The sequence below is a fragment of the Schaedlerella sp. genome, assembly GCF_056796775.1.
In genome coordinates, this window is the sequence record NZ_JBQIKP010000013.1 from 1 (window position 1) to 55832 (window position 55832).

A 55832-nucleotide genomic window follows, 5' to 3' on the forward strand; every position below is an offset into this window, starting at 1 on the left:
GTCTTGGGCGTTAATTATGTAAAGAGAACAAAGCTGGATATAGCTGAAATAGAAGGGTTGATTCAATTTCTTCCCATAATAATCAGCTTGTCATAATGGATATGAGGGTTCCATTCAAGGGGGCGTCCAAAGGTATGAAGAACACAGACAAAACCAGGGACGAAATTTTTACGTTTGTTTAATTTGTGAAAGAGTTCCATGATGACACTGCGGACAGAGCGAAAGAGGCAGTCCAACAGGGAACGGTCTTCGAGAAAAAAAGGACGGAGTTTTTCGTCAATCGTAAAAACGAGATGGCGATGGGGCCCGTGGAGCAATTTAAACGACATTTTAGTGGAACGGTCAATGCAATATTTATTGCCGCAGGTGGGGCAAAACTTGGAATGGCATCGGAAAGGGACAAATTTAAAATTACCACAATGAGGGCATCCATACATGGCACCGCCATAGGAAGGATCCCCACAATTAATCATCTTTTCGATATTTTCCATCACAACAGGACGAGGATGAAGGATATATTGAATTTCTTCAAAATACTCTGTGAATATTTTCTTTAGTATGTTCATGAGACTATTATGAACTAGAATGGGAAAAAATGGAACCCCCTAATTCCCCTCATGAATGAGGGGCTAGGGGAGTTGATGTGCCGTAGGCACTTTCTTGCATTCCCAGGCGGTTCCGCGTATTAAGGCAATCATGGAGCAGATACAGGGATCCCGGATGGAAAGCATGGATGACTACTTTTCCAATGCAGACCGCACAGAAGTCGGAAAGATGGTGCAGGAGTACGAGAAAAACTATGAGAGGGCCAGAGGTCAGGATCCATGTATCGGGTCAGGGGCAGTTTTGGATGCTTCCATGCAAAATAAAACGCCTTCCGATCAGATCAAAGGTATCCGGAGGGTTCAGAAGGAGTACACCAAAAATCCGGATGTCAACGGGATCACCGTTGTGCGTAAGCTAGTGATGGAGGAAACCGAGAAAGGGATCAAGACCAGGATCCCCTATCGGCAGAATGAGTATCTCTGGCTGCCGAAATCCGAGATCACATGGATCAATAAAAACAAAACAGTCTATGCGGGGCTTGAGAAAGAGAGGGAATACCAGATCGTAGACGCTGCAGACCGTCTGATCCGCAGCATGACCGGACAGCAGCTGTATCAGCAGAGTTATGATCCGGTGAACCGAAATGTGGAAGGGAGGGAGCAGGAGCGGATCAGAAGGAGGCAGAAGCAGGAACAGCAAAAAACACAGCAAGCGGAAATCGGACAAGATCTGACACAGCGGAAAGTAAAGCAAACGAAAATCGAACAGAACCTGGAGCAGAGAAAAGCACAGCAGATTGAAATCAGACAGGACGGACAGCAGATAAAAATTCCGCAGAAAAATCGAAACAATAGCAATGGGCATACAGTTAAAGTAACGCCGGGAAGGAGGGCAAGGTAGGGGATGCGGTATCAGAAAAAAGGAGGTCCTTTCTGGATTGCGGCAGTCGGGGCTGTGGGTGCCGCATATGCAGGGTATCTCCTGAACGCCTGCTTTCAGCCAAGGACAGATATTTATGATTTTATGGACCGGTTCCGCAGGGTTACGGAAAATCTGACAGCCAATTATTGGGATGAAAACTCTGTGAAGGCAATCCTGATATCACTGCTTGTCTATATGGCCGCAGTGCTGCTCCACATGACCGGCCGGAAAAAGTATATGCCGGGAAAAGAATTCGGTACCGCAGTCTTTGCGGATCCGAGGCGGATATCGAAAAAGTACGCAGATCCGGATGACCGGAATAACCGGATCCTTTCGCAGAATGTGAGGATGTCCATGGACACAAGGAAAACCAGGCTGAACCTGAATTACCTGGTCATCGGGGGAAGCGGCGCGGGCAAGACACTTTTCCTGGTGAAGCCAAACTTGATGCAGCTTACAAGCTCCTTTATCACAACCGATCCTAAGGGCGAGATCGCCCGGTGCTGTGCAGGCTTCCTGGCCCGGCACGGATACCGGGTGCGGATCCTGAACTTGGTGGAGATGGAACGTTCCAACGGATACAACCCGTTTGAGTATATCCGGTCGGAAATTGATATCGTAAAGCTGGTCACAAACCTGATCACCAACACGACACCAAAAAACGCTTCCAGCAGCGATCCCTTCTGGGAGCGTGCGGAATCTTTATACCTACAGGCAATCTTCCTCTATGTGTGGATGGAGTGCGGACCAGGACAGCGGAATTTCCGTATGGTACTGAAACTGATCAATGAAGCGGAAGTACACGGGGACGGTTCCCCGTCGGAGCTGGACAAGCGGTTTCGGAAGCTGGAGCGGGAAAAGGGAAGCTCCCACCCGGCTGTGATCCAGTACCACAAAGTCGTGCGGGGGGCAGGGGATACGGTCAGGAGCATTATTATCAGCGCCAACGCGCGCCTGGGAATCCTGGAAAATCCACAGATCCTGCGGATTCTGGATCAGGATGAAATGGCGGTCCCGGAGATCGGCATCGGTGTCGATGGGGATAAAACAAAAAAGACCGCGCTGTTCTGTATCATCCCGGATTCGGACAAAAGCTATAACTTCCTTGTAGGCATGCTCTATTCCCAGATTTTTCAGGAACTGTATTATCAGGCGGACTTCCATTTCAATGGGAGGCTGCCCATACACGTTACGTTTATGATGGACGAGTTCTGCAACGTGGCACTGCCGGAAGACTTTTGCTCTTTGCTCAGCACCATGCGGTCCCGGGAAATTTCCTGCATCATTATCATACAGAACCTGGCGCAGATCAAAGCATTGTTTAAAGACACCTGGGAGACGATCCCGGGCAACACGGATACCCTGATCTATCTGGGCGGCAATGAATCCACGTCCCACAAGTACATCAGTGAAAGCCTTGGAAAAGGCACGATCGACAAGAAAACCAGCGGGGAGACCCGGGGGAGGAACGGGAGCAGCTCCCGGAATTATGATGTCCTGGGGAGGGAACTGCTGACTTCGGATGAAGTCCGCAAGCTCCCTAATGACCAGTGTATTATTCTGATCCGTGGCTGTGACCCGATCATAGATAAAAAATATAATACATTTAAGCATCCGCTGTTCCAGGAAAGTGAGGATGGAGGCGTGCCGCCTTATGTACATGAGATCAAGGCGGCAGGAACCCAGGAAAATGTGAAGCTGCTGAATCCGGAATCCATGCAGTATTACAAAAAGAAGCAGCAGGATGGGGAGCCGGTACGGATCCTGGACGTCACCCAGGAAGAGGTGTTCACGTCAGACCCTGTGTCGAAAAAGATTTTTACGGAGAAAGAACTGGAAGAAAACAGGAAAGAAGACAGCCGCCCAGTAAAAAGGGACAGGAAAAAGAAAGAAGAAGGAGTGATGTTTGAAATGCTGACCGCAAACCCGTACAGTGAGGGACAGCTTGAAGAGATCCGGGCATGTATTGCCAGCGGGATCCCTTACGGGGAGATTGTAAAAATAGCGGATGTCCATAACACGGCAGAGCAGATACGTGAATCCAGGGAGAACTACATAAAGAAGTCAGAGACTGTTAAGAGCAGCGGACAGTCTGTATAGCAGACGGAACAGCAGACTGTTGAATACCGTCATATAGCGGAAACTCTGCAGGCGGCAGGATGCCCGTATGGCGGTGGCAATAAAAAATACCAACGGTACGGTTGGAAAAAATATAGGAAGGAAAAGATAGATATGAGAAAGATGTCTTATAAACAGAAAATAAAAAAAGCAGCTGCAGAGGTAATAGCAGGTACGATGGCAGTGGTCCTGTATGTTTCACAGGGTGTCCAGGCAACCGGGGTGGATTCAGTCACACAGCCGCTGACCAACCTGAAAACACTGGTGATCAGTATCATCGGCGCGGTGGGCGTGATCATCCTTGCAAAAAATGTCATGGAGTTTGCCCAGGCATACCAGCAGCAGGACAGTTCGTCGATGAACAGTGCCATCAAAGGGATCGTCGCCGGATTGATTATGGCAGGCATTTCTTCGGTGCTTTCTTTTCTGGGGATCGCCTGACCTTCAAGTGAAAAAGAGGGAATGTATGGCCTAGTATAACCCACGATAATTATCCACACCTTTCACTTGTCTAAATTTTCATCTGCTGCGTCGGCTTCAATCGATGATGCTACCGGCATCGCCTCATTCAGCCTTCTTGCATATGAAAATTTATCCTGCGTGTAAGGTAGCGGTAATTATCGTGAGTTATACTAGCAGACCTGTTTTGCAGAATGGAAAGGAAAGGAGAGGCCGGGAACCGCTGTAAGATTCCCGGCCAGGTGGAATAAGAATGTTTAAATTGGGAGAGGCGATACTTGCACTGCTGGAGATCGTATTCGGTTTCTGGAATTCCCAGGTATCGTTGGTATTTGAACTGCTGGGGCAGTCACCCGCCGGATTTAAGGGAGGCGGGCCATGGGGGATCGTGGAACGGGTGGAGCCGCTGTTTGTTGGGATCGGTTCTGCCCTGGTGGTCCTGTTCTTTGTCATAGGCTTCTGTGCGGAAAGCGTAGATATCCGGGAGGAGATCCGGTTTGAAGTCATTCTCAGGATGCTGGTCCGGTTAGCAGTAGCACAGTGGATGGTTTCCTATAACCTGACGGTTATGAAAGCGCTGTTTACATCCTGCGGAAACCTGGTCGTACTTTTGGGCGCGAATCAGACCGCGGAACTGTCCATAGACCCTGCCCAGGCTGATGTGATCAGGGATCTGGGCTTTGGCACCAGTATCGTGTTTTTGATCCTGGCGGTCTTTTTATCCCTGGTGGTCATAATCTGCGGATTTTTCCTGCTGTACAATGTATATTTCCGCTTTTTGAAGATCATGGTCATTGTACCATTCGGGGCGATCGCAGGCAGCACCCTGGCGGGAAACCGCGGAGTCAGCAATACCTTTGTGAGCTTCATGAAATATTTCATCAGCGTTGTCTTTGAAGCCGTTACCATGGCGCTGGCAATCCTGCTCTGTAATACGTTCATCAGTTCCGGGCTTCCGGCGTTTACGGGGGATTATGCGGACTGGGCGAAAACCCTGATCTATCTGGGGGAGATGACATTTACCGCCGCGCTGACCGTAGGGACGGTCAAAGGGGCGCAGAATCTTACTTCCCGGGCGTTGGGATTATGATGGGGAAAGAAATAAAAAAATAATGGAAGACTGTTCGTTGTATACGGCAGCTTCTTGTGGAAAGGTGTGAGTAAATGGAGATAGAACTGAGCGAAGACCTGCAGCATTATAAGGAAAGTTTCATCCTGGGGCTGACCGTAAAGCAGGCATTTTTCAGCATCCTGGCCCTGGGGACAGGCACGGCGGTCATGCTGTTACTGCATACCAGGATCGGCGTCACGCTGAGCTGCTACGTGGCAACGCCGTTTGTTGTGCCTTTGGCATTGACCGGATTTTATCATTACCATGGGCTTACTTTCTGGCAGTTTGCAGGGAAGATGGTTCATTTTGCTTTTTTCAACCGTCCGCTGCTCTATTGGTCAACAGAATCTATGGAGGAACTGGAGCAGATTGTTTCCGAAGAAAGGCAGGAGGAACAGAAGGGGCTGGGGAGAAAAGCAGGCACAGAAGAAAAGACTACGAAAGAGAGTAGAAAAATAAAGGAATACAAAAAAAAGAGCACAAACAGAGAAGCGGATCAAAGCAGGAAAAATAGAAATGGAGAAACGAAGCGAAATGAAGAAATGAATCAATCCAGAAAAATGAATTCAAAGATGGAGATTGGAAAAGAACCGAAACAGATAGAAAAAAACTCAAGGGCAGACGAGCTGGGAAAAAACAGGATGCGAAACAAAAGGAAGAGAAGGAGGAGTAAAAATATGGTAACAGTCGTGAAAAAAAGGAAGTCCGCAGGACTGATCGCAGTGATGGTGATCGGATGGATATTGACGCTAACGGCGTTTCTGGCGGCGGGGGCGGCGATGGCAGCCGTCTGGTACGGACAATTCAGATAGAGGGGAGGATATCATGTCGATTTTTTCAGACCGTTTTGAGCAGTTAAAGAGATCGGATAAGCCGGTCAAAGCACCAAAATATTTACAGGAGGTTATGGGATTCCAGCGTATTTCCAGGGAAGGGATCTTTGAAGTGGTGAAAGGCAGGTATTCCAGGACGTACCGCTTCCAGGATATCAACTATGTTACGGCAGGTACGGAGGACCAGATGGAGATTTTGAAGCAGTACTGCAAAACCGTCAATGCCATTGATGTTTCCTTTAAGATCACGGTCAATAACCGGAATAAAAATATGCAGGAGTTCCGGGAGAATGTGCTGTTCCAAAGAAAAGGGGATGGATTTGACTGGATCCGGGAAGCATATAACCGCATCACGGAGTCGCGGATCGTAGAAGGAAAGCAGGGGATCGAGCAGGAACGCTATCTGACCGTATGCGTGGAACGGAAAGGCTACGAACAGGCAAAAGCGTTTTTCGCGACCTTCGAAGCAACCTTGAAGCAGAATTTCGCCGAACTGGGTTCGACCATTGAGCCACTTGACGCAAAAGAGAGGCTGCGGATCTTATTCAACTTCTACCGTATGGGGGATGAAGAACAGTTCCGGTTCAATTTCCGGGCATGCATGAAGCGGGGCGGGGACGCGAAGAACAGTATCTCCGCTGGCTATATGAGATTTTATCCAAACTATTTTGAGACAGACCGGAAGAAATGCAGGGCATTATTTATCAAGAAATACCCGGCTTCCCTGCCGGATACCTTCATCAATGAGATCACCAACCTGCCGGTACACAGCATGATGACCATCGACATTATGCCGGTTCCAAAGGAATTGACGAACCGGGTGCTGCAGAAGAAATACCTTGGGATTGAAAATGATATCTTGAAGCAGCAGCGTGTCCGGAACAGGAACCATGATTTCTCCTCAGACATTTCCTATATCAAAAAGGTACAAAAGGAAAAGATCGAGGGCGTGATGGACGATGTGCGGGAAAATGACCAGAACCTGTTTTATGTAGGCGTGAATATGGTGGTCATGGCGGATACAAAGGAAGATCTGGACAGCATTACGGAGACCCTGCGGAATATGGGGAATGGCCGGATGTGCCAGATCGAACCCCACCACTACCAACAGATGGAGGCGCTGAACACGGTGCTTCCGGTGGGAAACCGGCAGGTCTCCACGCTTCGGACCATGCTGACCAGGGACATCGCGGCCCTGCTTCCGTTCAACGTGCAGGAACTGAATGAACAAGGTATCTGCTACGGGATCAACCAGGTGTCCCATAACCTCTGCATTGCAGACCGGAAGAACCTGGCCAATGGAAACGGCATGGTATTCGGGATTCCGGGAAGCGGAAAATCCTATTTCAGCAAGTCAGAAATGCTGCAGGTATTTTTGGGGACCGAGGATGATATCATTGTGATCGATCCTACACTGGAATATTTTGACATTGCGGAGGCGCTTGGGGAACAGGCTGCGATCGTCAACCTTTCGACTTACACGAAGAATTATATCAACCCTCTTGAAATGGATGTAGATTCTCTGGATTTAAACGATTCCAACGGGCAGATCCGGGATAAGGGAGAGTTCATGCTGGGACTGTGCGAGCAGTGTTACGGCGATTCCCTGAACAGCCGGCATAAATCCATCATCGACCGCTGTGTCCGGAAGCTGTATACCGACATCGCAAGGTCCAGGGAGAAGCACATCCCGACCATGACAAAATTTTACAGCCTTTTGATGGAGCAGCCGGAGCCGGAAGCAAAAGACATCGCCCTGGCATTGGAATTGTTTGTCAATGGCTCCCTCAATATATTCAACAATCACACCAATGTGAATGTGCAGGCGCGGTTTTTGGTGTATGGAACCCGGGATCTTGGGAAAGAGCTGGGGGCGATCTCCACACTTGTCATGCTGGAAAATATCAGCGCCAGGATCGCGGAAAACGCAAAGAAGGGAAAAGCCACCTGGCTGTTCATTGATGAGTTCCACACCGTATTGGATAAAGAATACAGCGCAAAATATCTGTATACCCTCTGGAAAAAAGTGCGGAAGCTGGGCGGGCTGTGCACGGGCATCACGCAGAATATCACCGACATGCTGCAGAATTATACGGCGGTCACAATGCTGGGCAACAGTGAGTTTATCGCATTGCTCAAGCAGGCGAATGTGGACAGCCAGGAGCTCTCCAGGGTGGCAGGCATCCCGGAGGCACAGCTGCGGTTTGTGAATAATTCCCCGTCCGGGACCGGGATCATCAAGCATGGGAGCGTATGCATTCCGTTTGATAACCGGATGGGGAAGGAAGAAAACCCGATCTATGCGTTGTTCAATACGAATCTGCATGAGAAAGCTGTAGTTCACGGTCCGACCGACTATGAACCATAACGGGAAATCCAGATAAAAATGTTACTCTTTGGGTCGGATGCTGTGTAGCAAGTGTCCGATACCGTGTTTACAGTAACATGAGAGAACCATATCGGATATTGGCAGTAAATATTTATGGCAATCCGGGGAATACCATGTTATAATTTAGAAAAAGAGGGCGGCTTCCAAAACACTGTGCAGATTGTTCAGGAAACGGTACATCCATATCACCAGAGGATATAGGCGCAGAGAGCCAGCTTTTTAAGCAATTCCTATTCCGCAGGATTACCGGGTCACCGTGTCTGCGGAAAAGTACCGTTCACTACACAGATGGAGGGATAGAAAACATGATTAATACCAAGCATAAGGACCGCCTGTTCTGCTTCCTATTTGGAAGGGAAGAAAATAAGAAATGGACACTGAGCCTGTACAATGCAGTGAACCGTTCCTCCCATACGGATCCGGACAGCATCCGGATCACAACGATGGAAGATGTCCTCTATATGGGAATGAAAAATGATGCTTCATTTATCATTACGGATATCATGAGTATTTATGAGCAGCAGGCAACATACAATCCCAATATGCCGGTCAGGGAACTGATGTATGCCGCAAAGCTGTATGATAAATATATCCATGAGAACAAGCTGAATATCTATGGCGATACCCTGGTTGCGCTGCCAATCCCAAAACTGGTTGTTTTCTATAACGGAAAGGACAACTATGGAGACCGGATCCTGGAATTAAAGGACGCGTTCCAGGCAGGAAGAGAAAAACAGGATCCTGAAACAGATGCCGGGGCAGAAGAAAGCAGCAAAGAAGGGATGGAACCGGATATTGCAGTCCGGGTACGGATGTTCAATATCAATTACGGGCAGAATAAAGAACTGCTGTCGGCCTGCAAACCGTTGGAGGAATATGCGTGGCTGATCCAGCAGATCCGGGAATACAGCAGACATATGAATATTGAGGAGGCTGTTGATAAGACGATCGATGAGCTTCCAAAGAATTTTGAGATCAGGCCATTTCTGGTCGGGCACAGGGCGGAGGTGAAATCCATGTGTATTACAGAGTATAATGAAGCGGAGACCATGCAGATGTTTAAGGAACAATACCTGGAAGAAGGCATTGGGATTGGCGAACAGAACAGGGCGAATAAGATGGCTGAACGCATGATCCGGGCGAACGAACCGGGAGATAAGATCGTATTATATACCGGCCTTGGAAAAGAGGATGTGGACAGACTGGCAGGAAACCTGAATACGATCCTCGTATGGAATACAGTTGTAAAATAACCTGCAGAGTATAAAATAGTCAATAAAGATGAATGGGAAGAGTGTTTAAACCGCTGTTGTGTTTAAGCACTCTTTTTGCGTTTCAAAGTGACTGGCAGCGCAGGCAGAAAGGGGAAGGAAAATGGAATCAAGTTTTTTGTCATTTCCGCAATCGGAACAAGTGGAAATATTCCGGAGTATATTGGAGCAGACCGGAAGGAGCAACCAGGCAGAGGATATCGGGCAGCTGATCCAATGTCTGCAGTCTATCCAGACGAACCTGGCAGACGCCATGGATGAGATCAGTTATCTGTTGGAGCAGATACAGACCGTGGAGGAGCCGGACATAAAAGCCAGGCTTGGCAGGATGCAGGAGGAGATCCAGAAAAACATGCATCAGTTTGGAAAGCAGGCCCAGGCGGCAGAGGCAGAAGTGATTGAAGGAATCCAAAATGCAATGCAGAACCTGAGAAAAAAAGGAGTGCAGGCACTTGACTGTGTTTTCAGTACGACACATGTATCCCAGGGGCTTGGCAGGGCGGAAGCGCTTCTGACACAGGCAGTATCAGGCCTGGAGAACAAGATGCAGGCCGTAGACTGTATGGCAGAGGAATTCCACGCCATGAAAGGCCATGCAAAAAACATCGGAAGGGCTGCTGTTGGAAAATCCGCGGAAGAGGTCCCCACAAGAAACAGAGATGCAGGGGCTATGGCAAAGATACGGGCGGGAATGGAATATTGTAAAAAGATACTTGCAGGGCTGGGACAAAAAGTATTGATGGCAAGGGCTCATGTGGAGCACCTGCACCAGACGGCCGAACTGCGGCCGGAAAATGTGGCTTCGGTGCAGGAAATCGCAAAGGAACTCCGTGATGCCCGGGACTTTGGCCCAGGCAGGCACCCGGAACTTCTACAGCTAAGGTGATAATGGAAAAAAGAAAGGAGGATGTAACGTATGGATCCAGAAAAAGAAATCTGTATGACTGCGGAACAGCTGAAACTTTTGCTGGAATATCTTCCGGACGGCGTCATGTTAGAAATTTCATGGGAGGGCACAGATGGAAGCGGGGCATGAATTGAAAATGGTCAGTGTGCGGCTTGTGGATGAGCCGCCGCTGCTTGGCAGTAAAAAGGTGAAGACCGTGCAGGATGCCGCGGAGGTGATGGCGAAGGAGCTGAGCGGCTGCGACAGGGAATTGTTCTGTATTCTGAACTTACGGACGAACGGGCAGGTGATCAATGCCAATATCGTGGCTATGGGAACCTTGAACTCGTCCCTGGTGTGCCCGCGTGAGATATTTAAATCTTCGATCCTTTCCAATGCCGCGCATGTGGTACTCCTGCATAACCATCCATCCGGAGATCCCGCGCCCAGCCAGGAAGATATAATTGTTACGAAAAAGCTGCAGCTCTGCGGGGACATGATCGGGATCCCTGTCGTGGACCATATCATCACAAATTGCTATGGACAGTATTTTAGCTTTCTTGAGCAGGGGCTTCTGGTAAAGGTGAATCAGATCTGGGAAGAGATGAAGGTGGCGGAAGATAAGATCCCTTATTCTTTCAGTGAGGGTGCGAAGAGATGAAACAGATATAATTACAGAAAAATAGGGAAAGGAGGCGGAGTTCCGGCCGGGTAAAAGATATCTTCCCTCCTTTTTGCGGTTGGATTTAGAGAGGAAAGCAATAGAACGGATCAGAAATGCCAGTGAGATGGCACTTTTACATTACGGGAAGCCGCTGGTTGTAATGGACAGCGGAGGAAAGGACAGTGCGGTATGCCGGGAGCTCGTAAGGCGTTCCGGCGTACCCCATGAGATCATGCATAACCTGACTACGGCAGATGCGCCCCAGACGGTCTACTATATCCGGGAGCAGTTCATCAGGGCAGGGGAAACCGGCATCCCATGCGCGGTCAATCTCCCATACTACAGGGGGCAGCGTACCACCATGTGGCGCCTGATCCCTGCAAAGAAGATCCCGCCGACCCGGATCGCGCGCTACTGCTGTGAAGTCCTGAAAGAAGGAAACGGGAATGGCAGGTTTATCGTGACCGGAGTACGGTGGGCGGAAAGCTACAGGAGGAAGCAGCGGGGAATCTATGAATCGTTTGCAAAGACAAAAAAGAATAAGATCATCCTGAATAATGACAATGATGACCGGAGGAGGTTGTTTGAATCCTGCAGGCTTAAGGGCAAACATGTCTGCAATCCCATCATAGACTGGACGGACCGGGACATATGGGAATATATCCGGGCGGAAAAAATCCCGGTCAACCCATTGTACGATATGGGGTTCTTCCGTGTGGGATGTATCGGGTGCCCCATGGCCGGGAAACAGAGATATCGGGAGTTTGCACTGTTTCCCACATATAAAAGGGCCTATATCCGGGCGTTCGAACAAATGCTGCTGATACGGAGGCAGGAGGGAAAAGATGACAGATTTGGAAGATGGAAAGACGCGCAGGGCGTATTCCGATGGTGGATGGAAGAGGATCCGGTGCCCGGACAGTATGAACTGCTGTGGGATGAGGAAACGGAGGAACTGTATTACTGAAATGCCGCGGTTCCGTTCTGGAGGCTGATCCTGCGCATGTGGGTGAAAGGAAACAGAAGCATGGTACGAAATGGCAGAGGGAGGTGGTAATGATCAGGGAAAGATACAAAATATCCTATGGATTACAGTATGACGCATGGGAACTGGAACTGCGGCTTCCGGACTGGGAGGAATACGGGACGGAGCGCGAAGCCAGAAAAAAGATTGGAGACCGGACGGTATCCGCGCTGTTGACTGCGGATGCCATTTTTTTATTCTGCGGCGGGATGGAAATGCGGATTTCTCCGGAACAGCAGGAGATCTACCGGTTTTCGTTCATAAAGGAGGAGACTTATGAACGATTCGGACCGCCCCTGTCCCCGGAGGACCTGGACAGGCTCATTGAAAAGGATATGCTGGAGGAGGTGGCATTCAGCAGCAGATATATGCTGACAGAAGATGATTACGCAGAGTTTTCCGGGAACCTGTCGGATGCGTTTATAGAGCTGGAAAGATCAAGGGAACCGGAAATCTGGGAAAACAGTGGGAGAGGGAACCTGGCCGGATACTGGTTTGAGAGTGTCTGGTATCAGGCAGACCGTATCCGGTGAAGGGAGTCAGATTATGGGGATTTTAAACGTAAAAGAAAAAGAGCCGGAACTGAAATTGAAAAAGGAGCCGGAGATTGCCGTACATAAAGGAAATCTGACCGTAAAGAAAAAAGAGCAGCAGATTATATGCCGGAAAGAGGCAGGTTTTACGATTCTTGGAAAAAAATACGAAGAGGAGTCTGAAAATGAGAAAAGCCAGGAAACAGCTCAGGGAAAAAATTTATATGGAGACACCGAAAAACGTCCGTATGGTATTCTGGCCAGTGTGCCCGCAAATGGGAAATATACACATAAAAAAGACGGCAGGATCAAAGAGAGCGGAATCCCAAAGAAGAAAACGGAACATACCGGGAACGATCAAAGCGGTTTCAATCCGCGGATAAGGGAGAGCCAAAACAATTCCAATCTGCGGACAGGGGGAAACCAAAACAGAAATATGATGACCAACACGCAGGCTGAGGCAGACTACCGCAGGAAGCTAAAAATCAGGGAGTTTTCTGAGAATTTAAAAATACGTTCTGTAGGGGCAGAGCCGGGAATCCGTGTGAACCATCCCAAGGGCCTGCCTGCCGCTGTCGGGAAAGAAGGCGGGGAGCCGGTAAGGAGAAATAATCTGGGGATGGACAGAACGGTACAGCCAGGCGGAACCTCTGCGGACAGATCAGGCCAGGCACAAACCGGAGAGAGACCGAAGCTTACGGGAAAAAAGCAGAAAGGGGCAGAAAAGAAAAAAGCAGCAGACAAGTTTCTGCGAAAGGAGGGAAAGAAAAAGAGGAATGTCTTTCGGCAGAAAGGCGAGAACCGTGCCATCCGTCAGAGAAAGCTCCGGTTCATGCTGAATCAACTGTCCGGTTCAGAAGAACAGGACAGCCTGGGTCAGACCGTAAAGGATATCATAAGGATGAAAGCCTCCGCCCTGCTGGTAAAGACAGCGCAAAATCTGGGAGTGCTTCTGGCACCGCTGTCAGGGATGGTATTCCTGGCGGCGCTTCCAGTGGTATTGATCGTAGTACTCCTGTATGGTTCCCCGATTGCGGCGTTCATGGAAAACCCGTCTGCCGATACCCCTTCCATACAGGAGGTATTGGGAGGATATTACATGGAATTCAACCAAACGGTTTCCGCCAATGCCGGGAAAGACGGCGCGGTTTCCTATCTGCATGAAAAAGACGGAAATTATGTCAGCAACTACATGGATACCCTGATGGTCTATATGGTCCAATACGGGACCGGAGACCTGGGGGTCATCATGGATGAAAAGCACAAACGGCTCCTGAAAAAAGTATTTGACGAGATGAACCGTTTTGAGGACCAGACTGTGACAACTACGGTTCAGGCCGGACAATCCCTGGGAAATGTAGTCACAAGCGCCTACTGTGCCTGCAGCATCTGCTGCGGCCAGTGGGCAGGCGATCCGACGGCTTCCGGCGCATTGCCGAAAGCAGACCATACCATTGCCGTAGACGCCGCAGATCCATTTGTACCGATGGGAACCCGGATCATCATGGGCGGCAAGGAATATGTGGTAGAAGATACCGGAGCCTTTGCCAGATATGGGGTGCAGTTTGATATTTATTTTGACAGCCATGAGACGGCATCCCGTTGGGGACATGTGACCATGGAGGCATTTCTGGCAGAGGGAAATGAAAATACGGTATCGGTCACTAAAAAGGGCAGTTATGTAAGGAACCTGAATTTTGAGGATTATATTGCCCTGGGAAAATTGAACCGGGATCAGGAAGAACTTTTGCGGGAGGTTATGAGTGCAGACTTTCGAAGCGAGATCCCGTCCTCCGGTGCAGGAAGCGACGTGGCAAACCTTGCGCTTACCAAAGTAGGATGCCAGTACAGCCAGGAGCGAAGATATGAGGAAGGGTATTATGACTGCAGTTCCCTGGTTCAGAGATGCTACGCACAGTTCGGGATCAGTCTGCCTGCGATTGCGTCAACACAGGGGCAGTATATGGTAGAGCATGGGCTGGGAGTGACCGAAGATATGCTGGAACCTGGGGATGTGATCTTCTATTCCTACGAAAACAACGGGCAGTTCCGGAACATTTCCCATGTGGCGATCTATATCGGGAACGGCAGGATGGTCCATGCGTCAAGCCCGGAGCGGGGCGTAGTAAATGATCCGTTCAGCCCGTCAAATGTCGGCTTATATGGAAGGCCGGGAAGAGGAAGGCAATAGAAATAATCTATAAAACGGATTGGCTGCATTGGAGAAAAATATGAAAAAAATTGATTACAGAGCGGAACTAAAAGAAGAGTATGCTCGTTGGAAACGCTTATTTTGTCAGGGTGGGCAGGATCCATTCTGGCCGGACGGCGTGAACCTGAACCTTATCAGGAACCATATCACTGCCTGCAGGGCAGCACTGGAGCAGGAGGACAAAACGGTGCCGGAAGAATACGGCTGGCTCCTGCCGCCGGAAGTTCCTCCGGATTATATGGCAAGAGGAAAAGAAATCTGGTACCGGGGAATGGAAAGCTATAAAAAATACACAGCGGATGAAAACTATCAATATTTGAAAGAAGTGTCAGATACTCTTCCGGAAAAGGTGAAAAAAGAGAGCAGTATTGAAAATGTGTTAGGATAGAAGAACCAGGACAGAGTAAAGAAAACGGCATCTGCCGCGCTGGTATTGGCATTTCTGGCATGGGTACTGGTTGTTATGCTGGAACTAACTGTGATGAAACCCTATTTCAGATGGCAGTCCGGCGGAGCCGAAACCATTATGGGATATGGAATCCCATACCTGCGAATCTGTATGCTGGGCTCCCTGGGTATGATGGGACAATGGGTGTTTGACCGTTTTGTGATGGCAAGCGGAAAATCTTCGCTGTTTTTATTTACGCTTTCTGCCGCTTCCATCACCAATTTGGTGTTAGACCCAATCCTTATTTTCGGATACTTTGGACTTCCGGCTATGGGGACGGCAGGAGCGGCTCTGGCTACCGTAATCGGCCAGTGGATTGGCTGTTTCGCCGGGTATTTTATTAACTGCAGATGGAATCGGGAAATTCCAATCCGTTTTACTATAAAGGCAGATACAGGGTGTATGGCGGCAATCTTAAAAGTTGGGATACCAAGTACATTTGTGCAGGTGATTACTTCTGTGCTGGCAATTTATGTGAATTCAGTCCTCATGGCCATTACACCCACGGCGGTTGCCGTCTATGGAGCCTGCGTAAAAATACAGGGGCTTGTGACTGTCGGGGTGAATGGGATGGGAAGCGGGCTGATCCCCATTGTGGCGTACAATTATGGAGCGAAAAAACCGGAAAGGATATATCAGAGCTGCCGGTGGGCGATGCTGTATTCCGTTATGCTTTACAGTGTATTTTTTCTCATTATGGAAATCGTGCCGGAACAGGTACTTTTGTTGTTTGATGCTTCGAAAGAAATGCTTGCGATAGGCGTGACGGCTCTGCGGATCATGGCGGTAAGCTATCTTCTCTCCAATGTATGCCTTACCTTTTCATCCGCTTTTCAAGGATTGGGAATGGGAGTCCAGAGTATGCTGCTTACTTTGAGCAGGCAGGTGGTCATGCCAGTGCTTTTGATTACAGCTGTTTCCTGGTTTGGTGAGTTGTCATTGATCTGGTGGGCGTTCGTGCTGGCAGAAGCGCTGGTGATTCCTGTAGGAATGATTCTCTGGAAAAAAGAATCAGGGAAGAGTTTAGGAGCATTGACAGTAATGTGCAGTGAATGACAAGAGGTGAATATGTTTTTTAAGGGTATTCTGATTGGGCTGATCTTCGGTGTGCCGGTAGGGGCTGTGGGAGCAATGACAGTACAGAGAACATGGGAGCATGGAATAAAGGCAGGGCTTCTCACAGGAATGGGTTCTTCCATAGCGGACTGCATCTATGCGGCAATTGGAGCTTTTGGCCTGACCATAATTTCAGATTTTCTTCTGCAATACCAGGGGGCTATTCATCTGGTGGGAGGAACCATTGTCCTGTTTATGGGAATCCGGCTGCTATTCCGAAAAGGAGAGGCAGCGGAAGTCCCGGAAGTGTCGGGAAAGGTGAGGATGTTTCTTTCTTCTTTTGCAGTAGGGATTACGAATCCGGCGGCAATCCTGACCTTTATGTTTGCTTTTTCCTGGTTTGGTATTGCAGGAGATAACACAAAAGCGGGTGGACAGCTTCCGGAAGATGAACCGGATTTTCGGAGTAGTATTGAGCTTGTTTGGAATCCTTGTTTTTATAAGGGCAATCCCGATATGAAATTATGTGAAAAAGTTAAAAAAGGAGCAGGTAAACGATGAGAAAATTTTATACAGTTTTGTATCTGGCTATCATCCTGTCTTGTATGGCAGCCTGTGGAAAGAATGATACACAGGCTCAGACACCCGGCCGTCAGGCAGAGCCTTCCACGATAGAAAATTCCTCACAATCTGATAGTTTGAGCGGCTCGGAGAATGTAGATGAATCCTCTGCGGCTATGGATTCCACGGAAACTGCGGATGAAACAATGCCAGAGAGTACCGTAGTGGATGGATCTGAAAACATGGCAGAACTGGTGGAGGATGCAAATGAAGCTGAATCTGTAAATGAATCTGAATCTGTGCAGGAAACCGAGAGAAATGAAATGGATACGACAGAAACAAATATTCAGAATAATATGGAGGAAAATAAAGTGGTAAATATGAATGTGCAGGTTGGTGATATGGTATTTTCAGCGACACTGGAAGAGAATGAAGCCGTGTCTGCTCTGGTGGAAATGATGCGGGAGAGTCCTGTGGTGATCCAGATGAGTGACTATTCCGGCTTTGAAAAGGTAGGTTCTCTGGGAATAAGGCTTCCGGCCAGCAACAGCCAGACCACGACACAGGCCGGGGATATCGTCTTATACAATGGGAACCAGATTGTTATTTTCTATGGTTCCAATTCCTGGAGCTACACGAGATTGGGGCATATTGATGATCTGACCGGCTGGGAAGATGCGCTTGGAAGTGGAGATGTGACGGTGATTTTTTCGCTGGAATAGGAATTTGAGAGAATATATGGGCTGGTTTTTGCTGAAAGGAAGTCAAACCAATCTGTGGAAATAAAACAAGGCTACAGATACGATTTTCTTTGTTGTAAATAAGATCATATTTCCGGAGGTGAGGTAAAGAAGGAAGAGAAAACTTGCATTTGATTTATACAGGATTTCTTTTTTGCGTTTATCAATTGAAGATAGGAGGAGAATAGATTATAATATAGGAATAACTAAATCAGTGAAAGTAGGAAAGGGAAAATGTCAAAGCATCAGGATGTTGTATGGAAGGAAATTTGGAAAACAGGAAAGGGAAAGATAGGACTTTTGATTGCGGCAGCAGGGCTTGCTATGATGGGATTCGGGATTTACCGGGGGGAAGCGGCGGCAGTGCTGGAAAAAGCGATTAACATATGTTTGGAGTGTATTGGAATTGGATAAGAACAAAAAGATGCATGGCAGAGGGAGGTCTAAAGGGCAGACAGCGGCCGGCATGTCCGGAGGATCTTCAGGAGTAAAGGAATGGAAAAGACACGGGATACAGGCAACCTGGGCACTGCTTACCAACAGCTATCTGCTGGGGTTTGCGCAGGGGAAGATTTATAAGGGGAAGCTGAAAAGCTTGTGTGTTCCTGGCTTGAATTGTTATTCCTGCCCAGGGGCTCTTGGGGCATGTCCGATCGGGGCTATGCAGGCTGTCATCGGGAGCTGGAATTTTAAATTGACGTTTTATGCGGCAGGATTTTTGATGTTTGTGGGCGCCCTGATCGGCAGGTTTGTGTGCGGATGGCTCTGTCCGTTCGGTTTGATCCAGGATCTGCTCCATAAGATTCCGTTTTCGAAAAAGATCACGGCTTTTCGCGGGGACAGGATATTGAGAAAATTAAAATACCTGATACTGATTGTATTTGTTATATTGCTGCCGATGTTTTTGGTGGATATCCTGGGTCAGGGAGCGCCCTATTTTTGTAAACTGATCTGTCCGGCAGGGACATTGGAGGGCGGGATTCCATTGGTTTTGCTGAACCAATCCCTGAGGAGCGCCCTTGGGTGGCTGTACGTGTGGAAGAACGTACTGCTGCTGATTACCATTGGTCTTTCAATCGTGATCTACCGGCCATTCTGCAAGTATATATGTCCGCTGGGGGCGGTCTATTCGGTATTTAATCCGATTTCCGTGTTCCGGTATCGGGTGGATCAGGAAAAATGTGTGAAGTGCGGAGCCTGTGCGCATTCCTGTAAAATGCAGGTAGATCCGGTAAAGAATCCCAACGATCCGGAATGTATCCGCTGCGGGGCATGTAAGAAGGTATGTCCGGTGAAGGCGATCCGGTGAATAAAAATGAAACAGTTCGGTCTGTATTCTTTACAAATTCCGATAAATGGTCTAAAATTAGAGATAGAAAGAATTGCCTGAAAGGAGCTAACGGAACTATGGAAGAAAAAAGAAAGGACAGACGCATGAGCCTGTCTGCAAAGCTGTTGATTAAAAATATGAATGATGATTCAGTGAAGGCAGAAGAAGTAGAGATTGAGGTGCTGGATGTATCCAAGACAGGTGTCGGATTCATCTGCAATACGCCGCTGTCTATCGGAGCCGTGTATGAGGCGCATCTGAGGATCTGGAACGACGAAACGATCCATGCGTTTTTGAAAGTAGTCCGGATTGAACAGACGAAGGAAGAGCGGTATATTTGCGGAACGATTTTCATGGGGCTGCCGGAAGTGAATGCCAAGCGGATTGAGATCTATGAGATGATCGACCGAATCAATGAAAAATAATTGCTCCGGGCATGCCTGATTTTGGTACTGCCTGTGAGAAATAGCGGCAGATGTTCTTTACAGGGCAGTGCAGGAACTGCGGAGGCCTGAACGGAGAACAGAAATATAGAATAAGGACTGCTGGAAAATGAGATTTCCATACGATGTATAGCTGCGATTTGTTAGAAATTGTGGCATAGATTGGGGAAATACAGCGTTTTCCGGCAGTTTTTTATTGCAAACTTTTTCGGATTTTCCTTTAGAACAAAAACCTTTCTAATTGTACGGTTGTACAGTTAGAAACCTTTCAGGAGGATGCGCACTGCGGCGGTTTGCAGTCGTGCAACTGAAAAAAATAAAAAAATAGAAAACAAATGTTAATAATAAACGGATGTTATCCGATATATAGGTATGATCGTTAAATTTTTGAGCAAAGGAGATGCTTTATGGGAAGTGAAGATGCAACGCCAAGTGAGAGTGAATGGCTGATCATGGAAGTGCTTTGGGAGAGTGATACACCTATGACTTCATCGGCAGTGATCCGAAGGCTGGAAGGGAAGCTGGATATGACACCGAAAATGATCCGTGTGCTGATGAACCGGCTGTGTCAGAAAGGGATCCTGAGCCATCGGGTGGATGAGAAGGATTCCAGGGTCTACCACTATTCGGTATTGAAATCAAAGGAGGAATGTCTAAGAAGCAAGAGCAGGAAATTTGCGGACAGTTATTTTTCAGGGAATCAGAGCAGCGCGCTTGCGTCACTGATCCAAAGTATCGCGCTGACAGACGAACAGATCCATGAGCTGGAGGAAATTTTGGAGAAGAGTAAGGGGAAAGGAAAGAAATGAGCGGGAACATGTGGTACGGATTACTGCGTTTCCTGAATCTGCTGGATGATCTTACGACTTATTTTTCCATACAGCTGGGACGGTGCGTCCTGCTGTCTTTTCCGGTGCTGGCTTTGATCCTGATCCTGCGCAGGGGAGCGTTCATGAAAACTACATTTCTAAAGGGAATGGTGTGGGGAATATTTTCCGTAGTTCCGTTTTTGGGAAAGCTGAGTCTGTTTTATGACAGGCCATGGGTGCCGAGGCTGTACATGTGGTGGAACGATCTCTGTATGGTATGCCGGCCGGTCAGATATGGCTATATACTGGGGATCGCTGTCTGTGCAGGGTTGATGATCGGAAAGCGAAGAAGGCTCTGTACAATGATGCGGCATTTCGAGAGACGGTATATCTGCGGGCAGGAGGTCCTGGTCAGTGAGATGGCGGCTGTGCCGTTTGCGTCAGGGCTGTTTCATGCAAGGATCGTCGTTCCCAGGACCATGATCGAGGAATTCCGGGAAGAGGAGCTGGAGATGATCCTGCTCCATGAAAAAATGCATATCCGTCTGGGGCATCTGCGGTGTTTGTTCTTGGGAGATGTGCTGCGGATACTGCTTTGGCCGAATTTCTTCATAGGGAGGTGTATGAGGACGTTTCGGAAAGACCTGGAGGATATCTGCGATCAGGTGACGATACAGGAGAGCGGCGGGGATGCTTATGAATATGGAAGGCTGCTGATCAAATCAATGAAAGTCCTGCGGACGGAGGCATTTGAAGGAACGGCTGCGTTTGCGGGGGAAAAAGAATACCGGGATATCCGGCAGAGGATACAGAGGATCACGGAATATGAACCCTATGACAGACGGCGGATACGGGCTTTTTGCGCATGCGGACTGGCAGTGCTGGCGGGAATATTTTTGACGGTCCGCAATCATTCACTGCCCCGCTATGTGAAGCTTACGGATATGGTGCTGGAGAATGACGCGGGGGAATTCTGGATCTTGAAGGACAGCGGGATTTTGAGAAAGGCGGTTTCGGCGGATGACGAGAGGGTGATGATCGACAGGGCGGCTATGGATCTGATTCTGGAGGAATATGAAATTGAAGAAAGGGAATTTTCGATTCTTTTCGGCGGTTATGAAAAGCTGCCGGGCTTTGGAGGAAATGGGAATCTTGTGTATGTGGATTATGCGGGACAGGAGGAGCGGCTGGAAATTCCGTATGAGAACAGTGACGCATATATTACGGTAATGATTTTAAAGTGGATCTGAATGTGGAGATTTTGTGGGTTGAGATTGGAATGAATGGAGGACGGAAATTTGGCTAATTTAATCACAGGCGGACTGAGCTTTGCGCTGATGTCGGCGGATTCCAGTGCAAAGGCGGCGTTAAAGCCGATGAATATAGTATCGAGGGAGCTGCGGAAGCGGAATCCGGATCTGGAGCTGGTCGAGCGGGCAAGCATGTACGGTGGGAATGAACTGGATCATGCGGGAGAGGCGCTGGCCAGGGCACGGGAGGAACTGGAGGAGTCTCAGAAGGCAGCTGTGCAGGAGAAAAAAGCGGAGATGGAGGCAAGGCTGGAAGAGAAGACGACGGAGAAGGCTGCGGAACGGGAAGCAGAGAAGGAAGCGGAGCGGGAGCAGGCTGCGGGAGACAATCTGCGGATCAGCGGAAATGGCGCCTCAGATAACGCTGCCTCCGGCGGGCATGACCAGGACAGGGAGGAAATCAGTGAAAAGGCGGCGCGGGCGGTTCAGGAGAGAGTACGGATGGGATTTGCCGCGGCAGAGGATTCTGGAGCGGAGGCTTCGACGGGGCAGAAAGGAGCGGCGGCTGAATTGGGATTGAAGATTTCGGCAAGAGAGAGGTATTCGGCGATGACGTTTCGGGATCAGGTTTCCAGGATGCGGATGGATCTAAGGGGATAGAGGGAATTCCTGTCCCCTGAATGAACATTGTATGCAATAACCATTTGAATTTTATAAAAACATGTCGCCGGAGAAGGCTTTTGCATGGAATTATCAGGAAAGAGGATCCTGTGAATGGTTTGACAAAAGGAGATTTGTATCCAGGACAGACAGATTTCTCTGTAGAGCATAAATCAGGAGAGAATCCCGTGTCCTTCTGGCATACAGGGCACCAGCATCTGCAAGGGCGAGGGCACGCTGAGTATCGTCAAGGGACAGGGAAAGAGCCAGGCAAAGAGCGATGACTTTATCGCGGCCTGGTTTTTTTGTACCGTTTAAAATCTGATAGCCATAGGTGCGGTGTATCTGGGAACGTTCCCACAGGCGGCTGGGGGAAAGGTTCTTTTCCTGCATTTTTGCGAGGAGGTATTCCGGAAAGGATATCTTTTGTTCCGAGCGGGACAGCTCTTCGGAAACGACCCGCAGGACGGATTCTGATCGAATCTCAGAAAGCATTTGTTCCAGCTCATGGGTTTTCTTTTGCGTGATCAACTTGAAACTCCCTTCTTGAAGAAATGATAAAAGTATCATATAATTTTTTTCAGGGAAATGCAACAGAATCGTTGCTAAGGAGGAGAGAATTTGGATCTGGAGAAAGGGTATGCGCTGTCTCAATATGAGGAATTGGGGAAACTGAATGGGAATGCGTCTGTCTGGATAGTAAGAAATTCTATCACGGGGAAGATTGCCGTGAAGAAGATAATGAGCGCCGAACAGAAGAAGATTTATGCTTTTTTGAAATCCCGTGGAAGTAAGTATACTCCGGAAATCTATGAATGTGCGGAGGACGGGGAGAAGCTGATTGTGATCGAGGAGTATTTTGAGGGCCGGAATCTGGAGGATATCTTGTATGAGGAAAGAATGAATGCAAAGGAAGCCTGCTGTATTGTGTCAGACTTATGCTGTGCCCTGGAACCGCTTCACATGGCGGAACCTGCGATCATATGCAGGGATCTGAAACCGGAAAATATTGTGATAACGCCGCAGAAGGATGTGAAGCTGATTGATTTTGATATTGCCAGGACCGTGAGTCACGGGAAAAGGCGGGATACGGTTGTGATGGGGACAAGAGGGTTTGCGGCGCCGGAGCAGTGGGGATATGCGCAAACGGATGGAAGGTCGGATATTTATGCTCTGGGAGTACTGCTGAATTATTGTATATTGCGGAAGCTTCCTTCGGAAGAAATGCTGGGTGGACTCCTGGGAAATGTGATAGAGAGATGTACCGCGTTAAGCCCGGATGATCGGTATCAGAATGTGGCTGAATTGAAGGCGGCCCTGGAAGAAATCTATTCGGCAGAGAAAAAGGGAGATGAGAAGGCGCGGAACGCTGTTGAGGGACATGGTATTTTGAGGGCACAATCGGCTGAATTGGAACGGGAGGCGGAAAAAACATCAGGGTGGCGCAGGTTTCTTCCGCCGGGCTTTCGAAGCGGAGAGGCCTGGAAAATGGTGGTTGCTGTTCTTGGATATTTGATGATACTAAACTTAAGCGTTGGGCTGGATTTGCAGCTTACCGGCGGAAGAGCTTTCATAGAAAAGAGCGTGCTACTGATAGCATATTTAACGGAAACAGGGATTGTGTTTAATTATATGGGATGTCAGAGATATGTTCCTTTTTTGAATACAGAGAACCGACTGCTGAAGGGTGTGATTTATATAGCTGTGGCAGGTATTCTGGTTGTGGTCGCTGCGATGCTGTGTACATTGTTGGAGATGCTGATCTGGGGCTAGTACAGCATTGCGTAATTAACGGTGAATTCTGCGCCTGCTATTTCTGCCAGCACTGCGTTGTCGTCAATCAACGATGCCACCGCATCTCCTCTTTCCTCCGCCTTGTCCTGACAAAAATATCAGGTACATTATTCACCATTATATACGCAACGCTGTACTAGTACTCCATCCGGCCAGAAACCGAACTCTTGAATTGCCTGGTTCGCACAATTGCTGACCTATCATCCTTACGTCCAATATGGATTAAAAAAATGTATGCCGGCAGCATACCACAAAAACAGAATAAGGGGGCATAATAGAGAAGCATAAGATTGAATCCTATGCTTCTTTTTGATTCAGATATTCTTTCAGGATGAGATTGATATACTGTGAGAAAGAACGGTCATCGTTTTCCGCAAGCTGTTTGATCTTTTCAATAATATCAGAATCAAGAGTGATACTGACTTTGCTTTTAAGTGGTTTCATATGTGGCTCCTTTTAGATTTTATTTGTAAAATAGTAAATTAGCGTGATTCTCAATCAGGGGGATTGTGTAACTCTTTATGATAATTTGTAATAATAAATATATACGATAAAATATTGACATATACGCATATATACGATAAAGTAGTATAAAGTAGGATGAAATGGAGGGGAAAGGATTGAAAAAGAGAAGAAATTTGATGATCACAGTATTGATGATGGCTGTTTTGACAGCATGCGGCAGTGATGGAGGAATAAGCCAGAAAGAACCTATAAGACAAGAAATAAAAAATAACACAGAAGAGAATCAAGAGGATATCCTAACTGATGAAATGGAGACAGAGGAGAATGAGGGCAGTGAGACGCAGGTAGGGCAGATTAATCTTGATAATTCGGAGGGAAGCCTGATTTATGTAAGACATGAAATTGTGAAGGATTATAACGGCGCTGATGCTGTAAGAATTTATTTTACATATACAAATAAATCAGAAGAAACAAAAACAGCACAATCAACATTTTATCCTCAAGTATTTCAAAATGGCGTAGAATGTGATAGGACATTTGGTGATTTTATGGAAACGAATGAAGCAGAAGAAAATCTTTCTAAGGAATTAATGAAGGACGCATCACTGGAAATTGCGTTTATGTATGGACTTCAGGATTTGAGTAATCCGGTCATATTGAAAGTGTCAGATCACTCACTGGACAATATATGGGATGGAATATACCAGGAACAGGAACTGGCGTTGCAGTAGTATGGAAATAAAATATAACAATACAGTAGGAGAAAACAAAATGAAAACAGCTAAATTAGTAACGGGTATCTTATCAATTATTTTATTTGTATTCGTAACCTTTCAATCATGTGCCGCAGGAGTGGGAAATGCTTTGTCAGCAAATGGAGAGGTCAGTGGAACTGCGGGAGTTATGGTTGCGGTATGCTTGCTGTCAGGCGGTATCGTTTCAATTGCAACGAGGAATCAGGATAAGAACGGCGGAAATATTGCATGTACAATTTTATATGTGATCGGCGCATTGTTAGGATTGACCATGGCTGGCAGTTACAGCGATTTAAGGATATGGGGCGTGTATTCCGGAATCTGTGGAATCATGCATCTGGCTTCTATGGGACATAAAAATAATCCGAAAAGTAAAAAGAAAAAATAAAATTTGCGGAAAAGCGAACTTGGATCTGGAGAAAGGGTATGTACTATTAAATTATAAATTGGAGTAATGCGGCGAGAATGTTAATATTTGGTCTATAAGCGATTTTGTGATATACTTAAAATGTATTATGGCGTGTAGAGAAAACAGGCAATCTATGGAAGAGGATGCAAATTGATGAATGGCAAAACTACGAAAAAAAGTGCTGCTAAGACATCGAAGCAGCGAAAGAAAGGTACATCTGGTAAGAAACAAAATAATCTGGCTTCTATGAAGAAGGAAAAAGAGCGTTGGTATCAAAAAACGGGCTGGATTATATTTTGCTTAGTTGTATTTTTTCCTGTTGGCATTGTTTTGACATGGAGAAATAAAAAGTGGAATGGAATTGTTAAAACTTTGCTTACCGGATTGTTTGGCTTTTGGATTTTAAGAATGATAAAATAATATTTACATCATCTGAAGATGGTGAATTTGACATTTGCGTAAAGTATTCGGACGTTACGAGCAATACGGTTACGTTAAAATTTGAAGATAAAGAAGCGATTGAACAGGCGCGGATTGCAGCCGAGCAGGCACGTATCGCGCAATAACAGAATCAGCAGGCGGCTCCAGTAGAGGGAATGGTATGGTTATCAGCAACAGGAAGTAAATATCACAATAAACCGAATTGCGGAAATATGAATCCCAATAATGCGCGCCAGGTGCCTTTATCAGAAGCACAGAGGAACTATGATCCATTTAAAAATTGTTACAGATAATATTTATAGAGGATTTACCGGTAAGAAAAAAGTCGCAATCTAAATGGTGGGGATTGCGACTTTTTATCTGCATTTTTAATCGGTATGCCTGTGTGAAAATAAAACCTTATGATGGCACAGGAATGTGATATTGCGTCAGCAGTTCTCTCGTTCGGGCGAGTTCCGTATTTTTATCAGCGATAACAGCATCCCTCTCAGCGAGGTCAGCAATCAGAGCATCATTCTCAGTACGCAGGCGTTTTTGGAGTACGCTGGGTAGTTCGATCAATGGCTTTGTCATAAGGTCTGCCTCCTTCCACATATGACAAACCCGTCATTCTTTTTATCCTTAAAAGCGGTATACTGCATGGCGAAATGAAGATCATATGCGATCATGCGGATGACCATATCCTGATCGTTGTGCATCTGACATTCAAGATGGTAAAAATCAACACCATTGACAAGAAGTGAGATATCAGACATCCGGGAGCTGGGCGGCGCGTCCGGGCTTTCCTGATAAGTGGAGGACTCTGTGGCAAGCAGGGTGATCGGGGTTCCTTTCTTTTGTAATACAAGTGAATGGGCTGCAATTGCTATGAAATATGGCGAGTTGCCAGAACTGCCGAACCGTCAGAATGACATTGTCCGATTTGTTTTCACACCACAGGTATAGCAGACAAAATGGAAAAAGTAAATGTATTTTTATAAACCTTGACAAAAGGTGTCAGGATATGTGTGTTAAAGTAAATACGATAGCATACAGCTATACATAAACTTTAAACACATTAGAAAGAGGTAAAGAAAATGAACGACATGAATGAAAGAAATCAGAAATTTTGTCAGTGCTGCGGTATGCCCATGGGAGATACGGATGAGCTGTACGGAACAAATGCCGACGGCAGCGGAAATGAGGAATATTGTAAGTATTGTTTTGAAAAGGGTGAGTTTACGTTTCATGGTACGATGGAAGAAATGATTGAGGCATGTGTACCGAATATGGCTGCGGCCAACCCTGATATGAGTGAAGAAGAAGCAAGAAAAGCCATGCTTGAGTGGTTCCCGACACTGAAACGCTGGAAAAACTGATCACTTCCGCATACGGTATGCCGAAACAGGAAATCGAAATGGTTTCCTGTTTTTTTAGTCTTTTTTTGTAAAATGCACTTGACAATTAGTGTAAAGTGAACTATACTATATGAGTAAAGTCAACTTGACAATTTTTTGGATGCATGATTTCCGAAAAATCTGGAGGGGGGGGCGAAGTGAAGAACAGGATCCAGGAACTGAGGAAAGAGTGGCGCATTACCCAGAGTGAGCTTGCGGATACGGTGGATGTGACGCGGCAGACGATCATCTCTCTGGAAAACGGGAGGTACAAGGCATCATTGGTTCTTGCGCATAAGATCGCGCAGTACTTTGGGATGGGAATTGAAGATGTGTTTATATTTGACTTGGAGGAGGAAAACGTATGTTGTTCAAATCATCAATATGGGAACCCGTGAATACAGATGAAGAATACAGGGAAACTTTAAAAAGAAGAAAAAAATTTATCCCGGTGCTGATGCTTGGGGGAGCCGCATCCATAGCCGTGTCGCTTATTCTCATGCAGTCAGGGGAGGAGAAGGAGTTTCTGGCCGGGTTGTATATGGGGATTGGATGCGGAATCCTGGGGGCAGGCGCCGTATGGTTTCTGCGGATCAGAAGTCTCCTGAAGGATGAGAAGAAGCTTCGGATGAAGCGGCTGCAGGAATATGACGAGCGGAATGTCCAGCTGAACCTGAAAGCGCACAATACGGCAGGGGTAATTCTGATCTTTACAGGATATGTGATCATGCTTGTTGCCGGATTTTTCAGTATGGAAGTCTTCTGGACGGTATGGGCGCTGGTCATGCTGTATTTCGCCCTGTTCATCACTGGAAGAATAATTTATGGCAAGGTGATGTAACCATTTGGAACAGCAGGAATGTACAAAAGCTGCATTGCGGCGGATCATCTGCGAAGCAGACGTGTCTGTGCCGCGCTGTTCTGAATCGTAACATACAACAGTAATAAGTAAAAGGAAGGTGATTTCATGATTGAGATCAATAATCTGACAAAGATCTACAAGCTGAATAAGAAGCAGATGAAGGAATCCAAGACGACCAATCCCCTGAAAACAGCGGTGGACGACTTAAGCCTCCGGGCGGTGCCGGGGGAGATCTACGGGCTGCTGGGGCCTAACGGGGCGGGAAAGACGACCACGCTCCGATGCATTTCCACCATTATCCGTCCCACGAAGGGGGAGATCTATGTTGCCGGGCACGAGGTGCAGAAGGAGCCGGAGCAGGTACGGGAGAAAATCGGGTTTCTGACAGGTGACATCAAGCTGGATTCCCAGTTCTCCGTGGACTATATGTTTGATTTTTTCGGAAGGCTCCACCATGTGCCGGAGGAGAAGCTGAAGGCCAGGAAGGAAGAGCTGTTCGAGTATTTTGGGATCAAGGATTTTGCGCATAAAAAGATCAAGGAGCTGTCTACCGGAATGGGACAGAAGGCGTCCATCGCGGTATGCCTGGTCCATGACCCGGACATCGTGATCTTTGACGAGCCCACCAACGGGCTGGATGTGGTGACGGCGCGAGGTGTGACGGATTACCTGAAAAAGCTGAGAAATGAGGGCAAGCTGGTGATCATCTCTACCCACATCATGTCTGAGGCGGAGAAGATCTGCGACCGGATCGGCGTCATTATCGACGGACAGAAGGTGGCCGAGGGAAGGCTGGAGGAGATTTTACAGGAGACCGGGGCGCAGGATCTGGAGGACGCGTTTTTTGAGCTTTACAGGGAGAGAAAGGGGGAGGCGTTATGATGGACGGAATCAGACAGATCTGCGGCAAGGAGCTGGCCCGCGTATTCAAGGACGGGAAAATGCTGTTTTCCGTATTTATCCTTCCGGTCGTGATCATGATCGTGGTGATGAGCCTTGTCAGCAATATGAGTCAGAAAGCAGAGCAGGATGTGGAGAAGCATGTGCCGGTGGTATATGTGGAAAATGCGCCTGTAGAGTTTGAGGGATTTCTGGGGCAGACCGGGATCGCATGTGAGGTTCGGGACGTGAAGGACCGGGAGAAGCTGAGGGATCAGATCCGCGGCGGAGAGGCGGATCTGTGGATTGAGTTTCCGGAGCATTTTGCGGAAGCGGTTGGAAATTACCAGAAAGGGGACGAAATCGTACAGGTGAAGACCTACTACAATCCGTCGGAGGAATATTCCAGGGCGGCATTTGATACCATCTCCACCGGGGCGCTGGAAATGTACCGGCAGACGCTGCTGGCAGAGCGGGTGGACGATATGCAGAAGCTGACGGTATTTACTGTAAATTCGGACAATCCGGATATGATCATCCAGGATGACCAGAAGGCCGGGGGAAAGGTACTGGGAACGATGCTGCCTTACTTCGTGACAATCCTTCTGTTTGCCGGGGCCATGGGAATCGGAACAGACATGGTTGCGGGAGAGAAGGAGCGAGGGACGATGGCAAGCCTTCTGGTATCCCCGATCAAGCGAAGCTCTATCGTGCTGGGAAAGGTATTTGCGCTGATGATTATTTCCGGGGCATCGTCGGTGGTGTATGTGGCGGCCATGGTGGTATTCATGCCCCAGATGCTGGGCGGGGCGTCCGGAGAAGATTTGGGCATCAGCCTGACGCTGAGCCCGCGGCAGATTGGAATGCTGGCACTCTTGCTGGTGGCCATCGCATTTTTATATTCGGCGATTATTGTACTGGTGTCTGTATTTGCAAAGACGGTCAAGGAGGCGAGCTCTTATGTGACGCCGATGTATATGCTGGTCCTGGTGCTGGGGATCATGACCATGTTTACAACAGACGCGCCCAAGAGCTGGTTCTATATGCTTCCGATCTATAATACATCCATCGCGCTGCAGGGAATCCTGACCCAGGAGGTCACCGCCGCGCAGTATGGGATGACACTCGGGGTGACGCTGGCGCTGGGAGCGGTGCTTGTGGGAGTGATCGCAAAGGCATTTGAAAGTGAAAAGATGATGGCGATATAAGAAAAAAGGGCCGCCGGGAAAACAGTCATTTCCCGACAGCCTTTTTTTCCTGCCGTTTCTGAACAGATTGCGCAGGATATTTACATACAGTTGTTTATATATCCAAAGCTGCTACAGATCCCGCACGAGCAATGCGGTATTCGTCTTATCGATCCGGTTGCGGATCTGCATCATCTGATAATCCAGGACATCAATGGAATCGGCGCAGACCTTGAGCTGCCGCTCGATCTCTTCTGTATTTTCCACATCCTTTTTGTATCGCAGCTTGTGCTCCAGGCTGGCCCAGAAATCCATGGCAATGGTCCGAAACTGCATTTCCACCTTTACGTATTCTTTCCCGATGGACAGAAAAATCGGGACATCCAGGATCAAATGCAGACTGCGGTAGCCGTTGGATTTTGGATCCTTGATGTAGTCCTTTTTCTGCACCAGGATGATGTCATTGGACTGAACCACCAGATCTGCCAGGCGGTAAATATCATCTGGAAAGGAACAGATCACACGGACACCGGCCACATCGGTGAGATATTCCCGAATGCTCTCCACCGTGATGGGATATCCTTTCCGGTCCAGCTTTTCATAAATGCTTTCCGGAGATTTCAGGCGGCTCTTGATGGACTCAAACGGATTCCGGTTGTACTCCTGAGCAAATTCTTCGTAAAGGACCTTGAGCTTTGCCTCGATCACCATGATGGCGCTGCGGTACTGCATCATCAGGTCGTTAAAGATCTTGGTATCTCTCAGCTGGCGGGTATGGAGCCGGATGATCTGGCGCTGTTCCTCCAGGGCTCTTGTCTGCTTGGCGATGGTCTGCGCCATTGCGTTTTTGCGGGTAAAGAGTTCTACGATATTGTCTACCCGCTTTTTTACAATGGAGCTGTTAAAGGGCTTGTGGATAAAATCCGAAACACCCATTTCAAAGCAATAGTTTTCAACCTCCACGGCCCTTTCGCTGCTTATGATCAGGACAGGGATGATGTTGATCCACTTCTGGTCGTTCATCCAGTTCAGGACCGCGTAGCCGTCCGTATTCGGCATCTGCAGATCTAAAAGAAGGGCCGCGATGCCGCCCCGGTATTCCTGCAGCTTTTGGATGGCCTGCGTACCGTCCTCCGCTGTCTCTACGATATAATCCTCCATCAGCATATCATGCAGTATCTCGCGGTTGATCTCCACGTCATCTGCGACAAGTATCCTATGCATCATGCCACCTCAATTTTATCTTGGGAACTGTAGAAAAATAATGGATACAGACAAGTCAGGATGTGTCCGTTATTTTTCCGCGGCTCCTCATGTACTCGCTCACTTATTGTACCATAAAATGGGGGCTGTTTCAATGTTACAATTGAAATGTAGTACGGGAAAACCACCGGCGAATTAACCCCCAGGGGGGCTTGTATTGCTGCTGTAATATGGTAATCTGATATAGTAAAATGTAACGTACCGGTTGTTTTTTTGCATGTGCGTGAATTGACTGTGAATAGGAACCGGTAAAATGGTCGAAAATGGGAGGGATTGCAATGCATATGGCAGATGCTCTGGCGGCTCCGGCGGTGGCAGGTACGATGTACGTCTGTTCTGCGGCGGCAGCGGCTTATTCAGTGAAAAAGGTACGCCTGGATGTAGATACAAAAAAGGTTCCGGTGATGGGGGTGATGGGGGCCTTCGTGTTCGCGGCCCAGATGATCAACTTTACGATTCCGGGAACGGGATCCAGCGGCCACTTGTGCGGAGGGATGCTTTTATCGGCACTGTTGGGCCCCTATGCGGGTTTTTTGACCATGATCGGGGTGCTCCTGATCCAGGGGCTGTTATTTGCCGACGGAGGGCTTCTTGTTTTGGGCTGTAATGTCTGGAATATGGCGTTTTACGGATGCTTTCTGGGAGCGCTTCTGATCTGGAAGCCGTTGATGAAGCACGGGATGTCCAGAGCAAAGATCGCGGCGGCCTCGATCCTGGGATGTGTACTGACTCTGCAGCTGGGGGCGTTCAGTGTGTGTCTGGAAACATGGGCCTCGGGGATCACGGAGCTGCCGTTTATAGTCTTTGTGGGGACGATGCAGCCGATCCATCTGGCAATCGGATTTGTGGAGGGGCTGATCACCGCGGCGGTGCTTATGTTTGTATATGGAGCAAGGCCGGAGCTGCTCTATGGCAGCTCGCCGGAGGAGGAAAACAGGGGAAGATTTTCCTTCAAAAAGACGGTCCTTATCCTGGCTGCTGCCGCAGTGCTGATCGGAGGGGGGCTGTCCCTGGCGGCTTCTTCCCATCCGGACGGACTGGAATGGTCCATTGAGAAACTGACCGGTTCGGCAGAATTGGAAGCGGAGGGCGGAATCTATGAGGCGTCCGGGGCAGTGCAGGAAGCTACATCGCTGCTGCCGGATTATGCATTCCAGGGGTCAGAGTCGGCACTGGGCACCACATTTTCCGGAATTGCGGGAGCGGCTGCGGTCTTAGGCGTCTGTGTGGGAGCATGCTATTTGTTTAAATTTTTCAGGAAATGTACGGAATCATAAGGAATATGCGGGTATGAACAGGATCAGCGGCGCAATTTGTGAAATACATCATATGGATATGCTGGCGTCAAGGGACCAGTGGGTGAACCGAATTCATCCTCTGGTCAAGCTTGTGCTGACGATCTTGTATATCTCGGCAGTGGTATCCTTCCATAAATATGATGTGGCAGGGACTGCCGGGATGGCTGTCTATCCGATGGCTCTGTTTCTTTTGGCGGAATTATCCTTTGCCGACAGCCTGAAACGGCTTCGGCTTGTGCTGCCGTTGGTCTGTTTTGTGGGGATTCTGAATCCATTTCTGGACCAAAATGCGGTGGTCATTGAGGGGATCCGGATCAGCGCGGGAGTGCTGTCCATGGTGACGCTGATCATGAAAGGGGTGTTCAGTGTGCTGGCATCCTATCTGCTGATCGCCACAACCTCTGTGGACCGGCTTTGCTATGCGCTCCGGCTGCTGCGTATTCCGAAGGCAGTGGCGACGCAGTTTATGCTGACCTACCGCTATATTACGGTGCTTCTGGAGGAAGTGGACCGCATCACCCAGGCGTATCTGCTGCGGGCACCCCACCAGAAGGGGATCCATTTTAAGGCATGGGGGCCCCTCGCGGGACAGCTCCTTCTGCGGAGCATGGACCGGGCGAATGAGGTTTATGATAGTATGCTGCTTCGGGGATATCGGGGAGACTATGCGTATCTGCGGGAGCGGACGGCGTTTCAGGGGAAGGACCTGGCATATCTGCTGTTCTGGGCCGCAGTGATCGCGCTGCTGCGGAGATGGCCGGTCGTTCTTCTGGCCGGGGAGCTGTTTTCCTGATCAGGTGGTTTTGAGAGCAGGCCGGGGCTGGTTTTCCGGACGGTAAGATTCCGGGAGCAGGCCGGGATGTTGTTTTCCTGAGCGGGCGGATTCCGGGAGCGGCAGGGAGGATATGATGAGCCATATACATATAGATGTGGAAAATGTTTCGTTTGGATATGAGAAGGGAAAGGAAATACTGCGGGAAATCTCACTGCACGCGTCAGAGACGGATTCCATCGGTATCATCGGCGCGAACGGGGTGGGGAAGTCTACATTTTTAAAAATGCTGGTAGGGCTGAATCTGGATTTTACAGGTTCTATTAGAATTGAGGAAATCCCGGTGGAAAAGTGTACGCTGGCTCAGATCCGCTCGAAGATCGGGTATGTGTTCCAGGACTCGGACAGCCAGCTTTTTATGAACACGGCTTATGAGGATATTGCATTTGCGCCGAGGAATTATGGACTGCCGGAGGCGGAAGTGGAAAGAAGAGTGGAGCAGGCGCTTGCCGTGACGGGGATCGGGCATCTGCGGGAAAAGCAGATCTATAAGATGTCAGGCGGTGAGAAGAAGCTGGTTTCGATTGCCACGATCCTGTCCATGACGCCGGATATCATATTGATGGATGAGCCGTCGATCGCGCTGGATCCGAGAAACAGACGGAATCTGATCCGCATTTTAAATTCCTTTGCGCATTTGAAGATCATTGCGTCCCATGATCTGGATCTGATCCTGGATACCTGTGAGCGGACGGTGCTGATGTCGGACGGGCGGATCGTGAAGGATGGACGGACAGAAGAGATCCTGACGGATCAGGGGCTGCTGGAGGAACATGGACTGGAACTGCCGCTCTGTATGCAGAAAAGCGACAGCGTTACAGGTCACACCTTGACCAGGCGTGCCCTGTAACTCAGGCCGTCATTTTAAATTGCCTGCGGCAATGGACGGCCTGAATCCCAGCTTTTATGTGCATCCTCCTGACCAATCAGCGTAGTGATTGGTCAGTGTGTGACATGTAACGCGACAGCAACGGAAAAACTAAAGGTTTTCTTAAGATGCTTGACAGCGGAGGCAAAGAGTGATATATTTTTGTCAAGCAATTGAAAGGGAGTAGCTGAACACCCGGAATCGGGTGGGTTTGAAACCGTCAACCGATATCGAGAGATATCCGTATCAAATGAGATAGCAAGACTTTTATTGTGGCTGATGTCATGATAGGAGTCTTTTTTTCATCCTGTTGGATACAGCCGCATCAACTTGCTGACTGGTAAAGGCTGCGATTGTTTAAGCTTAAGAAAGTGAGGAAATGGAAATGGCAGAGGAACAAAGGAAACAGGAAATCAGAGAAGCGCTGGGCGCGGGCGCACGGGCTCTTACAAGCCTGAGAGAAGCACAGGAAAAACTGGAAAGCGCGAGAAAATGGGGCATCGTCGATCTGCTTGGAGGCGGGGTTGTCATCGATATGATCAAGCATTCAAGAATGGGAGACGCGGTAAACTGCATGGAGACAGCGAAAAGGGATCTGCAGAGGTTCCAGAAGGAGCTGGGAGATGTGGACGTTCCCATGGAGCTGCGGATGGAGATCAGCACATTTCTTTCATTTGCGGACTTTTTCTTTGACGGTCTTGTGGCGGATTATCTGGTGCAGAAAAGGATCGCGGAGGCCAGGGAACAAGTGGAGGAAGCGATCGGCTATGTTGAAAGTCTGATGGCGGAATTGAAGCAGATCGTATGACGGAACATGGAGAAGCGCATATAATTTAGAAAAAAGAAAGTTACTATGAGCGGCCGGTCAGGCCGTGAATCGTAACCAAAAGAAAGGATGAATGATTATGGGATGTTTGGGAAATTTGCTGTGGTTTGTATTCGGCGGTCTGGTGACGGGCTTGAGCTGGTGTCTGGCGGGTTGCCTGTGGTGTATTTCGATCGTTGGGATTCCGGTGGGTCTGCAGTGCTTTAAGTTTGCGCGGCTCAGCTTCTTCCCGTTTGGGAAGGAAGTGCAGTACGGCGGCGGGGCAGGATCATTTTTATTGAATGTGATATGGCTTCTGATTTCGGGGCTTCCGCTGGCTCTGGAACATCTGGTGATCGGAGGGGTGATGTGCATTACGGTGATCGGGATTCCATTTGGGCTGCAGCACTTTAAACTGGCGAAGCTGGCATTGATGCCGTTTGGGGCTGTGGTGTATTAAGATTACGAGGCCACGGTGACTCCTGCTGTTCGAGAAGCTGCCGGAGTATAAAGTCCCGGAAGTTCGTGACTGCGGGAGTCAGGTATACCTGCTTGTTGGAGACCATGTAAATGTTGCCTTCCCAGGCGGGGCGGACGATGGGGAGGATCTTTACATTCAGCTTTAAGAGGATCTCACGGTAAGGGGTGACGGCAATCCCGAAGCCGTAAGCGACAAGGCCGAAGATGATCTGCTCCTCGTCCGTTTCGTAGGCAATCTCCGGGCGGCGGCCGACTGCTTCGAACAGTTCGTCGATCACGAAACGCAGTCCGGTTTTATTATTGAAATAAATGTAAGGGTACTGCAGTGTGTCCTCCAGGGAAACGGACTTGTTTTCTGCCAGCGGATGGTCCTTCGGCACGATCAGGACAAGCTCCTGGCGGTCGATGGGGACGCAGGAGAGGTTGTCGGATTCTACAGGGCGCACGCAGAAGATCAGGTCATATTTTCGAAGTCTCAGGCCATCTAAGAGCTCCGGTGTCCGGTCTCCGTGGAAGGTAAAATCGATCTTGCAGTCTGAGTTCAGGGAGAGAAAACGGGAGGCCAGTCTGGGGATGAACTGGACGCCCAGCTGGGTGAGAAAGCCCAGGCGGATCAGTCCCTCGCCTTTTGCGTAGCGATGCATATTTTCAATGCCATTGTCCAGGATGGACAGGGAACGTGTGACGCATTGCAGAAATTCCTGTCCGTATCCGGTCAGCCTGGTCCCTCTCCCGGCTTTTTCAAACAGCTGTACTCCAAGCTCTTCCTCCAATTGTGAAATGGCGTGGCTTAAGCTGGGCTGGGAGATATTCAGGTGCTGGGCGGCATTGGTATAGTGCTGCTCCTGGGCGAGCTCTGCGAAATATCTTAACTGGTACAGGTTCATAGAAATCCCTCTTTTCATTTATCGTTCGTTTTACATAGTATAAACCAATCCATAGATGTTGTCTATGAATAAATAGAAATTATTCATTTGTTTTATATATGGATGTGTGATAACTTAGTATGTGCAGAAACGAACAGAAGAAATCTGAAAGTTCAGTGACGATATGAAAGATGGAGGGATATCTAATGGATACAAAGAAAACAATGGTCAGAGGGGAACTGGTTCTTCCGGTCATTATTGTGATGAACAGCTTCGGGGTGGTACTGATGCTGTATTCGGGAACCGGGATCTCGGCGATCTCCAGTATGACTTATGCGCTGAGTGAGGTACTCCCTGTATTTTCACTGGGAACGTGGACGTACATTTTCCAGAGCGCGCTGGTGCTCAGCCTGATGATTCTGAGAAAAAGATTTGTTCTGCAGTATCTTTTGAGCTTTGGAGTGGGATTCGCGTTTGGGCTGATGATGGATGTACACAAGGAATGGATGCAGGTGCTTCCGCTGGCAGCTCCATTTCGGGTCTTCTACTTTGCGGCGAGCTACCTGATCATCTGTATGGGGGTTGCGCTGTCCAACCGGTGTAAGATGCCGATCATCCCGACGGATCTGTTTCCAAAGGAATTGTCGGATATTACGGGAACGGCATTTTCCAGGATTAAGGTTTCTTTCGATCTGATCTGTGTGGTCGTTACGGCTGTGCTGACCCTTGTGTGCCTTGGCGGGATCAGCGGACTTGGGATCGGGACGTTGCTTAGCGCGCTGACCATGGGGAAGGTGATCGGACGCATGGACGGCTGGATGGACAGGCATGTGGAATTTGTCACATATCAGATGAGAGGGCATGGAAGACGGAGACTGCACCTGGCCTGACGCGAATTTTATAAAAAGTGGATTGTGAAATCCCGGCAGGTATGATAAAGTAAGGATATAGGATCATGAGCACCTGTTCAGGAGCGGTGTGTGAGGCATGCCGATCGGCTGTTTACGGCAGCCGGTGTGCGGCTTGACTGGGCAGATCTGATTACATTTATTATACAAGGGGAATGGAACATGGAAAGAAAAGTAGGTACTGTTTCAAGAGGAATCCGATGCCCGATCATCAGGGAAGGCGACCATCTGGCGGATATTATTGTAACGAGCGTGCTGGAAGCAGCGGAAAGCGAAGGCTTTTCCCTTCATGACAGGGATGTGATCGCGGCAACAGAGTCCATCGTGGCAAGGGCGCAGGGAAATTATGCGTCGATTGACGCGATCGCGAAGGACGTGAGAGAAAAGCTGGGAGGAGAGACCGTGGGAGTGATCTTCCCGATCCTGTCCCGCAACCGGTTTTCCGTGTGTCTGAAAGGGATCGCAAGAGGCGCGAAGAAGATCGTGCTGATGCTGAGCTACCCAAGCGATGAAGTGGGAAATGAACTGGTCTCTCTGGACCAGGTGGATGAGGCAGGGATCAACCCCTACAGCGACGTGCTGGATGTGGCGCGTTACAGAGAACTGTTCGGCGAGAATAAGCACCGCTTCACAGGCGTGGATTATGTGGCTTATTACAGTGAGCTGATCCGGGAGCAGGGAGCGGAGGCAGAGGTGATCTTTGCAAATAATCCGCGGGAGATCCTGAAGTATACGAAGCATGTGCTGGCCTGCGACATCCATACCCGGGCAAGGACGAAGCGGATCTTGAAATCTGCGGGCGCAGAGGTGGTGCTTGGGATGGACGACATTTTGACAAGCCCGGTGGACGGCAGCGGATGCAACGAGCGTTTCGGGCTGCTGGGTTCGAATAAATCCACGGAGGAATCGGTCAAGCTGTTCCCGAGAGAGTGTACGGGTCTGGTGGAAGAGGTTCAGAAGCAGATCCTGGAAAAGACAGGGAAGCATGTGGAAGTCATGGTATATGGGGATGGCGCGTTCAAGGATCCGGTAGGCAAGATCTGGGAACTGGCGGATCCGTGTGTATCGGTAGCCAACACGAAGGGGCTGGAAGGCACGCCGAATGAATTGAAGCTGAAATATCTGGCGGACAATGACTTTAAGGAGCTGTCGGGAAAAGAGCTGCAGGATGCGATCTCAAAGAGGATCCAGGAGAAAAAGGAGAATCTGGTGGGAGATATGGTATCCCAGGGGACGACTCCGCGGAGGATCACGGATTTGATCGGCTCGCTCTGCGACCTGACCAGCGGGTCGGGGGACAAGGGGACTCCGGTGATTCTGGTGCAGGGGTATTTTGACAATTATACTCACGGCAAATGAAATTTGCGGTGAGTATTGCGCAGGCGGCAAAAGGGTATCATTTCTGGTGACGTTCAGGCGAGATGAAATCATCGGCCGGCTTATGGAGAGAATCTGTAAGCCGGCCGGTTAAATTTCAGTTCCGAATGTGAAGATGATGATCAGCGCAAAAGGGTAATTATGCGGGAGGTTTTCGGTATGAAGAAAAAAATAATCGTAGCCTGCGGCGGAGCAGTGGCGACTTCGACGATCGCGGCAAAAAAGGTGGAGGAGCTGTGCCGGCAGTACGGGATTGAGGCGGAGATCTGCCAGATGAGGATATCAGAGGTGGAAGAGAACCTGGAGGGTACGGTTCTGATCGTGACGACTGCCAGGGCAAAGAAAGAATATGGTGTGCCGCTGGTCAGCGGGATGCCGTTTATTACGGGAATCGGGGCGGAAGAGCTGCAGGACAGGATTCTGGAGATACTCCGTCCGTGATCAGGAGTCAGCAGAGCAGAGACGGGGAATCCACTCTGCTTTTGCCAGGAGCATCTCTGCGGCGGGAAGGACAGATTTTTTTATCAGTGAAAAAAGGAAACATAAAGTATGCAGCTGTTTGGCAGTAACTTGCGGGACGGCTGCATATTTTTATTTAGTGGGAACTTCGTGGTACAGATATATGGATTCTGCGATGGTAAAAAATGTGTATTTAATGTAAATTCAACTGTCTTGTCATATGTAAAACTATGTGCTATAATGATTGCTGTTTGCGGTAGTGAATGAAGCATTGGAGGAAATGGAAGATGACATTGACAGAGGAAATCAACAGGCTGAAAAAGGAAAAGGATGCGGTCATCCTCGCCCACTATTACGCGGAGCCTGAGGTGCAGGCGGTTGCGGACTATGTGGGGGATTCCTTTTATCTGAGCAGGGTGGCCGTGGGGCTTGCGGAGCAGACGATCGTGTTCTGCGGAGTGTCTTTTATGGGGGAGAGCGCGAAAATATTGAATCCGGGGAAAACGGTGCTGATGCCGGATCTGCGCGCGGACTGTCCGATGGCGCATATGGCGGACGCCGGGACGATCCGGCGGATGCGGGAGAAGTATGAGGATCTGGCGGTGGTATGCTATATCAATTCCACGGCGGAATTGAAGAAATATTCTGACGTATGCGTGACCTCGGCAAATGCGGTGGAGATCGTGAAGGCCCTGCCGAACCGGAACATTTTTTTCATTCCGGATAAGAATCTGGCCCATTATGTGGCGGAGCAGGTGCCAGAGAAGCATTTTGTATTCAATGAAGGGTACTGTCCGGTCCATGAAGAGCTGCAGCTTCGGGAGCTGGCGGAGGCAAAGGCCATGCACCCGGACGCGGAGGTCCTGTCTCACCCGGAATGCCGGGAAGAGGTGCTGAAACAGTCGGATTACATAGGCAGTACGTCGGGGATCATCCAGTATGCCGCCAGGAGTGCCGGCAGGGAGTTTATCGTCTGTACGGAAAAAGGGGTGCGGTGGAAGCTGGAAAAGGACAATCCGGGAAAGAAGTTTTATTTTACGAAGACAGAGCCGATGTGCCGGGATATGAAATTGAATACTCTGGAAAAGCTCCTGCATGTGCTGAAAACCGGGGAAAACGCAGTGGAAGTGGATCAGGAGCTGCGGGAGCTGTCGAAGAAGCCGCTGGAAAGAATGCTGGAGCTGGCAAAACAGGAGAAGAAGTTATGAAAATGGAAGCTGATGTGGTAATTGTGGGGACAGGCGCCGCGGGGCTGTTCAGTGCCCTGAACCTGCCGGGAGATAAAAAGATCATCATGATCACGAAAGCGGATCTGGAAAGCAGTGATTCCTTTCTGGCACAGGGGGGAATCTCGGTGCTGCGGGATGATGAGGATTATGACAGCTATTTTGAGGATACGATGCGGGCCGGACATTATGAGAACCGGAAGGAGTCCGTGGATATTATGATCCGGGGATCGAGAGATGTCATTGACAAGCTGGTAGGATTCGGAGTAGAATTTGAACATGAGCAGGCTGAGGATGGGGAATTTCTCTACACGCGGGAAGGGGCGCATTCGAAGCCGCGGATCCTGTATCACAAGGACATTACCGGAAAAGAGATCACCAGCAGGCTGCTGGAGCAGGTGAAGAGGCTGGAAAATGTGATGCTGTACGAGTATACCGCGATGACGGATATTATCGTGGAAAACGGAGCGTGCGTCGGGATACTGGCGGAACGTGTAAAGAGCGACGGGCAGGCGGTGATGGATCCGGAAGCTGCGGATCTGAGAGAATGTCATGCGGAAGATGGTATTTTGCGGGGAGAGGATGCGCGCAGAGAGCGGGAGAAGGCAGAAGCTCCGGGAGAGGATGCATGCAGAGAGCGGGAGAAGGCAGAAGCTCCGGGAGAGGATACGTGCAGAGAGCGGGAGAAGGCAGAAGCTCCGGGAGAGGATACGTGCGGGGAACAGATAGAGATCCGCGCCGGCTATACCATATTTGCCACAGGCGGGATCGGGGGACAGTATACCCATTCCACGAATTTTCCGCATTTGACGGGGGATGCGATTGAAATTTCAAAGAAGCACGGCATCCGGCTGGAGCATTTGGATTATGTGCAGTTCCATCCGACCACGCTGTATTCGAAAAAGCCGGGGAGGCGGTTCTTGATCTCGGAATCTGTGCGCGGGGAAGGCGCGGTGCTGTATAATAAGAAGAAAGAACGGTTTGTGGATGAACTGCTTCCCAGGGATGTAGTGGCCGCCGCGATCCGGGAACAAATGGAAAAGGACGGGACGGATTTTGTGTACCTGTCCATGGAGCATATTGAGAAAGAGACGATCCTGCGGCATTTTCCAAACATTTACCTGCGGTGTCTGGAAGAGGGATATGATGTATTGAAGGAATGCATTCCGGTGGTTCCGGCGCAGCATTATTTTATGGGCGGCGTGTGGGTGGATTCGGACAGCCGGACCTCTATGCCGCGTTTATTTGCGGTGGGAGAGACCAGCTGCAACGGGGTTCACGGGGCGAACCGGCTGGCAAGCAATTCCCTGCTGGAAAGCTTGGTGTTCGCGAAGCGGGCGGCGATGAAGATCCGGGAGGAAATGGAGTGCCGGCGCAGGGATGATTCGGATGATATAGAATAAATGAAGTGAGGAGAAAAAAGATGAATAAAATTACGAAAACATTGCAGATGGATCATTTGATTATGGAGGCTTTGCGGGAGGATATTTCCAGTGAGGATGTGACCACTAACTCGGTGATGAAGGAGGCCGTGGAGGGGGAAGTGGAGCTGATCTGCAAGCAGGACGGAGTCATTGCCGGGCTGCAGGTGTTTGAACGGGTTTTTCAGCTGCTGGATGGGGAGACGAAGGCGGAGTTTTTCTGCAAGGACGGCGATGCGGTGAAAGCCGGAGAACTGTTGGGAAAGGTGATCGGCGACATCCGTGTCCTGCTCTCCGGTGAGCGTGTGGCGCTGAATTACCTGCAGCGGATGAGCGGCATTGCCACCTATACCCGTTCGGTGGCGGATCTGCTTGCGGGCAGCAAAACGAAACTTCTGGATACGAGGAAGACCACGCCGAATATGCGGATTTTTGAGAAATACGCGGTCCGGGTGGGAGGCGGCTATAACCATCGGTACAACCTTTCTGACGGGGTGCTTCTCAAGGATAATCACATCGGGGCAGCAGGAAGCGTGACAAAGGCGGTCCGGATGGCAAAGGAGTATGCGCCGTTTGTGCGGAAGATCGAAGTGGAGGTGGAGAATCTGGATATGGTGAAGGAGGCGGTGGAAGCCGGGGCTGACATCATCATGCTGGATAACATGTCTGCGGAGGAAATGCGGGAGGCGATCCGTATCATTGACGGCAGGGCAGAGACGGAGTGCTCCGGAAACGTGACGAAAGAGAATATCGGGCGGCTGACGGCTCTGGGAGTGGATTATATTTCCAGCGGCGCGCTGACGCATTCCGCTCCGATACTTGACATTTCGTTGAAAAACCTGCATGCTGTTTCCTAGTACAACAAGATCTGGGGTGGAAGGCGGCCGTGGTATGTAATGCTGATTATGATAGGGAATATGAAAGAGCGGACCATGATAAATCGAAGATGGGGGCAGAAAGGAGGAATCGGGTATGATGACGGGAACAGAGCGCAGGGATAAAATCATAGAAAAAATCAGGACCAGCAGGACACCGGTTTCGGGCAGCTCACTGGCGGAGAGCTGTGAGGTGAGCCGTCAGGTGATCGTGCAGGATATTGCGTTGATCCGCGCCGCGGGATATGATATCATATCTACACACCGCGGGTATCTCCTGAATGCTCCCCATACGGTGAACCGGACGTTCAAGGTGCGGCACACGGACGAGCGGATGGAGGAGGAGCTGTGCTCCATCGTGGATCTGGGCGGCTGTGTGGTCAATGTGATGGTCAACCATCGGGTGTACGGGCGGATGAAGGCGGAGCTTGGGATCCGCTCCCGGAGAAATGTGATGGAATTTCTACAGGATATCCAAAAGGGAAAATCGAGCCCGCTGAAAAACATTACTTCGGATTATCACTACCACGTGGTCGAGGCGGACTGTGAAAAAACGCTGGATATGATCGAGGACATGCTGCGGGAGAAGGAATTTCTGATTGAAGGTTAGACTCTTTTCGGACAATTTCTTTGGATAAAATCAGCGGATCTGCGAATGCTATACCTTGTGAAGCAACTGTCTGGGCATAAAGGGGTGACTTTTGGGAATCAATTCAGAAGAATACAGAGAGGAAAGAGGATATGATAAAACTGGACTGGAAAAGGCTGTGGTACGATCTTTTTATTGATGTATTCGGCGGGATTCTGATCGGGGCCGGAATTTATAATTTTGCGGCAAATGCGGAATTCCCGCTGGCCGGGGTGTCGGGTATCGCGTTGATACTGTTCCGGCTGTGGGGAGTGCCGATCGGACTTGCCACCATTCTCCTGAATGTCCCGATCGCGGTTGGATGTTATCGGACGCTGGGGCGGGAGTTTTTTGTGCGTTCGGTGCGCTCGGTCATTATCACCTCTCTGATCACGGACTATATTGTGCCGCTGTTTCCGGTGTATTCCGGGGAAAGGATGCTGGCGGCCATCTGCACCGGGATTTTTTCGGGGCTGGGCTATGCGCTGATCTTCATGAACAGCTCATCCACCGGGGGAATGGATTTTGTGTCCATGGCGATCCGGGTGAAGAAGCCGCATATTTCCCTGGGACGAATCGTGTTCGCCTTGGACTGCGCAATCGTACTGCTGGGCGGGGTGATCTTCCGGGATGTGGACGCGACCATCTACGGACTGATCATTTCCTACCTGCTGACGGTGGTCATTGATAAGATCATGTACGGTATTGACTCCGGAAAGATGACTCTGATCGTGACGGATAAGGGGCAGGAGGTTGCAGGTAAGATTGATGAATATATCGGCAGGGGCGCTACGATCCTGACCGGGAAGGGAAGCTATACCGGGGCGAAGAAGGAAGTGGTGATGTGCGCCTGCAACAATAAGCAGATGTATTCTATCCGAAAAATGGTGAAAGAGATTGACCCGAAGTGCTTTATTGTGATCATGGAATCCAATGAAGTGGTGGGGGAAGGATTTAAGGAAGCGTAGGAGATGCGCATATGATATGATGGATTTGTAAAAATTGAGGCAGTCCCTTTGATGGGGCTGCCTCAATCAAAAAAATGCATTTATTGCAATAAATTGCATAAAAATGTGATTTCGGATTGCAACCGTACAGGTGGGGAAATTTTAATTTCCGGTATCGGTGAAGTTAGTAATGTACCACTACCGGCGTCCCGAGCTGCAATATGGAATATAATTCCTGGGCATTGTAGTAGGGCATGTTGATGCAGCCGTGGGAGCCGTTCCAGAGGTAGACGTCTCCTCCGAACGCGGGCTGCCAGGTGGCGTCGTGGAAGCCGATGCCGCTCCAGGTGACGCGCATCCAGAAATCTACGGGGGTACGGTATTCCGGCTCATTGGTTTCCGGGACTATATTTCCGACCAAAACGGTGGGGGACAGCTTTTCCAGGATATTGTATACTCCGGGAGGAGTGGGTGTGCTGTTTTTTCCGGTGACCACGTCGGACTCAAAAACGACGGTGCCGTTTTCCAGATACCACATATGCTGGGCAGTCAGATCCACTTCCACGAATGTGCCGCCCCAGTCCTGGGGGGCATGGGAGGCAGCGGTCTGATCACAGGCCGGGGCTTTTGTCACGACCTCGCCGTTTCGGATGCTGCTTACCAGAGCGGGAAATTCCGCCTCTTCATTGATGATCCAGCCGTAGGTACCGCCGGAAACCTCCGTGGCTTTACCGGTCGGGGTGGTGAGCGGCCTGGTAGTGCCTACGGTGTCGTAACGTCTGCCAAATTCGGTCATCCAGTTTCGGATCGCGGCCTCGTCCAGTGTGACGTGAAAATCTGCGTCATAGGACAGCCAGGTGGAGATCAATGTCTTATCTACCACGATGGGAATGTCCATTTCGTAGGTGATGCTTGCCTTGCAGTATTGGTTCAGAGTCTGGCAGAGTTCTTTCAGCTTCGGCGATTCGGCGGTGTATTCCGGGGCTTTGTAAAAGCCCTCTTTCTGGAGATCAATCTCTTCATCCAACCGGGCAACGGACTCATGGATCTGCTTTAACAGTTTTTTCGAATCCAGGTCGGTTCCGTATACTTCCGGTTTTATGACGTAGGAATTTCCGTCAAATTCCGGGTAGGCGGACTGGGGCTGGATCGGTTCCGCGGTTACGGCTTTCAGGGAACTGACCTTTTTTTCCAGGGCCGCTTTATCGTAGGAGATATCAAACGTGATCTCTTTGGATGTTTCTTTGAAATATTCCATCGGCCATGCGAAAGCGTTCTGGTCTTTTAGTATCTGGTCCAGAGCCTGGCTGTCATTCCAGGACATATCGATCTCGCTGCCGGTGATGTCCTCGGTCTTGCCGCCGCTTTCTGTGATCTTCAAGGCATAGGCGTCTGCCTGGCCTGCAAAAAAGGCTCGGGCATCCTCTACGGTTTGCTTGGAAAAATCCTGGCCGTTGATCGTAGTGTTAAAAAGGTAATGGCTTCGGAAGTAGATGGACACGCCCAGGTATGTGAGCAGCAGGACTGCGGCGAGGACGGCCGCGGTCCATGCGGCGATTTTTTTGTATGGCAGCGTTTTCGCTGGTTCCGCGGCAGAAGGCGCAGCTTCCTGGGAAGAAACCTGCGCAAGGGGCTGCTGGGAATCCTGTGCGGAATTGCTCTTTGGAGGTTCCGTGGAAGGATTCAGCGGGGAATCCGCAGAGCTGCTCTGTAGAGGCTCCGTGGAAGGATTCGGTGCGGAATCTGTGGAGCTGCTCTGTAGAGGCTCCGTGGAAGGATTCGGCACGGAATCTGTGGAGCTGCTCTGTAGAGGCTCCGTGGAAGGATTCGGTGCGGAATCTGCCGAACTGTGCAGAGAACTTTCGTCGGAAAGATTCTGCTGGATTTCCTGAGAAGCATCTGAATCAGCCTGAGAGCGGCTCTCCAAATGGTTCTGGGGACGCTCCTGTGGTTTGCCCTGGGAATTGGGCACCGGAGTCTCCTGCGGGGTGTTCTGCGGATGGTCTGTGAGTGGCGTGTCCGTTGGGTTCATGAGTTGTTCTCCTTCTAAAAATATGTGTTCATATATCAAGAGCAGGATGTTGACCTGCATGATAAACGCGGAAGGCTGTTCTGCACTGTAATATGAATTTTGACGTCAGGCACTTGCCAACAAGGCTCTGTCTGATTTTAATATCCGTAATTTCGGTTGATCACTGTACCGTCAGCGGCATTAATCGTCAGAAAGCTGGTGGTGGGATATGCCATTGCATAGGGTTCTCCGGTGTCAGGATCGTATATTTCACGTGTTCCGAAAAAATCCCAGACAGGTACCAGAAGTCCTGTCGTGCTGCTCAGGCCCGGATCATAGATTTTCATATACCCCAGTGTGATCCGGTTGATATTTATTTTATCTGTATTGTTTTGAAAACGGACCGGCATAATCTTCCAGAATATTTCTGTGATATCCGAAAAACTCATCAGTTCTACATTGTCGATCATCGGTTTCTGTATTTCGTACAGATTTTGGATGGAAGCCTTTTGAAGTCCTTCCTGATTTACATAAAATTCCACTTTTTCATAACCCCATGCGCTCCCGGAATCGTCCGTATATTCCAAAACACCGCCATTGCTGTTGTCAGGCGTGATCGGAAATCCACGGAGATCTCTGGTATAGATGATCTGGTAGGCGGCATCCTGGTAATCAAGGTATTCTTCGGAACCCAATCCGATCGGATCTGTGTTGTAACGGCTGCTCAGGCTCAGCTCTATGCGCTTTGGAGAAAAATCAGAAAGGCCCAGCTTTTCCATATACTGATCGGTCATTGCGGCGGCCTGAGCAGGGGTGATTCCTGCCAGTTTTTCTACAGCCTCCCTGGATGGGAGATTCCCTTTGGGGGCGTCAGAAGAATCCTGAAGCCAATACGGCTGGAACCAAGAGGATTCGGACCATTTCTTGTCTGAAATCTCTGTATCTCCTCTTACGATGCCGATATCCATGTGGAAGGAACCGCTCCTTTTTAATTTGTACAGGAAAATTCCGCCATCCATTTCAACAATTCCGAAAAAAGGATCATCCGAAGAGGCCGTTTCTGCGGAAGACGATTCCGCTGCGGATGGTTCTCTGTAAAAACAGTTATCCGGCGCGCCGGAGCCAAAACCAGGGATGACCTCAACTTTTTCAACCGCTTCGGGAGAAGTTTCGTAAATCTGCTCCCATCGCTGGATCTCTGACTGCAGGTTATAAAAGGATTCCGGATTTTCGTAGCCCGCTGCCTGCGCGGAGGCAATATACCCATATGGGTCAAGATTGCCTTCTGCCTGATAAGATCTCAGTTGACGGAGCTTTTCGGAAATCCATTCTCTGGTGGGCTGGTTATATTTTTCGTAGTCATACACGGGATGATTCCCAAAGAAGACATCTGTGACCTGATCGATCCATGTCTGGTTAAAGGGTTTTTGGCCGACCTTGAAGACAGGAACCTGGTCCGTCTCAGGGACGATAACCTCAGCACTGCAGATGAGCTGAAAAGGATCATCTATATATTTTCCAGAATACAGATTCTTTTCCGGAACCTGGAGCTGACCGGCAAGGGTGTCCGGTGTGTCGGAGGTTTGGCGGTAGCTGTCTGTATTCAGTTCGCTTTTTTCCCGTACGATAATATGCTTTTTCGAGCCAGAGCTGCAGCCGAGAGTGATACAGGCCGACAGCACGGTGAGAAAAAGCAGCAGGGCTGTTTTTTTCATTGGTAGTCCTCCTCTATGTTATATCAAGATCCACCTGGATGCAAGAGCTTTTTCATGACTCGCCGCGTTGCTTTGCGGTATTTGAGGAAATCGACAGTGACTTTAGCCGCCGCAATCGATCTGCATTCCGATGCGGGTTCCTTTTTCCGGACTGCTTTTGATCTCAAGGCATCCGCCGTGGAGACGGGCGATCTGGTGGCACAGGGAGAGGCCGAGGCCGGCGCCGCCCTGTTTGCGGGAGCGGGATTTATTTACCATATAGAAAGGCTCTGTGATCCGGGCGATCTCGTCCTGAGGGATGCCGATCCCTTCATCCTGTACAAAGATCCCGGAGACTGTCCCGATCAGGCGGATCGAGGAACCTGGAGGGCTGGCCTTGCAGGCGTTGTCGATTAAGTTGGTGAGGAAGCTGAGCAAAAGGTCGACATCCCCCTGGATAGAAAAATCTTCTTCCAGGTCTGTCTGCAGTCGGATGCCTTTTTCTTTCAGGCGGTAATGGGTGACTTCTTTTGCCTGGGAAAAGAGCAAGGATACCGGGCAGGGGCTCTTCTCAATCGTGTCTTCCCGGGACAGGTCAGTGAGCAGGAGCATTTTTGCGGAAAGGCGGGAGAGACGGATGCATTCCTCTTCTATATAATGGAGGGCGTCGGCCTGTTTGACCGGGGGGAGCGAAACACGCTGCAGCAGTTCTGCATAGCCTTGGATGCCGGTCATGGGAGTTTTCAGTTCGTGGGCAAGGGAGCCGATGAGCTGACGCTGGGTTTCGTTCATTTCCGTCAGGGCGCGGATGTGCTCCTCGATCCGCTCCGCCATCTGGTTGAAGCTCTGGGAGACTTCCCCCACCTCATCGGTTCCCGGACGCTCTACACGCTTCTCATAGTCCCCCTCTGCGATCCTTTTTGCCGCGTCGCGCAGAAGATAGAAGGGGGCCAGGATCCGCCGGAGAACGCAGGTGAGCAGCACGGCCAGAAGGATGGACAAGAGCAGGGCCACAATCATGCCCTGGAAAAAGAGCAGCCTTCCGGACTGGTAGACAGAGGTGATATCGCGGTAGTGGAGGAGGCGCAGGGTGCCCAGTGAATTTGGTGAGTAATCTGTGTCTGATACATCCAGATCCTGAAAAAGAATCAGCAGACGCCGGCTGCCTGCCTCTTCCAGAAAGACGTTTTGCTGCGGGTCCGTGACGACTGGCTCATCGGAATCAGAGAGGGGTATATCCTGCGCCGGCTCCTTTGGAGAGTCTGCCAGCTCTGTCATGTCGAACAGATAGGGACTGAGATTGTACAGTTCTTCATTGTCATAGTAGAGGACGGCATTTTCACTATAGCCGGAGGAGAATGTGGTCCGGGCAGCATACTTTGCGCTGCGGATATCGTGAAACTCCATCGCTGCCAGGGCTTTGTTGAAACGCCATACATCCGACGACAGCCTGTCGTATTCGTAGCTGCGGATATTCTCAATGATCTGCTCCTGGGTTCTGGACAGGTTCCAGATGGAAAAAGCCTGGGACAGGAGAAGAAGCAGGCACACCGAGGTGAGGGTGATTTTTGTTTTCAGCTTCATGATGATTCCTCCGAGGTATCCGTTGACTGGGCTGCTGCCTGGTCTGTCATGTGACTGGCCGCCGGGGATGGCATTTCCTCCTCCGGGCGGTCTTCCAGGCGGTATCCGATACGGGGGACGGTCTTTATGACATCCTGGAAGCCCAGCTTTTTCCGAATCCTTCCGACGTGGACGTCGATGGTTCGGGTCTCGCCGTCAAATTCCACGCCCCAGAGCATTTGCAGGAGCTGCTCCCGGCTGAGGGCGATATTTTTATACCGGACCAGGAGCAGCAGGCAGTCAAACTCCATGGGCTTGAAAGGGATGACGGTTCCGGCTTTCTGCACAATCCGCTCCTTCGGGAAGATTTCCACATCCCGTATACGGTAGCATTCCTCAACTTTTTTCTGGAAACGGCTTAACACCTTTTCCACCCTTACCAGAAGCTCCAGCATTTCGAAGGGCTTGACAATGTAGTCCTCGGCGCCGTCGGTGAGACCCTTGACCTTGCTGTGGAGGTCTCCCCTGGCAGTCAGGAAAATGACCGGAATCTGCTGAGCCTGCAGTTCGGGAAGGAGTTCAAAGCCGTCCTTTCCGGGGAGCATCACGTCCAGGAGCGCCAGGTCGTAGGACGGGGCGGGGATCTCCTGGAGATGGCTGAAAAGAGCGGCGCCGTCGAAAAAGGGGACGGGTTCGTAGCCTGCGGTTTCCAGGTTGATGCAGATCAGCTCGTTGATATGTTCTTCGTCTTCGATTACAAGTATTTTACAGGGCATGGAGATTGGTTCCTTTTTCTGTCAGTTTATTTTCAGAATCAAAATAGAAAAAATAGGTTTGATCCTCAGTGCGCATTTCATATGGATTTTCAGTGTGTTCTCTTGTGTCTTCGCTATAATTCGTTATATAGAAATATTGGATTCCGTTGGCTGTAAGGTATTGCTCAACCGCTTCTCTGTCGGTCCCGATTTCAATCCTGCGGATCAGATTTTTTATATTTTCGGCGGAATATTTTCGAATCTCCACAGGAACAAAGGTGTCTGAATAGGTATGGCTGGATTCTGCGATCAGATCTCCTGTCAGGGAAATGGTTTTTTCCTGATCACCGAGCCTGCGTCCGGCGGCCAGGATGGTTCCGTCTTTTAACCGGACAAATGTGTTGAAATGATAAACGGTCTCGTAAAGCATTTGTTCCGGTATTTCTTCCAGAGGGCTGTTCACTTCAATTTGCTCCGGCCAGACCATCGCCACGTCTTCGAGAACCTTGCAGGGGGTACGGATGAAGTCGTCTTCGGTAACGGGAGTTCCGCATTCGCCGAAAATATTGAATCCCCATGTGTACAGGTCGCCGTTTTCGCTGATGGCGGCGCCGGTCCAGTCACCGGTGGCTGCATAGACGCAGTTGTCCAGGATTTTGCGGGGAGAGTTGTACAGCATTTTGCAGGGATTGGATTCGTCCTCGGTTGTTTTTTCGAAATCTTCTGAGTCAGAAACCGTTGTCCCATAGGTACTCATGTACTGGCCCCACCACCATACGCTGCCGTCTTTTTTCAATGCTGTGATGGATTCCATGCCGGCCTGTGCATAGGCAACCTGGTCCATCAGGAGGACGGGGCTGGTCACTTTGTTGTCGTGCCGGCAGTAGTAATTCGTACTGTCGAAATCCTGGCCCAGCAGTCCCAGCATGTTGGAGCCCATGCCGTACAATTCGCCGTCCGCAGTCAGATAGATGCAGAAATAGCCGTTTACGGAGCAGTCCACGGATACCACGCCGGAGGCGATTTTCACGGGGGCGCCGGTAGTTTCACCCGGCTCCAGGACCATGCCGTTTCCGAGCTGGCCGTATTCATTGCTGCCGTAGCCCCAGAGGTCGGACTGGTCGTCTATGTAGTATCTGTTCAGAGCGGTGACCTTGTTGGTGATGTAGTAGTCCGGGAGGGAGAAACCGCCGGCTGCCTCGGTCAGTTCGGGGGCATGTGTGCAGAATGCGGGGGGAGCCGTGTGAAAAGCGGCGCCGAGAATCGTCCGGGCCAGGATGGCTCCCGCGGCTATGAGAAAAACGGACAGCAGGATGACGAGAAAGAGCAGGGTTTTTGTATGGGATTTTCGGGTGATGGTATTCATACTGACGCCTCCTTGGGATGTGTGGATATAGGATTATTTTATAACAATTGAGGGGGATTTTCAATTTGGAGATGTAAACATATTGTAAAAGGTTTGAGAGTATTGGCGTATTGACGAAAGGGGGAATATGATTTAGAATGGACGGTATAGCTTTGGGGCGTTTGTATATATAGAAAGGAACGGGGATTGTGATGCAGGCGACAAAAGATATGACGAAGGGGAGTCCAATCAGGCTGCTGTTTGGGTTTTCCATGCCTTTGATGCTGGGGAATATTTTTCAGCAGCTTTATACCGTCGTGGATACGGTGATTGTGGGGCAGGGCGTGGGCGTGCAGGCGCTGGCTTCCATCGGGGCGTCGGACTGGTTGAACTGGCTGTTCATGTGGCTGGCGTCCGGGATGACGCAGGGCTTTTCCATCTTGTTTGCCCAGTTTTACGGGGCGAAAAATGAGGAGTCTCTCAGAAAATCGGTGGGAAACGCTCTGCTTCTGGCTGCGGTGTCGGTAGTTTTGCTGACGGCGGCAGGGGAGGCGGCTGCGGCGCCGGTGTTACGGCTTTTGAGAACCCCGGAAAATATCTTCGGCGGGGCGCTTATGTATCTGCGGATCATGTTCGGCGGAATCGGGATCATCCTTCTGTACAATCTGGAGGCATCCCTGCTCCGGGCGCTGGGGGACGGACGGTCCCCGTTGGTGGCCATGGTGGCTGCGGCGTGTACCAATATTGGGCTGGATCTGCTGTTTGTCATGGTATTTCACTGGGGGATCGCAGGGGCTGCGGCCGCAACGCTGATCGCCCAGGGAGTCTCCTGCGTGTACTGTAGCCTGGTGATCCGGAAGATCTCGCTGCTGCGGCTGAGACGGTCGGATTTTGAACCGGATCTTGTGCTGGTGAGGAAGCTGCTGTGGCTGGGAATCCCGGTGATGTTTCAGAATGCGGTCATCAGTATCGGCGGGATGGTGCTGCAGTCGGTGATCAACGGATTTGGATTTTTGTTTGTGGCGGGATTTACGGCCACCAATAAATTGTACGGTGTGCTGGAAACGGCGGCCATTTCCTACGGATACGCGATCACAACCTATGTGGCCCAGAACCGGGGGGCCGGGGATATCCGCCGGATTCAGAGAGGGATGCGCAGCGGGATCGTGATGGCGTTTGCCACGTCGCTGCTGATTTCGGGGGCTATGTTTCTGTGGGGGAAGGATATGCTGTCCATGTTTATTTCCGCGGAAAAATCCCAGGCGGAGCAGGTGCTCGGGATTGCCCATCATTATCTGATGATCATGAGCGTGTTTTTAGTGATCCTGTATGCGCTGCATGTATACCGGTGCGCGCTGCAGGGGCTGGGGGATACGATCATCCCCATGGTGTCCGGGATCGCGGAATTTGTCATGCGTGTGTCGGCGGCGATGCTGCTACCGGGGCTTCTGGGGCAGGAAGGGATCTTTTACGCGGAGATATTGGCCTGGACGGGAGCTTGTGTGATACTGGTGGGGGCTTATTACAGGAGGATGTATCTGCAGAAGAGCAGGGATTTAGTCCATGGAAATACTGTTTGAAAAATGTCTGAGGAGAAGCAGAAAAATGAATATTATATGAGAAACATGAATGGGAACGCCCATGCAGGACAGTAGATTTGCCGGTCATCTGCATGAGCGTTTTTTGTTCTGCGCTTCGGCGTGAGTGTGCGTTAAGACGCACACTTTTGTTCGGCCGCAGTATGCAGTTTGCCGGCGGCTACTCTGCGGGGATGATCTCCAGCCAGTAGCCGTCGGGATCTTCGATAAAATAGACTCCCATGTCGGCGTTTTCGAAGCAGACGCAGCCCATCTCCCGGTGTTTGGCGAGGGCGGCGTCAAAATCGTCTACCGTGAAGGCCAGGTGGATCTCATTGTCGCCCAGCTCGTAGGGGCGGTTCATGTCACGGAGCCAGGTCAGCTCCAGCAGATGGGGCGTGGTCTGGTCGCCTAAAAAGGCGAGGGTGAAGCTGCCGTCGTCGGCGTCCTTGGTACGCTGTACGGTGAGCCCTAAGGCTTCCTTGTAGAAATCCAGGGACTTCTGCAGGTCGTATACGTTCAGATTGTTGTGGGCAAAAGTAAATTTCATGGTGTTGTCCTCCGTTTTTATATGGTATAGGTGAAGTGTGATCTGTCACCGATTTCCTCCGGGAAATGGATGACCTGCTTGCGCGTCGGCGCAATTCATTATAACAGAGGATGGGGAAAATTTCTATGGAGGGATGGAAAAAACAGGGATAAATTAAAGATAAAAACATAAATTATACAATTTGTATCCAAAAAATATACATAAATTATTGACAAGAGGAATCCGAAAAGATATAATGATTACAACGAGTCGACAATAAATATACAAAATGGCTACGTAAATTTTTTTAAGGATGTGGTATGGATTATGGTAAATGTGGTCAAAACAATCCCGAGATGCAGCGACGAGCTGCTTGCCAGGTACCAAGATCAGGCGTCTGCCACTGTCCATGAGGCTATGGGCCGCAGGAACGCAATGGATCCGGAGATCAAGCCAATTGAAAGAGCGATGCGCCTTGCCGGAAGGGCTCTTACGGTAAGGTGCCATACCGGCGACAATCTGATGCTCATTAAGGCCATCAGCATGGCGCGGAAAGGGGATGTGATTGTCGCGGATATGGGCAACGCGGTAGCAAATGGTCCATTCGGCGAAGTATTGGCAGTTGAGTGTGTGACAAAAGGACTGGCAGGGCTGATCTTGAATTGTGCGGTACGTGACAGCCAGGAAATCATACGTCTTGGCCTGCCGGTATTTTCCGCTCAGATCTGTATAAGCGGCACGGCCAAAGCAACTCTGGGAACGATCAACCATCCGGTCAGCTGCGGAGGCGTGATTGTGAATCCGGGAGATGTAGTTGTGGCAGATGCGGACGGTGTGGTGGTAGTACCTCTTGACGAGGCAGAAGATGTCCTGGATGCAGCCAATTCCAGGACGGCAAAAGAGGCGGAGGTGATGAAACGTCTATACGCAGGAGAATCTCTGTTTGATATTTACGGATATCAAAAGGTCTTTGATTCTCTTCATTGTACGGAAGAATAGTAATACGTACGCGGCATATGAAAGTTTAAGTGTTTCCTTCCTTACCTGCGTCTGTACGGAATCTCATTTTACAATTGCAAATATCAGCAGCACTATGATATAATTAATAACAAAAAAGCAACATAAATATTTGGAGTTTATGTGCGGTTCGGAGGCGATTACGTGGGTAGTAAGGGGTCAGCGGCAGTTGACAAGGTGTATGATTATTTATATAAGGGCATTCTTTCAGGGGATATTCCGCTGGGTTCGCCGATTGCAGAGCTTGAATTAGGTAAGGCGCTTGGTCTGAGCCGTTCACCTGTGAGAGAGGCGCTCAAGCGGATGGAGGGAGAAGGGCTCGTTTCCCATTATCTGGGCAGAGGAACCTTTGTAACGGATATCACGGTCAGGGATTTGGAAGAGATTTTTGAACTGCGAATCATGTTTGAACTCCATTCTCTGCCATTGGCTTGTATGTATATGGATGATGGTATGCTCCAGGAGCTCGAGAATGCTTTTGAAAATCTGGATGAGGATTCGGACGAGCAGCAGTATTATGACGCGAACCGTCTTTTACATTCTTCGATTATATCCTATGGAGGGAATCTGCGTCTGGAGAAGTTTTATAAGATGCTGGATGCACAATTTGCGATCGTAAACCGTATCTCTGCCCGGGACCCGGAGCATTTTGACAA

General features: G+C 49.6%; 58 protein-coding genes and 2 pseudogenes (1 of these 60 running past the window's edge). 48 read left to right on the plus strand and 12 right to left on the minus strand.

Annotation, left to right across the window (positions count from 1 at the left end; genetic code table 11):
• Nucleotides 1-95: 95 nt before the first annotated feature.
• Nucleotides 96-566 (minus strand): annotated as a pseudogene (locus ACTOY7_RS08190) (IS91 family transposase); the annotation flags it as partial.
• 163 nt (nt 567-729) lie between these two features.
• Here ACTOY7_RS08190 and ACTOY7_RS08195 point away from each other — a divergent pair.
• From ACTOY7_RS08195 to ACTOY7_RS08305, 23 genes and pseudogenes are all read left to right on the plus strand, one after another.
• The gene (locus ACTOY7_RS08195) at nt 730-1446 is read left to right on the plus strand and encodes a hypothetical protein (protein ID WP_482671951.1); all 717 of its coding nucleotides are present in this window, start codon (nt 730-732) and stop codon (nt 1444-1446) included.
• Nucleotides 1447-1449: 3 nt separating this feature from the next.
• Nucleotides 1450-3567 carry a VirD4-like conjugal transfer protein, CD1115 family gene (locus ACTOY7_RS08200; protein WP_482671950.1) on the plus strand — a complete coding sequence of 706 codons (2118 nt, stop codon included), beginning with the start codon at nt 1450-1452 and terminating at the stop codon, nt 3565-3567.
• A 132-nt stretch (nt 3568-3699) separates the two neighbouring features.
• A complete protein-coding gene (locus ACTOY7_RS08205) occupies nt 3700-4026 on the plus strand; it encodes a hypothetical protein (RefSeq protein ID WP_160282831.1) in 327 nt (108 codons plus the stop codon).
• Nucleotides 4027-4297: 271 nt separating this feature from the next.
• Nucleotides 4298-5134 carry a hypothetical protein gene (locus ACTOY7_RS08210; RefSeq protein WP_482671897.1) on the plus strand — a complete coding sequence of 279 codons (837 nt, stop codon included), beginning with the start codon at nt 4298-4300 and terminating at the stop codon, nt 5132-5134.
• 74 nt (nt 5135-5208) lie between these two features.
• Nucleotides 5209-5967, plus strand: coding sequence for a PrgI family protein (locus ACTOY7_RS08215; RefSeq protein WP_482671896.1), 759 nt, complete (start codon nt 5209-5211; stop codon nt 5965-5967).
• Between the two features lie 13 nt (nt 5968-5980).
• Nucleotides 5981-8356 (plus strand): VirB4-like conjugal transfer ATPase, CD1110 family, encoded by a 2376-nt coding sequence (locus ACTOY7_RS08220; RefSeq protein ID WP_482672130.1) that lies wholly within the window; start codon nt 5981-5983, stop codon nt 8354-8356.
• A 326-nt stretch (nt 8357-8682) separates the two neighbouring features.
• On the plus strand, nt 8683-9630 hold the full coding sequence (locus ACTOY7_RS08225; protein WP_160282828.1) for a hypothetical protein: 948 nt from the start codon (nt 8683-8685) through the stop codon (nt 9628-9630).
• A gap of 121 nt (nt 9631-9751) precedes the next feature.
• Nucleotides 9752-10534: a DUF6674 family protein gene (locus ACTOY7_RS08230; RefSeq protein WP_482672131.1), complete on the plus strand. Its 783-nt coding sequence runs from the start codon at nt 9752-9754 to the stop codon at nt 10532-10534.
• Between the two features lie 133 nt (nt 10535-10667).
• Nucleotides 10668-11195 carry a JAB domain-containing protein gene (locus ACTOY7_RS08235; protein ID WP_160282826.1) on the plus strand — a complete coding sequence of 176 codons (528 nt, stop codon included), beginning with the start codon at nt 10668-10670 and terminating at the stop codon, nt 11193-11195.
• A 127-nt stretch (nt 11196-11322) separates the two neighbouring features.
• Nucleotides 11323-12165: a phosphoadenosine phosphosulfate reductase family protein gene (locus ACTOY7_RS08240; RefSeq protein WP_160282825.1), complete on the plus strand. Its 843-nt coding sequence runs from the start codon at nt 11323-11325 to the stop codon at nt 12163-12165.
• A gap of 89 nt (nt 12166-12254) precedes the next feature.
• Nucleotides 12255-12755 carry a hypothetical protein gene (locus tag ACTOY7_RS08245; protein WP_482672455.1) on the plus strand — a complete coding sequence of 167 codons (501 nt, stop codon included), beginning with the start codon at nt 12255-12257 and terminating at the stop codon, nt 12753-12755.
• A 13-nt stretch (nt 12756-12768) separates the two neighbouring features.
• Entirely contained in the window at nt 12769-14946 is a 2178-nt protein-coding gene (locus ACTOY7_RS08250) for a C40 family peptidase (protein ID WP_482671725.1), read from the plus strand.
• 40 nt (nt 14947-14986) lie between these two features.
• Nucleotides 14987-15355, plus strand: coding sequence for a hypothetical protein (locus ACTOY7_RS08255; RefSeq protein WP_482671724.1), 369 nt, complete (start codon nt 14987-14989; stop codon nt 15353-15355).
• Nucleotides 15356-15367: 12 nt separating this feature from the next.
• Nucleotides 15368-15643 (plus strand): annotated as a pseudogene (locus ACTOY7_RS08260) (MATE family efflux transporter); the annotation flags it as partial.
• On the plus strand, nt 15641-16471 hold the full coding sequence (locus ACTOY7_RS08265) for an MATE family efflux transporter (protein ID WP_482672134.1): 831 nt from the start codon (nt 15641-15643) through the stop codon (nt 16469-16471). The pseudogene ACTOY7_RS08260 and the gene ACTOY7_RS08265, both read left to right, overlap by 3 nt.
• Nucleotides 16472-16483: 12 nt before the next feature.
• Complete coding sequence (locus tag ACTOY7_RS08270; protein ID WP_482671723.1) at nt 16484-17032, plus strand: LysE family translocator; 549 nt, start codon at nt 16484-16486, stop codon at nt 17030-17032.
• A complete protein-coding gene (locus ACTOY7_RS08275; protein ID WP_482671722.1) occupies nt 17029-17754 on the plus strand; it encodes a cyclophilin-like fold protein in 726 nt (241 codons plus the stop codon). Before ACTOY7_RS08270 ends, ACTOY7_RS08275 begins: the two co-directional genes overlap by 4 nt.
• Before the next feature lie 252 nt (nt 17755-18006).
• Entirely contained in the window at nt 18007-18186 is a 180-nt protein-coding gene (locus ACTOY7_RS08280; RefSeq protein WP_482671721.1) for a CD1871A family CXXC motif-containing protein, read from the plus strand.
• Nucleotides 18187-18238: 52 nt separating this feature from the next.
• A complete protein-coding gene (locus ACTOY7_RS08285; protein ID WP_482671728.1) occupies nt 18239-19081 on the plus strand; it encodes a 4Fe-4S binding protein in 843 nt (280 codons plus the stop codon).
• Between the two features lie 98 nt (nt 19082-19179).
• A complete protein-coding gene (locus tag ACTOY7_RS08290) occupies nt 19180-19527 on the plus strand; it encodes a PilZ domain-containing protein (RefSeq protein WP_160282806.1) in 348 nt (115 codons plus the stop codon).
• Between the two features lie 425 nt (nt 19528-19952).
• Nucleotides 19953-20354 (plus strand): BlaI/MecI/CopY family transcriptional regulator, encoded by a 402-nt coding sequence (locus ACTOY7_RS08295; protein WP_160282805.1) that lies wholly within the window; start codon nt 19953-19955, stop codon nt 20352-20354.
• Nucleotides 20355-20362: 8 nt separating this feature from the next.
• Complete coding sequence (locus ACTOY7_RS08300; RefSeq protein ID WP_394683381.1) at nt 20363-21604, plus strand: M56 family metallopeptidase; 1242 nt, start codon at nt 20363-20365, stop codon at nt 21602-21604.
• 48 nt (nt 21605-21652) lie between these two features.
• A complete protein-coding gene (locus tag ACTOY7_RS08305; RefSeq protein WP_160282800.1) occupies nt 21653-22264 on the plus strand; it encodes a hypothetical protein in 612 nt (203 codons plus the stop codon).
• A gap of 93 nt (nt 22265-22357) precedes the next feature.
• Here the strand turns inward: ACTOY7_RS08305 and ACTOY7_RS08310 are convergent, their stop codons facing one another.
• Nucleotides 22358-22795, minus strand: coding sequence for an XRE family transcriptional regulator (locus tag ACTOY7_RS08310; RefSeq protein WP_300886261.1), 438 nt, complete (start codon nt 22793-22795; stop codon nt 22358-22360).
• Between the two features lie 90 nt (nt 22796-22885).
• Here ACTOY7_RS08310 and ACTOY7_RS08315 point away from each other — a divergent pair, with 90 nt between their 5' ends.
• Nucleotides 22886-24037 (plus strand): serine/threonine protein kinase, encoded by a 1152-nt coding sequence (locus ACTOY7_RS08315; RefSeq protein WP_300886260.1) that lies wholly within the window; start codon nt 22886-22888, stop codon nt 24035-24037.
• 318 nt (nt 24038-24355) lie between these two features.
• Here ACTOY7_RS08315 and ACTOY7_RS08320 read toward each other — a convergent pair whose 3' ends face one another.
• Nucleotides 24356-24502 (minus strand): DUF6364 family protein, encoded by a 147-nt coding sequence (locus tag ACTOY7_RS08320; RefSeq protein WP_300885764.1) that lies wholly within the window; start codon nt 24500-24502, stop codon nt 24356-24358.
• A 176-nt stretch (nt 24503-24678) separates the two neighbouring features.
• On the opposite strand from ACTOY7_RS08320, the gene ACTOY7_RS08325 reads away from it, so the two are divergent.
• From ACTOY7_RS08325 to ACTOY7_RS08335, 3 genes are all read left to right on the plus strand, one after another.
• Nucleotides 24679-25254: a DUF5067 domain-containing protein gene (locus ACTOY7_RS08325; protein ID WP_300885765.1), complete on the plus strand. Its 576-nt coding sequence runs from the start codon at nt 24679-24681 to the stop codon at nt 25252-25254.
• Nucleotides 25255-25294: 40 nt separating this feature from the next.
• Nucleotides 25295-25666 carry a hypothetical protein gene (locus tag ACTOY7_RS08330; RefSeq protein ID WP_300885766.1) on the plus strand — a complete coding sequence of 124 codons (372 nt, stop codon included), beginning with the start codon at nt 25295-25297 and terminating at the stop codon, nt 25664-25666.
• A gap of 174 nt (nt 25667-25840) precedes the next feature.
• Nucleotides 25841-26107 (plus strand): hypothetical protein, encoded by a 267-nt coding sequence (locus tag ACTOY7_RS08335; RefSeq protein ID WP_300885767.1) that lies wholly within the window; start codon nt 25841-25843, stop codon nt 26105-26107.
• Nucleotides 26108-26527: 420 nt separating this feature from the next.
• On the opposite strand, the gene ACTOY7_RS08340 is transcribed toward ACTOY7_RS08335, so the two are convergent.
• Entirely contained in the window at nt 26528-26701 is a 174-nt protein-coding gene (locus ACTOY7_RS08340) for a hypothetical protein (RefSeq protein WP_300885768.1), read from the minus strand.
• 512 nt (nt 26702-27213) lie between these two features.
• Here ACTOY7_RS08340 and ACTOY7_RS08345 point away from each other — a divergent pair.
• The 5 genes from ACTOY7_RS08345 (at nt 27214) to ACTOY7_RS08365 (ending at nt 30453) form a co-directional block, all read left to right on the plus strand.
• Entirely contained in the window at nt 27214-27486 is a 273-nt protein-coding gene (locus ACTOY7_RS08345) for a zinc ribbon domain-containing protein (RefSeq protein WP_160282837.1), read from the plus strand.
• A gap of 176 nt (nt 27487-27662) precedes the next feature.
• The gene (locus tag ACTOY7_RS08350) at nt 27663-27902 is read left to right on the plus strand and encodes a helix-turn-helix transcriptional regulator (protein WP_160282798.1); all 240 of its coding nucleotides are present in this window, start codon (nt 27663-27665) and stop codon (nt 27900-27902) included.
• The gene (locus ACTOY7_RS08355; protein WP_160282797.1) at nt 27869-28345 is read left to right on the plus strand and encodes a hypothetical protein; all 477 of its coding nucleotides are present in this window, start codon (nt 27869-27871) and stop codon (nt 28343-28345) included. Before ACTOY7_RS08350 ends, ACTOY7_RS08355 begins: the two co-directional genes overlap by 34 nt.
• A gap of 126 nt (nt 28346-28471) precedes the next feature.
• Nucleotides 28472-29248, plus strand: a complete 777-nt coding sequence (locus tag ACTOY7_RS08360) for an ABC transporter ATP-binding protein (protein WP_482672132.1) — start codon at nt 28472-28474, stop codon at nt 29246-29248.
• Nucleotides 29248-30453 (plus strand): ABC transporter permease, encoded by a 1206-nt coding sequence (locus ACTOY7_RS08365; protein WP_160282836.1) that lies wholly within the window; start codon nt 29248-29250, stop codon nt 30451-30453. Before ACTOY7_RS08360 ends, ACTOY7_RS08365 begins: the two co-directional genes overlap by 1 nt.
• 111 nt (nt 30454-30564) lie before the next feature.
• Here the strand turns inward: ACTOY7_RS08365 and ACTOY7_RS08370 are convergent, their stop codons facing one another.
• Nucleotides 30565-31659: a RelA/SpoT-related domain-containing protein gene (locus tag ACTOY7_RS08370; RefSeq protein WP_300826338.1), complete on the minus strand. Its 1095-nt coding sequence runs from the start codon at nt 31657-31659 to the stop codon at nt 30565-30567.
• A gap of 314 nt (nt 31660-31973) precedes the next feature.
• On the opposite strand from ACTOY7_RS08370, the gene ACTOY7_RS08375 reads away from it, so the two are divergent.
• The 5 genes from ACTOY7_RS08375 (at nt 31974) to ACTOY7_RS08395 (ending at nt 35958) form a co-directional block, all read left to right on the plus strand.
• Nucleotides 31974-32972 (plus strand): energy-coupling factor ABC transporter permease, encoded by a 999-nt coding sequence (locus ACTOY7_RS08375; protein ID WP_482672133.1) that lies wholly within the window; start codon nt 31974-31976, stop codon nt 32970-32972.
• Nucleotides 32973-32985: 13 nt separating this feature from the next.
• Nucleotides 32986-33786: a cobalt ECF transporter T component CbiQ gene (gene cbiQ, locus ACTOY7_RS08380; protein WP_394683244.1), complete on the plus strand. Its 801-nt coding sequence runs from the start codon at nt 32986-32988 to the stop codon at nt 33784-33786.
• Nucleotides 33787-33901: 115 nt separating this feature from the next.
• Nucleotides 33902-34675 carry an energy-coupling factor ABC transporter ATP-binding protein gene (locus tag ACTOY7_RS08385; protein ID WP_482670981.1) on the plus strand — a complete coding sequence of 258 codons (774 nt, stop codon included), beginning with the start codon at nt 33902-33904 and terminating at the stop codon, nt 34673-34675.
• 403 nt (nt 34676-35078) lie between these two features.
• The gene (locus tag ACTOY7_RS08390; protein WP_482670978.1) at nt 35079-35501 is read left to right on the plus strand and encodes a hypothetical protein; all 423 of its coding nucleotides are present in this window, start codon (nt 35079-35081) and stop codon (nt 35499-35501) included.
• A gap of 97 nt (nt 35502-35598) precedes the next feature.
• Entirely contained in the window at nt 35599-35958 is a 360-nt protein-coding gene (locus ACTOY7_RS08395; protein WP_300826336.1) for a YccF domain-containing protein, read from the plus strand.
• Here the strand turns inward: ACTOY7_RS08395 and ACTOY7_RS08400 are convergent.
• Entirely contained in the window at nt 35909-36865 is a 957-nt protein-coding gene (locus ACTOY7_RS08400; protein ID WP_482670977.1) for a LysR family transcriptional regulator, read from the minus strand. The two genes, ACTOY7_RS08395 and ACTOY7_RS08400, sit on opposite strands and share 50 nt — an antisense overlap.
• A 185-nt stretch (nt 36866-37050) precedes the next feature.
• Here ACTOY7_RS08400 and ACTOY7_RS08405 point away from each other — a divergent pair, with 185 nt between their 5' ends.
• From ACTOY7_RS08405 to ACTOY7_RS08440, 8 genes are all read left to right on the plus strand, one after another.
• Nucleotides 37051-37734, plus strand: a complete 684-nt coding sequence (locus ACTOY7_RS08405; RefSeq protein WP_482670976.1) for a DUF6198 family protein — start codon at nt 37051-37053, stop codon at nt 37732-37734.
• Nucleotides 37735-37914: 180 nt separating this feature from the next.
• Complete coding sequence (locus ACTOY7_RS08410) at nt 37915-39111, plus strand: coenzyme F420-0:L-glutamate ligase (protein WP_482670975.1); 1197 nt, start codon at nt 37915-37917, stop codon at nt 39109-39111.
• A gap of 177 nt (nt 39112-39288) precedes the next feature.
• Complete coding sequence (gene gatB, locus ACTOY7_RS08415; RefSeq protein WP_160282788.1) at nt 39289-39570, plus strand: PTS galactitol transporter subunit IIB; 282 nt, start codon at nt 39289-39291, stop codon at nt 39568-39570.
• Between the two features lie 305 nt (nt 39571-39875).
• On the plus strand, nt 39876-40796 hold the full coding sequence (nadA, locus tag ACTOY7_RS08420) for a quinolinate synthase NadA (protein WP_482670974.1): 921 nt from the start codon (nt 39876-39878) through the stop codon (nt 40794-40796).
• Entirely contained in the window at nt 40793-42217 is a 1425-nt protein-coding gene (locus ACTOY7_RS08425; protein WP_482670973.1) for an FAD-binding protein, read from the plus strand. Before nadA ends, ACTOY7_RS08425 begins: the two co-directional genes overlap by 4 nt.
• Nucleotides 42218-42237: 20 nt before the next feature.
• Nucleotides 42238-43092, plus strand: coding sequence for a carboxylating nicotinate-nucleotide diphosphorylase (nadC, locus tag ACTOY7_RS08430; protein WP_482670972.1), 855 nt, complete (start codon nt 42238-42240; stop codon nt 43090-43092).
• Between the two features lie 118 nt (nt 43093-43210).
• Complete coding sequence (locus ACTOY7_RS08435; RefSeq protein ID WP_160283833.1) at nt 43211-43720, plus strand: transcription repressor NadR; 510 nt, start codon at nt 43211-43213, stop codon at nt 43718-43720.
• A 131-nt stretch (nt 43721-43851) separates the two neighbouring features.
• Nucleotides 43852-44706 (plus strand): YitT family protein, encoded by an 855-nt coding sequence (locus ACTOY7_RS08440; protein ID WP_160283829.1) that lies wholly within the window; start codon nt 43852-43854, stop codon nt 44704-44706.
• Nucleotides 44707-44869: 163 nt separating this feature from the next.
• Here ACTOY7_RS08440 and ACTOY7_RS08445 read toward each other — a convergent pair whose 3' ends face one another.
• The 5 genes from ACTOY7_RS08445 to ACTOY7_RS08465 all read right to left on the minus strand — a co-directional run bounded on the left by ACTOY7_RS08445 (nt 44870) and on the right by ACTOY7_RS08465 (nt 52074).
• Nucleotides 44870-46717: a L,D-transpeptidase family protein gene (locus ACTOY7_RS08445; protein ID WP_482670971.1), complete on the minus strand. Its 1848-nt coding sequence runs from the start codon at nt 46715-46717 to the stop codon at nt 44870-44872.
• Between the two features lie 137 nt (nt 46718-46854).
• Nucleotides 46855-48411 carry a DUF6034 family protein gene (locus ACTOY7_RS08450; protein WP_482670970.1) on the minus strand — a complete coding sequence of 519 codons (1557 nt, stop codon included), beginning with the start codon at nt 48409-48411 and terminating at the stop codon, nt 46855-46857.
• 102 nt (nt 48412-48513) lie between these two features.
• On the minus strand, nt 48514-49974 hold the full coding sequence (locus ACTOY7_RS08455) for a sensor histidine kinase (RefSeq protein WP_482670969.1): 1461 nt from the start codon (nt 49972-49974) through the stop codon (nt 48514-48516).
• Nucleotides 49971-50729 carry a response regulator transcription factor gene (locus ACTOY7_RS08460; RefSeq protein WP_482670968.1) on the minus strand — a complete coding sequence of 253 codons (759 nt, stop codon included), beginning with the start codon at nt 50727-50729 and terminating at the stop codon, nt 49971-49973. Before ACTOY7_RS08460 ends, ACTOY7_RS08455 begins: the two co-directional genes overlap by 4 nt.
• Nucleotides 50719-52074, minus strand: coding sequence for an RCC1 domain-containing protein (locus ACTOY7_RS08465; protein WP_482670967.1), 1356 nt, complete (start codon nt 52072-52074; stop codon nt 50719-50721). Before ACTOY7_RS08465 ends, ACTOY7_RS08460 begins: the two co-directional genes overlap by 11 nt.
• Nucleotides 52075-52265: 191 nt before the next feature.
• On the opposite strand from ACTOY7_RS08465, the gene ACTOY7_RS08470 reads away from it, so the two are divergent.
• Nucleotides 52266-53633 carry an MATE family efflux transporter gene (locus ACTOY7_RS08470; protein WP_482670966.1) on the plus strand — a complete coding sequence of 456 codons (1368 nt, stop codon included), beginning with the start codon at nt 52266-52268 and terminating at the stop codon, nt 53631-53633.
• A 178-nt stretch (nt 53634-53811) separates the two neighbouring features.
• Here the strand turns inward: ACTOY7_RS08470 and ACTOY7_RS08475 are convergent, their stop codons facing one another.
• A complete protein-coding gene (locus ACTOY7_RS08475; RefSeq protein ID WP_482670965.1) occupies nt 53812-54180 on the minus strand; it encodes a VOC family protein in 369 nt (122 codons plus the stop codon).
• Between the two features lie 306 nt (nt 54181-54486).
• On the opposite strand from ACTOY7_RS08475, the gene ACTOY7_RS08480 reads away from it, so the two are divergent.
• Together ACTOY7_RS08480 and ACTOY7_RS08485 are read left to right on the plus strand one after the other, a co-directional pair.
• Nucleotides 54487-55158 carry a 4-carboxy-4-hydroxy-2-oxoadipate aldolase/oxaloacetate decarboxylase gene (locus ACTOY7_RS08480; protein ID WP_160283822.1) on the plus strand — a complete coding sequence of 224 codons (672 nt, stop codon included), beginning with the start codon at nt 54487-54489 and terminating at the stop codon, nt 55156-55158.
• A gap of 162 nt (nt 55159-55320) precedes the next feature.
• A protein-coding gene (locus tag ACTOY7_RS08485; RefSeq protein WP_160283821.1) for a GntR family transcriptional regulator crosses the window boundary here: on the plus strand, nt 55321-55832 show its 5' portion. Its footprint extends 172 nt past the window's final position; only the first 512 of its 684 coding nucleotides appear in the window; its start codon is at nt 55321-55323; the stop codon falls past the right edge of the window.

Excerpts from the sequence above, each read along its gene's own strand:
- ACTOY7_RS08370 (WP_300826338.1), bottom strand. The coding sequence starts at position 31,659 with ATGATGCATAGGATACTTGTCGCAGATGACGTGGAGATCAACCGCGAG.
- ACTOY7_RS08205 (WP_160282831.1), top strand. The coding sequence starts at position 3,700 with ATGAGAAAGATGTCTTATAAACAGAAAATAAAAAAAGCAGCTGCAGAG.
- ACTOY7_RS08225 (WP_160282828.1), top strand. The coding sequence starts at position 8,683 with ATGATTAATACCAAGCATAAGGACCGCCTGTTCTGCTTCCTATTTGGA.
- ACTOY7_RS08330 (WP_300885766.1), top strand. The coding sequence starts at position 25,295 with ATGAAAACAGCTAAATTAGTAACGGGTATCTTATCAATTATTTTATTT.
- nadC (WP_482670972.1), top strand. The coding sequence starts at position 42,238 with ATGAATAAAATTACGAAAACATTGCAGATGGATCATTTGATTATGGAG.
- ACTOY7_RS08220 (WP_482672130.1), top strand. The coding sequence starts at position 5,981 with ATGTCGATTTTTTCAGACCGTTTTGAGCAGTTAAAGAGATCGGATAAG.
- ACTOY7_RS08360 (WP_482672132.1), top strand. The coding sequence starts at position 28,472 with ATGATTGAGATCAATAATCTGACAAAGATCTACAAGCTGAATAAGAAG.
- gatB (WP_160282788.1), top strand. The coding sequence starts at position 39,289 with ATGAAGAAAAAAATAATCGTAGCCTGCGGCGGAGCAGTGGCGACTTCG.
- ACTOY7_RS08365 (WP_160282836.1), top strand. The coding sequence starts at position 29,248 with ATGGACGGAATCAGACAGATCTGCGGCAAGGAGCTGGCCCGCGTATTC.
- ACTOY7_RS08410 (WP_482670975.1), top strand. The coding sequence starts at position 37,915 with ATGGAAAGAAAAGTAGGTACTGTTTCAAGAGGAATCCGATGCCCGATC.
- ACTOY7_RS08375 (WP_482672133.1), top strand. The coding sequence starts at position 31,974 with ATGCATATGGCAGATGCTCTGGCGGCTCCGGCGGTGGCAGGTACGATG.
- ACTOY7_RS08455 (WP_482670969.1), bottom strand. The coding sequence starts at position 49,974 with ATGAAGCTGAAAACAAAAATCACCCTCACCTCGGTGTGCCTGCTTCTT.
- ACTOY7_RS08335 (WP_300885767.1), top strand. The coding sequence starts at position 25,841 with ATGAATGGCAAAACTACGAAAAAAAGTGCTGCTAAGACATCGAAGCAG.
- ACTOY7_RS08400 (WP_482670977.1), bottom strand. The coding sequence starts at position 36,865 with ATGAACCTGTACCAGTTAAGATATTTCGCAGAGCTCGCCCAGGAGCAG.
- ACTOY7_RS08240 (WP_160282825.1), top strand. The coding sequence starts at position 11,323 with ATGGCACTTTTACATTACGGGAAGCCGCTGGTTGTAATGGACAGCGGA.
- ACTOY7_RS08385 (WP_482670981.1), top strand. The coding sequence starts at position 33,902 with ATGAGCCATATACATATAGATGTGGAAAATGTTTCGTTTGGATATGAG.
- ACTOY7_RS08345 (WP_160282837.1), top strand. The coding sequence starts at position 27,214 with ATGAATGAAAGAAATCAGAAATTTTGTCAGTGCTGCGGTATGCCCATG.
- ACTOY7_RS08200 (WP_482671950.1), top strand. The coding sequence starts at position 1,450 with ATGCGGTATCAGAAAAAAGGAGGTCCTTTCTGGATTGCGGCAGTCGGG.
- ACTOY7_RS08215 (WP_482671896.1), top strand. The coding sequence starts at position 5,209 with ATGGAGATAGAACTGAGCGAAGACCTGCAGCATTATAAGGAAAGTTTC.
- cbiQ (WP_394683244.1), top strand. The coding sequence starts at position 32,986 with ATGAACAGGATCAGCGGCGCAATTTGTGAAATACATCATATGGATATG.
- ACTOY7_RS08480 (WP_160283822.1), top strand. The coding sequence starts at position 54,487 with ATGGTAAATGTGGTCAAAACAATCCCGAGATGCAGCGACGAGCTGCTT.
- ACTOY7_RS08285 (WP_482671728.1), top strand. The coding sequence starts at position 18,239 with ATGTCCGGAGGATCTTCAGGAGTAAAGGAATGGAAAAGACACGGGATA.
- nadA (WP_482670974.1), top strand. The coding sequence starts at position 39,876 with ATGACATTGACAGAGGAAATCAACAGGCTGAAAAAGGAAAAGGATGCG.
- ACTOY7_RS08440 (WP_160283829.1), top strand. The coding sequence starts at position 43,852 with ATGATAAAACTGGACTGGAAAAGGCTGTGGTACGATCTTTTTATTGAT.
- ACTOY7_RS08460 (WP_482670968.1), bottom strand. The coding sequence starts at position 50,729 with ATGCCCTGTAAAATACTTGTAATCGAAGACGAAGAACATATCAACGAG.
- ACTOY7_RS08435 (WP_160283833.1), top strand. The coding sequence starts at position 43,211 with ATGACGGGAACAGAGCGCAGGGATAAAATCATAGAAAAAATCAGGACC.
- ACTOY7_RS08230 (WP_482672131.1), top strand. The coding sequence starts at position 9,752 with ATGGAATCAAGTTTTTTGTCATTTCCGCAATCGGAACAAGTGGAAATA.
- ACTOY7_RS08320 (WP_300885764.1), bottom strand. The coding sequence starts at position 24,502 with ATGAAACCACTTAAAAGCAAAGTCAGTATCACTCTTGATTCTGATATT.
- ACTOY7_RS08355 (WP_160282797.1), top strand. The coding sequence starts at position 27,869 with ATGTTGTTCAAATCATCAATATGGGAACCCGTGAATACAGATGAAGAA.
- ACTOY7_RS08290 (WP_160282806.1), top strand. The coding sequence starts at position 19,180 with ATGGAAGAAAAAAGAAAGGACAGACGCATGAGCCTGTCTGCAAAGCTG.
- ACTOY7_RS08275 (WP_482671722.1), top strand. The coding sequence starts at position 17,029 with ATGAGAAAATTTTATACAGTTTTGTATCTGGCTATCATCCTGTCTTGT.
- ACTOY7_RS08280 (WP_482671721.1), top strand. The coding sequence starts at position 18,007 with ATGTCAAAGCATCAGGATGTTGTATGGAAGGAAATTTGGAAAACAGGA.
- ACTOY7_RS08475 (WP_482670965.1), bottom strand. The coding sequence starts at position 54,180 with ATGAAATTTACTTTTGCCCACAACAATCTGAACGTATACGACCTGCAG.
- ACTOY7_RS08340 (WP_300885768.1), bottom strand. The coding sequence starts at position 26,701 with ATGACAAAGCCATTGATCGAACTACCCAGCGTACTCCAAAAACGCCTG.
- ACTOY7_RS08250 (WP_482671725.1), top strand. The coding sequence starts at position 12,769 with ATGGGGATTTTAAACGTAAAAGAAAAAGAGCCGGAACTGAAATTGAAA.
- ACTOY7_RS08395 (WP_300826336.1), top strand. The coding sequence starts at position 35,599 with ATGGGATGTTTGGGAAATTTGCTGTGGTTTGTATTCGGCGGTCTGGTG.
- ACTOY7_RS08255 (WP_482671724.1), top strand. The coding sequence starts at position 14,987 with ATGAAAAAAATTGATTACAGAGCGGAACTAAAAGAAGAGTATGCTCGT.
- ACTOY7_RS08300 (WP_394683381.1), top strand. The coding sequence starts at position 20,363 with ATGTGGTACGGATTACTGCGTTTCCTGAATCTGCTGGATGATCTTACG.
- ACTOY7_RS08425 (WP_482670973.1), top strand. The coding sequence starts at position 40,793 with ATGAAAATGGAAGCTGATGTGGTAATTGTGGGGACAGGCGCCGCGGGG.
- ACTOY7_RS08270 (WP_482671723.1), top strand. The coding sequence starts at position 16,484 with ATGTTTTTTAAGGGTATTCTGATTGGGCTGATCTTCGGTGTGCCGGTA.
- ACTOY7_RS08405 (WP_482670976.1), top strand. The coding sequence starts at position 37,051 with ATGGATACAAAGAAAACAATGGTCAGAGGGGAACTGGTTCTTCCGGTC.
- ACTOY7_RS08390 (WP_482670978.1), top strand. The coding sequence starts at position 35,079 with ATGGCAGAGGAACAAAGGAAACAGGAAATCAGAGAAGCGCTGGGCGCG.
- ACTOY7_RS08450 (WP_482670970.1), bottom strand. The coding sequence starts at position 48,411 with ATGAAAAAAACAGCCCTGCTGCTTTTTCTCACCGTGCTGTCGGCCTGT.
- ACTOY7_RS08245 (WP_482672455.1), top strand. The coding sequence starts at position 12,255 with ATGATCAGGGAAAGATACAAAATATCCTATGGATTACAGTATGACGCA.
- ACTOY7_RS08195 (WP_482671951.1), top strand. The coding sequence starts at position 730 with ATGGATGACTACTTTTCCAATGCAGACCGCACAGAAGTCGGAAAGATG.
- ACTOY7_RS08210 (WP_482671897.1), top strand. The coding sequence starts at position 4,298 with ATGTTTAAATTGGGAGAGGCGATACTTGCACTGCTGGAGATCGTATTC.
- ACTOY7_RS08235 (WP_160282826.1), top strand. The coding sequence starts at position 10,668 with ATGGAAGCGGGGCATGAATTGAAAATGGTCAGTGTGCGGCTTGTGGAT.
- ACTOY7_RS08465 (WP_482670967.1), bottom strand. The coding sequence starts at position 52,074 with ATGAATACCATCACCCGAAAATCCCATACAAAAACCCTGCTCTTTCTC.
- ACTOY7_RS08470 (WP_482670966.1), top strand. The coding sequence starts at position 52,266 with ATGCAGGCGACAAAAGATATGACGAAGGGGAGTCCAATCAGGCTGCTG.
- ACTOY7_RS08445 (WP_482670971.1), bottom strand. The coding sequence starts at position 46,717 with ATGAACCCAACGGACACGCCACTCACAGACCATCCGCAGAACACCCCG.
- ACTOY7_RS08295 (WP_160282805.1), top strand. The coding sequence starts at position 19,953 with ATGGGAAGTGAAGATGCAACGCCAAGTGAGAGTGAATGGCTGATCATG.